Origin of the sequence: Ideonella sp. (assembly GCF_041918995.1) — a bacterium.
Classification (GTDB): domain Bacteria; phylum Pseudomonadota; class Gammaproteobacteria; order Burkholderiales; family Burkholderiaceae_C; genus Ideonella.
Genome location: NZ_JAYRUN010000022.1, coordinates 1 through 53828, shown reverse-complemented (window position 1 = coordinate 53828; position 53828 = coordinate 1). Strand labels below are relative to the sequence as shown.

Below are 53828 nucleotides of genomic sequence, written 5' to 3'. Positions count from 1 at the left end.
CACTACGAGCGTTTCATCACCACGCGGATGAAGCGCAGCAACAACTTCACCGCCGGCCAGATCTACAAGTCGGTGCTGGAGAAGGAGCGCCGGGGCGACTACCTTGGCAAGACGGTGCAGGTCATCCCGCACGTCACCAACGAGATCCAGGAGTACGTGCGTCGCGGTGCCGGCGTGGGCACGGCCGATGCGGTGGACGTGGCCATCGTCGAGATCGGCGGCACGGTGGGCGACATCGAATCGCTGCCCTTCCTGGAGGCGGTGCGCCAGATGAGCCTGAAGCTCGGGCCCGCGCACACCGCCTTCGTGCACCTGACCTACCTGCCGTGGATCGCCACCGCCGGCGAGCTCAAGACCAAGCCCACCCAGCACACCGTGCAGAAGCTGCGCGAGATCGGCATCCAGCCCGATGCGCTGCTGTGCCGCGCGGACCGCGCCATCCCCGACGACGAGCGCGAGAAGATCTCGCTGTTCACCAACGTGCCGCTGCACGGGGTGATCTCCATGTGGGACGTGGACACCATCTACAAGGTGCCGCGCATGCTGCACGAGCAGGGCCTGGACGAGATGATCTGCATGAAGCTGCAGTCGCTCACCCGCCCGGCCGACCTGCGCCGCTGGGACATGCTGGTCAACGAGGTGGCCCATCCGAAGGGCGAGGTCACCATCGGCATGTGCGGCAAGTACACCGACCTGTCGGACAGCTACAAGTCGCTCAACGAGGCGCTGCGCCACGCCGGCCTGCACAACCACGTGCGGGTGAAGATCGAGTACATCGACGCCGAGACGCTCACGCCCGAGCAGGCCGAGTCCGACCTGGCCCGCCTGGACGCCGTGCTGGTGCCCGGCGGCTTCGGCAAGCGCGGCGTGGAAGGCAAGATCCTGGCGGCGCAATACGCCCGCACGCACGGCGTGCCCTACCTGGGCATCTGCCTGGGCATGCAGGTGGCCACCATCGAGTACGCACGCCACATGGCCGGCCTGGCCGGTGCCAACTCCACCGAGTTCGACCCCGCCACGCCGCACCCGGTCATCGCCCTCATCGACGAGTGGCAGGACCGCGACGGCAGCATCCAGAAGCGCGACGCGAACTCCGACCTGGGCGGCACCATGCGCCTGGGCGCGCAAAGCTCCGACGTCAAGCCCGGCACGCTGGCCCACGAGATCTACGGCCCGGTCGTCACCGAACGCCACCGCCACCGCTACGAGGCCAACGAGCACTACCTCGAGCGCCTGCAGCATGCCGGCCTGGTCATCTCGGCCATCACCCAGCGCGAGAAGCTCACCGAGATGGTCGAGCTGCCGCGCGACGTGCACCCGTGGTTCGTGGGCGTGCAGTTCCACCCGGAGTTCAAGTCCACCCCGTGGGACGGCCACCCGCTGTTCATCAGCTACATCCAGGCTGCGCTGGCCCACCGGGCCGCGCGGTGCAACGACAAGGCGGCGGCATGAAGCTCTGCGGGTTCGACGTCGGCCTCGACCAGCCTTTCTTCCTGATCGCAGGCACCTGCTCCATCGAGGGCCTGCAGCTGTCGCTGGACGTGGCCGGCCAGCTCAAGGAAGCCTGCGACGCGCTGGGCGTGCCGCTCATCTACAAGGGCTCGTTCGACAAGGCCAACCGCTCGTCCGGCTCCACCCCGCGTGGACTGGGCCTGGAGAAGGGCCTGCAGATCCTCGACGAGGTGCGTCGCCAGACCGGCCTGCCCGTGCTGACCGACGTGCACGACGAAGCCCAGGTGGCCGAGGTGGCCGCCGTGGTGGACGTGCTGCAGACGCCGGCCTTCCTGTGCCGCCAGACCGACTTCATCCGCGCGGTGGCCAAGTCCGGCAAGCCCGTGAACATCAAGAAGGGCCAGTTCCTCGCGCCCTGGGACATGAAGAACGTGATCGACAAGGCCCGCGCCGCCGCGCGCGAAGCCGGCCTGTCGGAGGACCGCTTCCTGGCCTGCGAGCGCGGCGTCAGCTTCGGCTACAACAACCTCGTGGCCGACATGACCAGCCTGGCGGAGATGCGCAAATCCGGCGCGCCGGTGGTCTTCGACGTCACCCACTCGGTGCAGAAGCCGGGCGGCCTGGGCGGCGCCAGCGGCGGTGCCCGCGAGATGGTGCCGGTGCTGGCCCGCGCCGGCGTGGGCGCCGGCGTGGCGGGCCTGTTCATGGAAACCCACCCCGACCCGGCCACCGCCTGGAGCGACGGCCCGAACGCCGTGCCGCTGCGCCACATGCGCGCGCTGCTGGAGCAGCTGGTGGCCCTGGACCGCGTGGTCAAGAGCCGCCCGCTGCTCGAGAACGACTTCACCCGCTGATCCCCCTTCCATCGAGGCACTGCCCATGGCCTACGGCTACCTGATCGTGGAGATGAACATCTCCGATCCCGAGCGCTACAAGCAATACATGGCCCAGGCGCCCGCCGCCGTGAAGGCCGCCGGCGGCGAGTACCTCGTGCGCGGTGGTCGCCACGAAACGCTCGAAGGCGACTGGCAGCCGCACCGTGTGGCCCTGCTGCGCTTTCCCAGCTACGCGCAGGCCAAGGCTTTCTACGACGGCCAGGCCTACACCCAGACCCGCCAGCTGCGCGGCGGCGCCACGGAGTACTTCAACATGGTGCTCGTCGAAGGCGTCGAGAACCCCGTCTGACATCGCCGCCGGCCGCGAGCTGCCGCGTCCCCTTTTCTGCATCACCGGAGTGAGACTGAATGAGTGCCATCGTTGACATCGTCGGCCGCGAGATCCTCGACAGCCGCGGCAACCCCACCGTGGAATGCGACGTGCTGCTGGAATCGGGCACGCTGGGCCGTGCGGCCGTGCCCTCGGGCGCGTCCACCGGCTCGCGCGAGGCCATCGAGCTGCGCGACGGCGACAAGGGCCGCTACCTGGGCAAGGGCGTGCTCAAGGCGGTGCAGAACATCAACAACGACATCAGCGAGGCCGTGCTGGGCCTGGACGCCTCCGAGCAGGCCTTCCTGGACAAGACGCTGATCGACCTGGACGGCACCGACAACAAGGGCCGCCTGGGCGCCAACGCCATGCTGGCCGTGTCGATGGCCGTGGCCCGCGCCGCGGCGGAAGAAAGCGGCCTGCCCCTGTACCGCTACTTCGGCGGCATGGGCGGCGTGCAGCTGCCGGTGCCGATGATGAACGTCATCAACGGCGGCGCCCACGCCAACAACAACCTCGACCTGCAGGAGCTGATGATCATCCCCGTGGGGGCACCCAGCTTCCGCGAGGCGGCCCGCTACGGCGCCGAGGTGTTCCATGCGCTGAAGAAGATCATCGACGCCAAGGGCATGAGCACCGCGGTCGGCGACGAGGGCGGCTTCGCCCCCAGCGTGGCGAGCCACGAGGCCGCCATCCAGCTCATCCTGGAAGCCATCGACAAGGCGGGCTACGAGGCCGGCAGCCAGATCGCCATCGGCCTGGATTGCGCCGCCAGCGAGTTCTACAAGGACGGCAAGTACCACCTCGAGGGTGAGGGCCTGGTGCTGTCGGCGCCCGAGTGGACCGACATCCTGGCCACCTGGTGCGACAAGTACCCCATCGTGTCCATCGAAGACGGCATGCACGAGGGCGACTGGGACGGCTGGAAGCACCTCACCGAACGCCTGGGCCAGAAGGTGCAGCTGGTGGGCGACGACCTGTTCGTCACCAACACCCGGATCCTGAAGGAAGGCATCGAGAAGCGCATCGCCAACTCGATCCTCATCAAGATCAACCAGATCGGCACGCTGACCGAGACCTTCGCCGCCATCGAGATGGCCAAGCGCGCCGGCTACACCGCCGTGATCAGCCACCGCTCGGGCGAGACGGAAGACTCCACCATCGCCGACATCGCCGTGGGCACCAACGCCGGCCAGATCAAGACCGGCTCCATGAGCCGCAGCGACCGCATGGCCAAGTACAACCAGCTGCTGCGCATCGAGGAAGACCTGGGCGACGTGGCCGTGTACCCCGGCCGCGCCGCGTTCTACAACCTGCGCTGATTCGGCGGTCAACGTGCGCCTGCTGCCCGTCGTCCTGGCCATCCTGCTGGGGCTCGTGCACCTCGAGCTCTGGTTCGGCAAGGGCGGCGTGCCGCACCGCATGGCGCTGCAGGCCGAGCTGGCGCTGCAGCAGGCCGCCAACACGGCGGCCCGGGCGCGCAACGAGCAGCTGGCGGCCGAGGTGGCCGACCTGCGCGAAGGCACCGAGATGGTCGAAGAGAAGGCCCGGCAGGAGCTGGGCATGATCCGCCCCGACGAACTGCTGGTGGTGGTCAGCGCGGCCCGCTGACCCGCCCGCCCCTTTCCTGGCCCCCATGGACAGCCTCCTGCAGGCGGCCCAGCCGCTGTTCGCCGTCGCCTTCACGCTCTGGGGCAGCCCCGCCACCTGGCTGGAGGTCGTCGCCTTCGTGCTCGCGCTGGGGATGGTGGGCTGCAACCTGCGGGTGCATCCGCTGGCCTGGCCCCTGGCCATGGTGAGCTCGCTGCTCTACGGCCTGCTGTTCCTGCACAGCCGCCTGTACGGCGAGGCGGGCCTGCAGCTGGTCTTCATCGCGGCGGCGGCCTGGGGCTGGTGGCAGTGGCTGCGCGGCCGGGGGGGCGACGGCACGGCCTTGCGCGTGCACCGGCTCGGCCGCCGCGAGCGCCTCATGACGCTGGCCTTCGTGTTCGGCACCTGGCCACTGCTGGCCGCCGTGCTGCAGCGTTTCACCGACAGCGACGTGGCCTACCTCGACGCCCTGCCCACCGTGGGCAGCCTGGCCGGCCAGGTGCTGCTGGGTCGCAAGGCGATCGAGAACTGGGCCGTCTGGCTGGCGGTGAACGTCTTCAGCGTGGCGCTGTTTGCCTCGAAGGGCCTGTGGCTCACCGTGGCCCTGTACGCCCTGTTCGCCGTGCTGTCGGTGGTGGGCTGGCGCGCCTGGGCCGCGCTCGAGGGCCGCACGGACGCCCGGGAGCCGGCCCGTGGCTGAACGCGGCGCGCCCCCCTGGCGCATCGCCATCGTGGGGGCGGAGAGCACCGGCAAGAGCACGCTCGCGGCCGCGCTGGCCGAGCGCCTGGGGCGCGACACCGGCTGGCGCGCGACCTGGGTGCCGGAGGTGCTGCGCGCATGGTGCGAGCGCGCCGGCCGCACGCCCCGCATCGACGAGCAGGCCGGCATCGCCCAGGCGCAGGCCGATCACATCGAGGCCGCGGCCGGCTCGCACGACATCGTCGTGTGCGACACGACGCCGCTGATGACGGCCATCTACCACGCCCACGTGTTCGGCGACCACTCGCTGCATGCCATGGCCACGGCCTGGCAGCGGCGCTGCGACCTGACGCTGCTGACCGCGCTGGACCTGCCCTGGCAGGCCGACGGCCTGCAGCGCGACGGGCCGCATGTGCGTGAGCCCGTCGACGCCGCCATCCGCGCGCTGCTGATGCAGGCCGGGCTGCCCTTCGTGGTGGTGGGAGGCACCGGGCCGGCCCGGCTGGAACACGCGCTGGACGCGGTGACACCCCTGCTCGCCGCGGCGCCGTCCCCGCGCGGCGGCCTGTTCACGCGCCTGGCGGCACGGGAATCGGCCCAGCCCGCCTGGGGCTGGACCTGCGACAGCTGCGACAGCCCGGACTGCGAGCACGCCGCCTGGCAGCTGCGCCGGGCCTCAGTGCACCGCTGAGGACGCGGGCGGCTGGTCGCGGCCGGGGGTGAACAGCTCCCCCACGTCGACCGCGTCGAAGTGGTACTGCTGGCCGCAGAAATCGCAGCCGATCTCGATCTGGCCGCGCTCGGCCAGGATGTCCTCGGACTCCTCGCGCCCGAGCCCGGAGAGCATGCCGCGCACCCGCTCGCGCGAGCAGGAGCAGGCAAAGCGCGGCTGCAGCGGCTCGAAGCGGCGCACCTGCTCTTCCCAGAACAGCCGGCGCAGCACGGTCTCGGCATCCAGCGTCAGCAGTTCCTCCTGCGTCAGCGTGGCCGCCAGGTGCGCAATGCGGTTGAAGTCCTCGGTCTGGCCGATGGCATCCTCGTTGGCCACGTTCACGCCGGAGAGGTTCTTCTCCCCCTGCACGGGCAGCCGCTGGATGAGCAGGCCGGCCGCCACCTGGTCATTGGCCGCGAGCACCAGCCGAGTGTCCAGTTGCTCGGACTGAAGCATGTAGTGCTCCAGCACCTGCGACAGCGCCTGCAGGGGCTCGCGCTGGTCGCCGTGCAGCGGCACCACGCCCTGGTAGGGCTGCTGCCCCGGCAGGCGGTCCTGCGGGTCCAGCGTGATGGCGCAGCGGCCCTGGCCATGCACGTTCAGCAGCGTCTCCAGCCGTGCGCCCGGCGGCACCTCGCCCACCACCTTGGCCGTGGTGCGGAAACTCAGGTCCGAGCGGGCCTCGGCCACAGCCAGCTTGACCGGGCCGTCGCCAAACACCTGCAGGATCAGCGAGCCGTTGAACTTGATGTTCGCCTGCATCAGCGCGGCGGCGGCCGCCATCTCGCCCAGCAGCGCGCGCACCGGCTCGGGGTAGCTGCCCACCGACTCGCGCCGGCTCAGCACCTCGCGCCAGCTGGTGGTCAGGCGCACCAGCATGCCGCGCACCGGCAGGCCGTCGAAGATGAACTTGTGCAATTCGTCCATGGGGTCCTTCACGCGCCCGTGTCGGGCAGGCGCACCAGCTCGGCGCGGTGGCGACGGGCGTTGTCCACGTAGTGGGCGGCACTCCACTTCAGCCGCTCGATCTGCTCGGGGGTGAGCTCGCGCACCACCTTCGCCGGGCTGCCCACGATCAGCACGCCGTCGGGGAAGACCTTGCCTTCGGTGACCAGCGAGCCGGCCCCCACGATGCAGTGCCGGCCGATGCGCGCGCCGTTGAGCACCACCGACTGGATGCCGATCAGCGAGCCGTCACCGACCGTGCAGCCATGCAGCATCACCTGGTGGCCCACGGTCACGTCGGCGCCCAGCGTGAGTGGCACGCCATGGTCGGTGTGCAGCACCGACAGGTCCTGCACGTTGCTGCGCTCGCCGATCCGGATGAGCTCGTTGTCGCCGCGCAGCACGGCGCCATACCAGACGCTGGCCTCGGCCCCCAGGGCCACGTGGCCGATGACCTGCGCCGAATCGGCCACCCAGGCCGAGGCATGCAGTTGCGGGGCGTGTTCGCCCAGCCGGTAGATGGCCATCCGTCGTTCCCCCCGTCCCGCCCGCCGGCGCCCGCCGTCCCCGGTGCGCGCCACAGGCAAAGGGATAATTGTAGGAATGGAAGTCCGCACCCGCGCCCTGGAGGTCTTGTGCCTGGCCGACCCCCCCGCCAAGGCCGCCGCCGCGCTGGCGCTGCTGGCGGCCGCGCGCGCCGGTGCGCCGCTGGACACCGGGCGCGTGCTCACCGCCTCCACCGTGCTGCCGGGCCGGCCGCCGCGGCCGGTGCTCGTGCCGCCGGAGCAGGTGCCGCGCCGCACGCCGTTCACGCCCGAGGGACGGGCGGCACTGTTGCATGCGGTCTGCCACATCGAGTTCAACGCCATCAACCTCGCCCTGGACGCGGTGTGGCGCTTCCCCGGCCTGCCCGACGCCTTCTACCGCGACTGGCTGCAGGTGGCCGGCGAGGAGGCGCAGCACTTCGGCCTGCTGCGCGGGCATCTGCAGCGCCTGGGCCACGACTACGGCGACTTCGAGGCGCACGACGGCCTGTGGGCCATGGCGGAGAAGACGCGCGACGACCTGGTGGCGCGCATGGCGCTGGTGCCGCGCACGCTGGAGGCACGCGGCCTGGACGCCACGCCGCCCATGCAGGCCAAGCTGCGCCGCGCGGGCGACCTGCGCGCGGTGGAAATCCTCGACGTGATCCTGCGCGACGAGGTGGGCCATGTGGCCATCGGCAACCGCTGGTACCGCTGGGCCTGCGCGCGCGAGGGCCTGGACCCGCTCGTGCACTACCCGGTGCTGACCGCCCGCCATGGGGCGCCGCGGCTGAAGGGCCCGTTCAACCTGGATGCGCGCCGCGCCGCCGGCTTCGAGCCGGACGAGCTGGCCGCGCTGGGATGAGCCCGTCGCGGGGCGAGCCGGCCCTCAGCCGAAGAAGTAGCGCTTCAGGCCCGCCAGGATCATCTCCACCGCGATGGCGGTGAGCACCAGCCCCATCAGCTTCTCCAGCGCCGACACCATCGGCGTGCCCAGCAGCTTGCGGATGCGCTCGGCCGACAGCAGCACCACGCCGCACACCGCCATGGCCAGCGTGAGGGCGCCCACCCACTGGGTGATGAGGTCGGGCTGGCGGGAGGCCAGCAGCAGCACCGTCGCCATGGCCGAGGGCCCGGCCAGCAGCGGCACCGCCAGCGGAAAGATCATGGGCTCGCGCTGGCCATCCGCGGCGTAGATCTCGCCGCCCGACGCGAAGATCATGCGGATCGCGATGATGAGCAGGATCACGCCACCGGCCACTTCGAGCGAACGCTCCGACAGGTGCATCAGGTCCAGGAAGCCCCGGCCCGCGAACATGAAGGCGAGCAGCACGCCGAAGGCGATCGACACCTCGCGCACCGCCACCCGCGTGCGCCGCTCGCGCGGCACGCCACGCAGCACCGAGATGAAGATGGGCAGGCTGCCGAACGGGTCCAGCACCAGCAGGAGCAGGACAAGGGCAGATCCGAAGGTGTGGTCCATGGGCGGCGATTGTGCCCGCTGCCCCCGACGTGGCGCCCACACCACACCCGCGCCATCAACTCCACCAAAGTGCAGCCCCCATCCCTGTTAGGGAGAGGGGGACCGGGTGGCGGCGAAACAAAATGATTCCATCGTGCAGGAATGTGTCGGCACGGGTTCGCCCCGGGCCGCTTCATCCGGCACACCGTCTACTGGTTTGTGGAGAGGATCACTACATGAAGAAGCTGACCATTGCCGCCCTGCTGGCGGCCGCCGCCACCGCGCCGGCGTTCGCCCAATCGTCCCTGCAGGTCTATGGCCGCCTGAACGTCACGGCCGAAAGCCAGCGCGTGCAGGACGACGAGCGTGAGTACGTCGTCGCCGACAACGCCTCGCGCATCGGCTTCAAGGGCACGGAAGACCTGGGCGGCGGCCTGAAGGCCGGCTTCCAGATCGAGCACGGCTTCGACGCCACCACCGGCCGCCAGGCCGGCGGCGCCTTCTGGAACCGCCAGGCCGAGGTGAACCTGGGCAGCAGCCAGTTCGGCACGCTCCGCCTCGGCTCCTTCACCCCCGAGTCGTACTTCGCGACGGCCGACTACATCAGCCTGCACAACCACGACACCGGTTCTTCGTCGGACGCGTTCTACGTGTCGACCTTCACCCAGGCGAACAAGGTCGGCTACATGTCGCCCGTGTGGGGCGGCTTCCAGTTCCACGCATCGGTCGCCGAGGGCAATGCCGCCGTGGAGCGCACCTACGACCTGGCCGCCAACTTCGACCAGGGCGCGCTGCACCTGGGCGCCGGCTTCGAGAAGCAGGGCGACTTCAAGCAGTTCGCGGTGCGCGGCCTGTACGAGTTCGGCGCCTTCACGGTGGGTGGCTACGTGCAGCGCGTGAGCAGCTACGTGAAGACCTACGGCGACGGCACGACGCGCGACCTGGGCAGCGGCACGGGCTTCCGCATCTCCACGATGTACACCCTGCGCCAGCACGAGTTCCACGCCAACATCGGCTCGGCCCCCGAGTTCGACAACGAGGACAAGAGCGACGCCCTGCAGCTGACGCTGGCCTACAACTACAACCTCAGCAAGCGCACCAAAATCCACGCCTTCGTCACGCGCATCGACCGCGACGACGTGCTGGAGGTGTACGGCGGCAACTTCGACTCCTTCGGTCTGGGCGTGCGCCACAACTTCTGACGCGTCCCTTGGCCCCACGAAAAGCCGGCCCGAGTGGCCGGCTTTTTCATGGGCGGTTCAGCCGCGCGGGTGGTGCCGGGTGTGCAGCGCCTTGAGCCGTTCGCGCGCCACGTGGGTGTAGATGGTGGTGGTGGAGATGTCGGCGTGGCCGAGCAGCATCTGCACCGCACGCAGGTCGGCGCCGTGGTTGAGCAGGTGGGTGGCGAAGGCATGGCGCAGCGTGTGCGGCGACAGCGGCGCCCGGATGCCGGCCCGCACGGCGTACTTCTTCACCAGCGTCCAGAACATCTGGCGCGTCATCGGCCCGCCGCGCGCCGTGACGAACAGGGCCGGGCTGGCCTGGCCGCCGAGGATGGCGGCGCGGGCGTGCGCGAGGTAGCGGGTGATCCAGCCCGCCGCCTCCTGGCCGAAGGGCACGAGCCGCTCCTTGCTGCCCTTGCCGGTGACGCGCAGCACGCCATCGGCCAGGCTCAGCTGCACGCTGGGCAGGCCGACGAGCTCACTCACCCGCAGCCCGCTGGCGTACATCAGCTCCAGCATGCAGCGGTCGCGCAGGCCCAGCGGCGTGTCCACCTCGGGGGCGGCGAGCAGCGCCTCGACCTGCGCCTCGCTCAGGGTGCGCGGCACGCGCAGGGGCTGGCGGGCGCTGTCCAGGCGCAAGGTCGGGTCGGCGGCCACGTGGCGCTCGCGCAGCGCCCAGCGGTAGAAGCGGCGGAACACGGCCAGGCGGCGGTTGGCGGTGGTCGCCCGCGTCCCGGCGTGGCGCACCACGGCGTAGCGCAGCAGGTGCTCCTCGCGCACGCTGGCCAGCGTGGCGCCCTCGCCGGACGCGTCCTCGCGCAGCCAGCGCACGAACAGGCTGAGGTCGCGACGGTAGGCGGCCAGCGTGTTGGCAGCCAGGCCGTCCTCCAGCCACAGGGCGCCGATGAAGGCGTCGATCAGCGGGTCGGCCGAGGGCGTGCGGGGCGTCGCCACGGAGCGGGGCGTGGGGCGGGTGGTGGGTCGCGGCATGGGTGGGGCGCCCAAGCGTACACCGCACGGGCTGGCACACTGGCCGGGCGATGTCCCAACTGCTGCTGCTGCTTCCCGACTTCCTGCTGATCGCCACCGGCTACCTGCTGTGCCGCCACACCGCGCTCGACCGGTCCATCTGGGACGGCGTGGAGAAGCTGGTCTACTACCTGCTGTTCCCGGTGCTGCTGTTCACCTCCATCGTGCGCCAGCCGCTGGAGCCGGGCGCCCTGGCCGGCTTCGCCGGGGCGGGCGTGGCCGTGGTGGCCACCGGCATCGTGCTGGCCTTCGCCCTGCGCCACGGGCCGGGCGTGGACCCGCTCACCCACGCCTCCGGGGCGCAGACCGCCTTCCGGTTCAATTCCTATGTGGGCCTGGCGCTCGCCGAGCGGCTGGCGGGCATGGACGGCGTGGCCTGGCAGGCGCTGCTGCTCGCCGTGTGCGTGCCGCTGTGCAACGTGGCGGCGGTGTGGCCCCTCGCACGCCAGTCCGGCCAGCCGTTCGGCAGCGAGCTGCTGCGCAACCCGCTCATCGTGGCCACCGTGGCCGGGCTGCTGGCCAACCTGGCCGGCCTGCGGCTTCCGGAGTTCGCCGCCATCCCGCTGCAGCGCATCGGTGCCGCCGCGCTGCCCCTGGGGCTGATGGCCGTGGGCGCCGGGCTGCAGATGGGTGCGCTGCGCCAGGCCCCTGTCCTGGCGACGGCCTTCCTCGCCATCCGCCATGCCGTGCTGCCGGCGGTGGGCATTGCGCTGGCGCTCGGGCTGGGGCTTCCCGCGGGGCAGCAGCTGGTGCTGGTGGCCTTCTCCGCCCTGCCCACCGCCTCCAGCGCGTATGTGCTGGCCACCCGCATGGGCGGCCACGGCGCGTTCGTGGCCGGTGTGGTGAGCCTGTCCACGCTGCTGGCCATGCCGGGCCTGCCGCTGGCGCTGGCGGCGCTGTCCGCGCTGCGCTAGCTAGCCGGCCGGCCCGCGCCCCTGGGCCAGCGCCCAGTCGATGTGTTCGCCCACCAGGGGGTCGGCCGCGGGGCGCGCCGCGGCCAGCGAGGCGCGCATCTGCGCGGCACCGGCTGCGCCGGCGGCGAGCGCATTGCCCATGGCCACCGCCAGGTTGCGCCGCCAGCGGGCATGGCCGATGCGGCGGATGGGGCTGCCCTCGGTGCGGCGCAGGAACTCCGCCTCGTCCCACTGCCACAGGGCCAGCAGCGTGGGCGCATCGAGCGGGGCGCGGGCATCGAAGTCCGGCAGCTCGGCCCGCCGCGCGTACTTGTTCCAGGGGCAGGCCAGCTGGCAGTCGTCGCAGCCGTAGATGCGGTTGCCCAGCAGCGGACGCAACTCGACGGGGATGGGGCCGGCGTGCTCGATGGTGAGGTAGGAGATGCAGCGCCGTGCATCCAGCCGGTAGGGCGCGACGATGGCGCCCGTGGGGCAGGCAGCCAGGCAGGCCTCGCAGCTGCCGCAGTGGGCGCTGGCGGGCGCCGTGAGCGGCAACGGCAGGTCGACGTAGATCTCGCCCAGGAAGAACAGCGAGCCGCCTTCGCGCGACAGCGTGAGCGTGTGCTTGCCGCGCCAGCCCAGGCCGCTGCGCGAGGCGAGCTCCACCTCCAGCACGGGCGCGGAATCGGTGAACACGCGGTGCCCGAAGGGGCCGGCCACCTGCGCGATGCGGTCGGCCAGGGCCTGCAGGCGCTGGCGCAGCACCTTGTGGTAATCCCGCCCGCGGGCATAGACCGACACCACGGCCTCGCCCGGCTGCTGCAGGCGCTGCTGCTCCTGCACCAGCCAGTCGTCCGGGGTGCCGCGGGGGAGGTAGTCCATGCGCGCGGTGACCACCCGCACGGTGCCGGGCACCAGCTCGGCCGGGCGGGCCCGCTTGAGGCCGTGGGCGGCCATGTAGCCCATATCGCCATGGAAGCCGGCCGCCAGCCAGTCGAGCAGCCCCTGCTCGGCCTGGGTCAGGTCCACGTCGGCGATGCCGATCTGGGAGAATCCCAGCGCACGCGCCCACCCATCCAGCTGCCGCGCGACGATCGCGACGACGTCATCACCTTGACCCATCCGCCGATTCTAGAAACCCGCACGCTGCACTGGCCCGACGAGGCGGCCTGTGCCCACACTGCCGCCGCGCTGGCGGCGCCCTTCCTGGCGCAGGCCGCGCTGGCGGATGCCCGGCTGGAGCTCGACGGCCCGCTGGGCGCGGGCAAGACCACCTTCGTGCGCCACCTGCTGCGCGCGCTCGGCGCCACCGGCCGCATCAAGAGCCCCACCTACGCCGTGGTGGAGCCCTACAGCCTGCCCCTGCCCGCCGGCGGCATGCTGGCGGTCTCGCACTTCGATTTCTACCGCTTCGACGACCCGCGCGAGTGGGACGACGCGGGATTTCGCGACCTGTACGCCGCGCCGGGGCTGAAGCTGGCCGAGTGGGCGCAGAAGGCGGCCCCGGCGCTGCCCGCGCCCGACCTGCGCCTGGTGATCGATCCAATGGACGACGACAGCCGCACGGTGCGTGCCGAGGCCTTCAGCGCCACCGGCCGTCGCCTGCTGGCGGCCCTGGGCGGCGTGCCACCCACCGCGCAGGTCGGTGCCGCAGGAGCCGCCCCATGATGCGCCGCCGCGCGTGCCTCGCCCTGGGCACCGTCGTGCTCACGCTCGGCCGCGCCGAGCTCGCCTTCGGCGCGGCGATCGTGGCCGTGCGCGTCTGGCCGGCCGAGGACTACACCCGGGTCACCATCGAATCGGACCAGGTGCTGGCGGCGCGCCACTTCGTGGCCGACAACCCGGCCCGGCTGGTGGTGGACATCGAGCAGCTCGAGCTGAGCCCGGCGCTGCGCGAGCTGGTGGGCAAGGTCCGGCCCGACGACCCCTACATCGCCGGCGTGCGCGTGGGCCAGAACCAGCCGCGCGTGGTGCGCCTGGTCATCGACCTGAAGCAGCCGGTGAAGCCCCAGCAGTTCGCCCTGACCCCCGTGGCCGCCTACCAGCACCGGCTGGTGTTCGACCTGCACCCCACCCAGGAGGCCGACCCGCTGCTCGCACTGATCCAGGAGAAGGACACCGCCGAGCGCGAGGCGGCCAGGGAGGTGCAGGACGCGCTGGGCGAGTTCATCGGCCGCGTGGACCGGCCACTGGGTGCGCCGCCCGCGCCCACGCCGCCGGCCCTGCCGCCGGTGGCCGCGGCGCCGCCCGCGCCGCCGCCGGAGACCCACGCACCGCCCCCGCCGCCCAGCGCGGCGCAGAAGGCACGCATCAACCGGCTGGTGATCGTGGCCATCGATCCCGGCCACGGCGGCGAGGACCCCGGCGCCATCGGCCCGACCGGGCTGAAGGAGAAGGACGTGGTGCTGCAGATCGCGCGCCAGCTGCGCGACCGGCTCAACACCCGCCCGGGCATGCGCGCCATGCTCACCCGCGACGAGGACTTTTTCGTCCCGCTGCACGAGCGCGTGAACAAGGCCCGCCGCGTGCAGGCCGACCTGTTCGTCTCGGTGCACGCGGACGCCTTCTTCACGCCGCAGGCGCGCGGCGCGAGCGTGTTCGCCCTGTCCGCCAACGGCGCGAGCAGCGCGGCCGCGCGCTGGATGGCGCAGAAGGAAAACGCGGCGGACGTGGTGGGCGGGGTGAACGCCGCCACGCGCGACAAGCAGGTGCTGCGCACCCTGCTGGACATGAGCACCGCGGCGCAGATCAAGGACAGCCTGCGTGTGGGCAGCGAGGTGCTCGGCCGCATCGGCCGGGTGGGCCGCCTGCACAAGCCACGCGTCGAGCAGGCCGGCTTTGCGGTGCTCAAGGCGCCGGACATCCCGTCCATCCTGGTGGAGACGGCCTTCATCTCGAACCCCGAGGAGGAGGCCAAGCTGCGCGACCCCGACTACCAGAAGCGCCTGGTCGAGGCCCTGTTCTCCGGCATCGAGCGCTACTTCGCGAAGAACCCGCCCCTGGCGAGGAACCGCGCCACCTAGGGCACTCGCGCAACCGCGCCACCTGAGTGGACTCGCGCAACCGCGCCACCTAAGGGCATTCGCGCAACCGCGGGCCCTGAGCCGCGTCCCGTGCGGGCCTCTCAGCCCAGCCGGGCGGGCAACACGCCGCGCAAGGCGTTGCACACGACCACGGCCTGCGCGCGCTCCACATCGGCGCGCGTGAGCCGGCGCTCGGCGGCGCCCCAGGCGGGGTCGTCCAGCAGCGCGCCGCGCATCACGCCGGGCAGCACGCCGTCGGCCAGCGGCGGTGTCCACCAGCGGCCGTCCAGGCGCACGAAGACATTGCTGCGGCCGCCCTCCAGCAGCACACCGTCGTCGCGCAGCAGCAGGCTGTCGAAGGCACCGGCGGCCACCGCCGCCTGCACCGCGCGGTCGTAGGCCGCGCGGTCGGTGGTCTTGTGGCCGGCCAGCGGCCGCGCACGCGGCAGGGCCTCGTTGGCCCAGCGCAGGCGCACGGCACCGTCCGGCCCGGTGGGCAGGGCGTCCAGCGGCGCCATGTGCCAGCCGAAGCGGCCGTCACGGCCCAGGGTGACGCGCAGGCGCCATGGACCGTCGGCCTGCCGCCCCGCCGTGACGGCCGCCAGGCCGGCGGCGAACGCCGCGTCGTCGAAGGGGAAGCCCAGGGCCGCCGCGCTGGCCGCCAGCCGCGCGACATGGCGCGGCCAGAGCGCCACGCCCCCGTGCGGCGTCCAGCGCAGGGTCTCGATGAGGCGCACGCCCGGGTCCATGCCCGTCAGGAAACGCGCCTTCAGCCGGCACTCGCGGCGTTCGTCGGCCGCCACGCTGTCCAGCACGATCCCGGCCCCCACGCCACAGGCCAGCGGCCGGGTGCCGTCGTCGCTCGCCTCGCCCAGTGTCAGCGTGCGGATGGCCACCGACAGGCAGCACGCGCCGAGCGACTGCCCCGGCTCGGGCGCGTCCACCCACCCGATGGCCCCGCAGTACAGCCCGCGCGGCGAGCCCTCCAGGGCCCGGATGAGCTGCATGGTGCGGTGCTTGGGCGCCCCGGTGATCGAGCCGCAGGGAAAGGTGGCGCGCAGCAGGGCCGGCAGGTCCAGGCCGGGCCGCGGCCGGGCTCGCACGGTGGACGTCATCTGCCACACCGTGGCGTAGCCTTCGGTCTCGAACAGCGCGGGCACCTGCACCGAGCCGGGCACCGCGACACGGCCCAGGTCGTTGCGCAGCAGGTCCACGATCATCAGGTTCTCGGCGCGGTTCTTGGCATCGGCACGCAGCCAGGCGGCGGCGGCCGCGTCGGCCCCCTCGTCACCCGGGTGGCGCGGGGCCGTGCCCTTCATCGGCCGGGCCTCCAGCCAGCCGCCTGCATGGCGCAGGAACAGCTCGGGCGACAACGACAGCACCCAGCGCGCGGTGGGCTCGCCCGGCACGGGCGGCAGCGCCACCAGCGCACCGTAGGCCACCGGCTGACGGGCCCGCAGCCGGCGGTACAGCGCCACCGGCTCGCCGAAGGCCCGGCCGTGCAGTCGGTCGGTGAAGTTCACCTGGTAGGTCTCGCCGCGGCGGATGGCCGCGTGGATGGCCTCGATGGCCTGACCGAAGCGGTCGTCGTCGATGGCCTCGCCGATGTCCAGCACCCCGGCCGGCCCCGGTGCCTGATCCGGCGCCTCATCCGGCGCCTCATCCGGCGCATCCCCCGGCGTGCCCGGGTGCTCGGCGGCCGCCAGCCACCGGGCGGTGGCCCGGGTGTCCAGGTGCTGCAGCTGGCGGAACATCAGCACCCGCAGTCCGCCGACGGCCGCCGCCCGGGCGGCGCGCCAGCCCTCGGCCGGCCCGGCCTGGCCCAGCGCCACGCCCCATTCGTAGTCGGCCAGCAGCACGGCATGCAGTCCGGCCCGCTGGTCGGCCTGCACGGCGGCCCAGGTCGCGTCCAGGGCCTGCGGCGTGGCGGCACGGTGCTCACCGGCCAGGCCGGTGTACAGGCGGCTGCGGCGCGGCTGGCCGGCCGCGCCCAGGTCGTCCAGCAGCGCGAAGGGGGCGTGCACGGCCGCTCAGGCCACCGGCCCGGCCACCTGGCGGGCGGCACGGCGCGCGCGCCACGCCCCGGCGATGACGATGAGGCCGGGAACCAGGATCATGGCCCAGATGATCTTCTCCAGGTGTTCCTTGACCCAGGGCACGTTGCCGAACAGGTAGCCCGCCACCGTGAGGCTCACCACCCACAAGGCCGCCCCGCCGACGTTGTAGGCGGTGAACCGGGCGCGGCCCATCTCGGCCACGCCGGCCACGAAGGGCACGAAGGTGCGCAGGAACGGCATGAAGCGCGCGAGCACCAGGGTGATGCCGCCGTACTCCTCGTAGAAGGCGTGGGCGCGCACGAAGGCCGCGCGGTTGAACCAGCGCGACTGCTCCCAGCCCCAGACCCGCGGCCCGACGAAACGACCCACGCTGTAGTTGCACTGGTCGCCCAGGGCCGCCGCGGCGAACAGCAGGCCGATGGTGGTGGGCAGGTCCATCAGCCCCACGCCGCACATGGCGCCGGCCACGAACAGCAGCGAGTCACCCGGCAGGAAGGGCATGACCACCACGCCCGTCTCGACGAAGATGATGAGGAACAGCAGGGCGTAGACCCAGGCGCCGTACTGGCCGACGAAGGCCGCGAGGTGCTGGTCGACATGCAGGATGAAGTCGATCAGGAAGGCGATGAGTTCCATGGCGGGAATTATCCCCAGGGCCGCGCGGCGAGGTTTCTACAATCCGCCAATGACCGACCTGGCCCTTTCCCCCGGCCCCGCCGAGCCGGCCGCGGCCGCGCCGCGCCGCGCCATCCGCGAGCTGCCCGACGAGCTGGTGAGCCAGATCGCCGCCGGCGAGGTGGTGGAGCGCCCGGCCTCGGTGGTGCGCGAGCTGGTGGACAACGCACTGGACGCCGGTGCCGGCCAGGTGACGGTCAAGCTGGTGTCCGGCGGCATCCGCGCCATCGTGGTGGAAGACGATGGCGGCGGCATCCCGGCCGACGAGCTGCCGCTCGCGGTGAAGCGCCACGCCACCAGCAAGATCCGCACGCTGGCCGAGTTGGAAGGCGTGGCCACCATGGGCTTTCGCGGCGAGGCCCTGGCCGCCATCGCCTCGGTGAGCGAGATGGCCGTCGTGAGCCGCACGCCCGACGCGCCCCACGCGCACCGCCTGGACGCACGCAGCGGCGAGCTGCAGCCCGCGGCCCGCGCGGTGGGCACCAGCATCGAGGTGCGCGAGCTGTTCTTCAGCACGCCCGCCCGGCGCAAGTTCCTGAAGAGCGCCGCCACCGAGCTGGCGCACGCGCTGGAGGCGGTGCGCCGCCACGCCCTGGCGCGGCCCGACGTGGGCTTCGCCGTGTGGCACGACGGCAAGCTGGTGGCGCAGTGGCGCCGCGCCACGCACGAACAGCGCATGGCCGACGTGCTGGGCGCCGAGTTCGTCGAGGCCAGCCGCGCGGTGGACCTGCCCGCCGGCCCCATGCGCGTGATCGGCCGCGCCGGCCTGCCCGAGGCCGCGCGGGCGCGCCCCGACCACCAGTACGCCTACGTGAACGGCCGCTACGTGCGCGACAAGCTGGTCGCGCACGCGCTGCGCAGCGCCTATGAAGACGTGCTGCACGGCCAGCGCCAGCCGGCCTACGTGCTGTTCATCGACATCGACCCGGCGCGGGTGGACGTGAACGTGCACCCGACGAAGATCGAGGTGCGCTTCCGCGAGTCCGGCGAGGTGTACCAGGCGGTGCGCCGCGCGGTGGAGGCCGTGCTGGCCGCCACCGGCGGCAGCCCGCTGGGCCGCGCCCTGGGGGCGGAGTCCCCACCGGGAGCCGCCCCGGCGTCCACCCTGCAGCCGCCCACGCCGGGCGCCCCGGTGGCTCTCGGTGCAGGCCAACCCGTCGGCGGTGAACCGCCGACGGCCCTGCCCCACGCGCCGCAGGCACACGCCTGGGCGGTGCCGCCCACCGCCTGGCAGCAGCGCCTGGGGCTGCAGGACGTGGGGCGGCTGTATGCGCCGCTGGACGCGCCGCAGGCGCGGGCCCTGCCCGCCGGTGAGGCCCCCGCGGCGTGGTCGGCCCCGGCCCCGCCCGTCCCGGAGCCGGCACCCACGCCAGCGGCCCGTGCAGCGGCCGCGTCCCACACGGACGCGGCATCCGCCGACTGGCCGCTGGGCCGGGCGCTGGCGCAGGTGGGCGGCGTCTACGTGCTGGCCGAGAACGCCCACGGGCTGGTGGTGGTGGACATGCACGCGGCCCACGAGCGCATCGTCTACGAGCGCCTCAAGGCCGCGGCCGACGCCGCACCGCTGGCCGCCCAGCCGCTGCTGATCCCGGCCACCTTCGCGGCCACGCCGGCCGAGGTGGCGGTGGCCGAGGCGCGTGCGGTCGACCTGTCCGCCCTCGGGCTGGACGTGTCCCCGCTCGGCCCCACCACGCTGGCCGTGCGCGCCCGCCCGGCCGCCCTGCCCGACGCCGACCCGGTGCCACTCGCCCGCTCGGTGCTCAAGGAGCTGGCCGAACTGGACGAGGCGGACGCGGGCCGCCTGCTGGCGCGCGCGCGCGACGACCTGCTGGCCACCATGGCCTGCCATGGGGCCGTGCGCGCCCACCGGCGTCTCACGCTGGAGGAGATGAACGGCCTGCTGCGCCAGATGGAAGCCACCGAGCGCGCCGACCAATGCAACCACGGCCGGCCCACCTGGCGCCAGGTCACGATGAAGGAACTGGACGCGCTCTTCCTGCGCGGCCGCTGACATGACCATCCGATCCGACCGCCAGATCCAGCGCCCGCCGAAGCGGGGCACCCCGCGCGCCGAGGCCCCGTCGACGCAGGCCGGCCCGGCCCGGCCCCAAGGCGCACCGACCGGCCCGGCGCGCAAGCCGGCGCCGGCGCCCGCGCGGGCCGAGCCGGGCGAAGCGCGGCGCGTGGCCCGCGGGCCGGCGGCCCCCCCCGTGCGGGCGGAACGCGCTGCGGCGCCTGCGACACCACGCACGTCCACCGAGGACGGCATCCGCCTGTCCAAGGCCCTGTCCGACCGGGGGCTGGCCTCGCGCCGCGAGGCCGATGACTGGATCGCCGCCGGCTGGGTGAAGGTGAACGGCCAGATGGCCGTGCTGGGCCAGCGCGTGACGCCCGACGCCCGCATCGAGGTGGACCCTGCCGCCCACCAGCAGCAGGCCCGGCGCGTGACCATCCTGCTGCACAAGCCCATGGGCTACGTGTCGGGACAGGCCGAGGACGGCTACGAGCCCGCGAGCGTGCTGGTGACCGCCGCCAACCGCTGGAAGGACGACCCGATCCGCCGGCCATTCCACCCCGGCCACGGCCGCCACCTGGCGCCCGCCGGTCGGCTGGACATCGACTCCACGGGGCTGCTGGTGCTGACGCAGGACGGCCGCGTCGCACGGCACCTCATCGGCGAGGACTCCGACGTGGAGAAGGAGTACCTGGTGCGCGTGGAGTACCAGGGCCAGGCCCAGGCCCAGGCGGTGTTCCCGCCGGAGGCACTGCAGCGCCTGCAGCACGGCCTGTGGCTGGACGGCAAGGCGCTCAAGCCCGCCAAGGTGAGCTGGGCCAACGAGGACCAGCTGCGCTTCGTGCTGCGCGAGGGCCGCAAGCGCCAGATCCGCCGCATGTGCGAGCTGGTCGGGCTGAAGGTGGTGGGCCTCAAGCGCGTGCGCATCGGCAGCGTGGTGCTGGGCAAGCTGCCCGTGGGCCAGTGGCGCTACCTGCGCGACGACGAACGGTTCTGACGTTCACCGGCGCGGCGCGCCGGTGAACGTCTGCCTCACACCGCGAGCAGGTCCACCTCGAAGACCAGGGTGGCATCCGGCGGGATGACGCCCCCGGCGCCGCGGCGGCCGTAGCCCAGGTGCGGCGGGATCACCAGCACCCGCCGGCCACCCACGGCCATGCCCTGCACGCCCTCGTCCCAGCCACGGATGACCATGCCCGCGCCCAGGTCGAACTCGAAGGGCTCGTTGCGGTCCTTGCTGGAATCGAACTTCATCCCGCGCTGGTCGGGGCGGCTGGCGTCGAACAGCCAGCCGGTGTAGTGCACCGTCACGCTGTGGCCGGCCTGGGCCACCTCGCCCTGCCCCACCACCACGTCGGTCACCTGCAACGCCGCGCGCTCCGGCGTGGGCAGCAGCTCCACCTCGAACACCAGCGTGGCGTTGGGCGGGATGACGCCGCCGGCGCCGCGCGGGCCGTAGCCCAGCTCCGGCGGGATGGTGAGCACGCGCGTGCCGCCCACCTGCATGCCCTGCACGCCTTCGTCCCAGCCGCGGATGACGTGGCCGGCGCCGAGCGCGAACTCGAAGGGCTCGCCGCGGTCGCGGCTGGAATCGAACTTGCGGCCCCGGCCATCGGGCGCGGTGGGGTCGTGCAGCCAGCCGGTGTAGTGCACGGTGACGGTCTGGCCGGCGCGGGCGGCTTCGCCGGTGCCCGCGACACGGTCGTCGATGTGCAGGCCGGGGGTGGAGCTCATGGGATGTCCTGGGTCCGGTGATGACAAGCCGGCCATGATGCCATCGGCTGCGCCCAGCGTGCGGCCCACGCCTGGGTGGCGGCGGCCAGCCAGGCCGCCCCGTCGCTGGCGGGCAGGCCGGGAGGCAGGCCCAGCACGTCGCCCGCCGCCCGCAGCGCGGCCAGCGGGTCGGCCAGGTCGAGCGGCTGGGCGCCGTTCTGCTTGGACAGCTTCTGCCCGTCGGCCGCCATCACCAGCGGCGTGTGCAGGGTGCGCGGCGCGGGCACGCCCAGGGCCGCCTGCAGGTGGATCTGGCGCGGGGTGTTGTCGGCCAGGTCCTCGCCGCGCACCACGTCGGTCACCCCCTGGTCGGCGTCGTCCACCACCACCGCCAGCTGGTAGGCCCACAGCCCGTCGGCCCGGCGCAGCACGAAGTCGCCCACCTCCGCCGTGAGGTTCTGCCGGCGCGCGCCCAGGCGGCGGTCGTGCCAGTGGATCCAGCGGTCCGCGCCGCCGGGACCGTCGGTGCGCAGGCGCCAGGCCCGCGCGGGCCGCCCGCGCAGGCCGCCGCGCTCGGGCCGGCAGGTGCCGGGGTACACCCGCTCGCCGTGCCGCTGGTGGGCCAGGCCGCGGGCCGCGAGGGCCTCGTCGATGTCGCGCCGGCTGCAGGCGCAGGGGTAGGCCAGGCCGGCCGCCACCAGCCGGTCGAGCGCCGCCTGGTAGCCCGCCTCGCGCCGCGACTGCCAGGTCGGCGGCTCGTCGGGCAGCAGGCCGCAGCGGGCCAGCTGCTGCAGGATGGCCTCGTCCGCACCGGGCACGCAGCGCGGCCGGTCCACGTCCTCGATGCGGACCAGCCAGCGGCCGCCATGGGCCCGGGCATCCAGCCAGCTGGCCAGCGCCGCCACCAGCGAGCCGGCGTGCAGCCAGCCGGTGGGCGACGGCGCGAAGCGGCCGACGTAGCGGGCCACGGCGCGTCAGCCCAGCCCGGGCTGCGCCGGGTGGTGCCGCTCCAGCAGCGCGCGCCGGGTGGCGGGGCTCTCCAGCTGGGTCAGCCACCATTGCAGGGCCAGGCCCTGGGGCGCCTTCTTCGGCTGCGGCACGGCGGCGCTGCGCCAGGCGTAGGCCATGCCGGCGAGGCGGCGGCTGCGCCTGACGGACTTGGTCACCAGCCGCCCCACGCGCAGGTGCTCGCGCACCAGCGGCTCGGGCACGAAGCCACAGCCCAGGCAGCGCAGCTGGGCCTCGATCTTGGCCTGCATGCTGGACACGGTGAGCACCTCCTGCCCCGGCAGCAGGTTCACCGTGATGGGCGCCAGCCGCATCGCCGAATCGGCTACCGCCACGGCGCGGTGCTGCACGATGAGGTCGTCGGTGAGCGGCTCGGGCGCCGCTGCCAGCGGGTGGTGCGGCGCCACGACGAACACGAAGTCCAGCTCGCCCAGGGGCTTGAGCTCGATGCCCGGCGGCGCCGGCATGTCGGCCGGCACGCCCAGCGCCAGGTCGGCCTGGCCCGAGACCAGCGCCTCCCAGGTGCCGGCCAGCACCTCCGTGCGCACGCGCAGGCGGGTGCCCGGGCCACCGGCCAGGGGCGCCCCCTCGCCCAGGTCGCCGCCCGGCCGCAGGGCATAGAAGGCCTCGCACAGCTCCAGCACCGTGAGGCGCGAGAGCACGTCGTCCACCGCGATGGTGAGCTCGGTCTCCCAGCCGGTGGACACGCGCCGCACGCGCTGGGCCACGGCTTCCATCTCCGCCAGCAGGCGCCGTCCCTCCCCCAGCAGTTCCTCGCCGGCGGCGGTGAGCTGGGCCTGGCGGGAGCGGCGGTCGAACAGCAGCACGTCCAGGGCGTCCTCGAGCTGGCGCACGCTGTAGGTGAGCGCAGAGGGCACCTTGCCCAGCTCGCGCGCCGCCGCGGCGAAGCTGCCCGTGCGCGCGATGGTGTCCATCATGGCCAGGGCGTCCGGGGTCAGCGCATTGCGTCGGGGAGGTGTCGTCATGGGCGGTGCAGGGGGCGCTTCATGTTATTTGAAAGCTCGCTTCAAGCCCTGGCCGCCCCGGCACGCACACCGCTGCCTACAGTGGGGCCATCGCCACCCACCCCGGAAGGAGCCCCCCATGATCACCCTGCGCAAGGCCGAGGACCGCGGCGTGGCCGACCACGGCTGGCTGCACAGCTTCCACACCTTCTCCTTCGCCGAATACCACGACCCCGCCCACATGGGCGTGGGCAACCTGCGTGTCATCAACGACGACACCATCGCCCCGGGCACCGGCTTCGGCACGCACGGCCACCGCGACATGGAGATCGTGAGCTACGTGCTCGACGGCGAGCTGGCCCACCGCGACAGCATGGGCAACGGCACCGCCATCCGCCCGGGCGAGGTGCAGCGCATGACGGCGGGCACGGGCGTGCGGCACAGCGAGTTCAACCATGCCGACGGCCGCGCCACCCACTTCCTGCAGATCTGGCTGCTGCCCTCCCGCCCGGGCCTGCCGCCCGGCTACGAGCAGAAGGCCTTCGGCGAATCGGCCAAGCGCGGCCGGCTCGCGCTCGTCGCCGCCCCCGACGGCCGCGAGGGCGCGGTCACGCTGAACGCCGATGCGTCCATCCGGGCCGGACTGTTCGACGGCGACGAGCGCGCCGAGCTGGCGCTCGACCCCGCGCGGCTGGCCTACGTGCACGTGGCCACCGGCGAGGTGCGCCTGAACGACACGCATGTGCTGAAGGCCGGCGACGGCGCCACGCTGGACGGCGAGGCCCGCCTCGTCCTGAGCGACGGCCACGGCGCCGACGTGCTGGTGTTCGACCTGGCGCGGCCCTGACGCCCGCGCCCGGGCGGCTAGGATGCGGGGCATGAACCTGAGCCTTGCCGCCCTCGGCGTGATCCCGCTGGCCGACTGGCTGGCGGTGCTCACGCTCTTCGCCGCCTGGGCCGGCTACGCGCGCTTCGCCAAGCGGCTGGCCGGCCGCCGCCCGTCCATCCTCGGCTCCACCAACCGCGTGCGCCGGCAGTGGATGTGGCGCACCACCACGCGCGAGAACCGTGTGGTCGACGGGGTGGTGGTGCAGAACCTGTCCACCAGCCCGTCGTTCTTCGCCTCGACCACCATCCTGATCATCGGCGGCCTGCTCGCCGCGCTGGGGGCCACGGAACAGTCGATCGACTTCGTGCGCGAGATCCCCTTCGCCGCCCGCACCTCGGCGCTGGTGTTCGACCTCAAGCTGGCGGTGCTGGCGGCCATCTTCGTGTACGCCTTCTTCCGCTTCACCTGGAGCATGCGGCAGTACACCTTCGGCGCGCTGCTGGTGGCCAGCGCGCCGGGGCACGACGCGCCCTGGACGGACGCCGAGCGCGACGCCTTCGCCGACCGCGCCGGCCGCGTGATGGGCCTGGCCGCGGAAACCTTCAACGACGGCCTGCGGGCCTACTACATGGCGTTCGCCGCCATCGCCTGGTTCGTGTCCGCCTGGGCCTGCCTGGCCGCCACCGCGTTCGTGGTGGGCGTGCTGTACCGGCGGGAATTCCACTCCGACGTGCTGGCGGTGCTCAACGAGGGCTGAGCGCCGCCGCCGCGCCCTCAGGCCGCGGCGCCCGCCAGGCGGAACACCGCCACGCTGCGCACCAGGCGGTCGGCCTGCGAGCGCAGGCTGTCGGCCGCGGCCGCCGCCTCCTCCACCAGCGCGGCGTTCTGCTGGGTCACCTGGTCCAGCTGCGACACGGCCGTGCCCACCTGCGCGATGCCCTGGCTCTGCTCGGCCGTGGCGGCGTCGATGTCGCCCATCAGGTCGTTCACCCGGCCCACGCTGCGCAGGATCTCCTCCATGGTCTGTGCCGTGGCGCTGACCTGCTCGCCGCCCTGCGCCACCTTGGCGCTGCTGTCGCTGATGAGCTGCTTGATCTCCTTGGCCGCGTCCGCGCTGCGCTGGGCCAGCGAACGGACCTCGCCCGCCACCACCGCGAAGCCGCGGCCGTTCTCGCCGGCCCGGGCCGCCTCGACGGCGGCGTTCAGGGCCAGGATGTTGGTCTGGAACGCGATGCCGTCGATCACCCCGATGATCTCGCCGATGCGCTGGCTCGCACCGGTGATGCCGTCCATGGTCTGCTGCACACGCACCACGGCGTCCGAGCCCTGGCGCGCCCGCTCGCTGGCCTGCGCGGCCAGCTGCGCCGCCTGGCGCGCGCTGTCCGCATTGGTCTGCACGGTGGCCGTCAGCTGCTCCATCGAGGCCGCCGTCTGCTGCAGGTTGGAGGCCTGCTCCTCGGTGCGCTGCGACAGGTCCGCATTGCCGGTGGCGATCTGCGTGGTGCCGGTGGCGATGGCATCGGCCCCTTCGCGGATGCCCGCCACCACGCCGGACAGCGCCGTCTGCATGCGCTGCATCGCGGCCAGCAGGCTGGTGGACGGCATGCCGTCGGCCACCTTCACCGCCACGCCCAGGTCGCCGGCGGCGATGGCATTGGCCACCTCCGCGGCATAGCCCGGCTCACCGCCCAGCTGGTGGACCAAGCGCCGGACGACCCAGGCGCCGCTGGCCAGGGCGAGCAGGATGGCGGCGATGGAGCCGCCGACCATGGTGGCACGGGCCTGGGCATATTCCGCGCGGGCGGCTTCTGCGGCCGCGTCCGCCGCCTTGTCCTGCACATCGGCCAGCTCGCCCAGCGCGAGCATCCACTGCTTCTGCGGCCCGGCCACCTGGCTCATCAGCAGCGCGGTCGCCTCCTGGGCGCGGTTGGCCAGGCCCAGCTCGATGAAACGGTCGTTGGCCGACCGCACGGCCGCCTGCAGCGTGCGGACCTGATCGAGCAGCTGGCGCTCTTGTGCACTCACGTCGTCCCTGCCGCCGAGCATGGCGCGCAGCTGCTCCTCGGCCTTCGCGTAGTTCTCGCGCGCATTGTCGATCACTGCCTTCTCGGCACGCATCTCCGGCTCGGTCTCGAGCAGCGCGATGTTGCGCGACGCGATGGCCACCTGGTTGGTCGCCACGCGCATGGTCACCACCAGCGCGTCCTGGCGGTTGTAGGTGTCCACCACCTCGTCCAGCCGCGCCTGCACGGCGGCCATGCCCTGCACGCCCACCACGGCGATGCCCACCAGCATCGCCAGGGTCACCCCGAATGCGCCGGCCAGTTGTGCCCGCACGGTCCACTGCTTGTTGCCCACGTCGTCTCCCTGAGTCGCTCACCGCCGGGCCACCGTGGCCCGCGTGGTGCCGTTATCGACGGCGGCCTGAGGGGGAAAAGCGCCCTGACGCCTGGCTGACCGCAAAGTTGACGCGGATCAACCGCGGTGCCGGCGGGCCGTGAAGGCATCACGCCACGGGCGGCCGCGCTCAGCGCAGGCCCAGGAACTCCTTCACGGGCTGCACCGAGGCCACCGGGTCCTCCTCCTGCGGCACATGCCCCAGCGCCGGGAACACCACCAGGCGGCTGTTGGGGATGTCGCGCGCGAACTGCTGGGCCGTGGCCGGCGGAATGAGCCGGTCGCGCCCGCCCCACAGGATGAGCGTCGGCATGGCCAGGCGCCCCAGCCGGTCCACGTCCCGGCCCATCTCCAGCTGCTGCATGCGAAAGCCCAGTGCGCGCCGGTTGCCTTCGCGCAGCGTGAGCTCGTAGTAGCGGTCCACCAGCTCGTGGGTGATGCGCGACGGGTCGCCATAGACGCTGTGCAGGCTGCTGGCCACCACGCCGCGCAGCAGGAACCACTCGCTCAGGCGGTTCACCACCGGCAGCCCGGCCAGGCGAAAGCCCAGCGGCAGGTCCTGCGGCTCGAAGCGGTGGCCGGAGGCATCCACCAGCACCAGGCGCTCCACGCGCGCCGGCGCCAGCGAGGCCACGCGCCAGGCCACCTCGCCGCCCAGCGAGTTGCCGGCCAGCACCGCCCGCGGCAGCTTCAGCGCGTCCATCACGTCCAGCGTGAAGCGGGCCAGCGTGTCGCCGCGGTAGTCGTCGGCGGCGTAGCGGCCGGTGAAAGGGCCCGTCAGCCCGAAGCCCGGCAGGTCGAAGCGGATGACGCGTCGCTGGCCCTTGAGCGCCGCGGCCCAGCCCTCCCAGGTGTGCAGGCTGGCCGAGGTGCCATGCAGCAGCACGATGGGCGCCGGGTCGTCGCGCGGGCCCTCGTCGCGCAGGTGCACGACCTGGCCCTGCACCTCGATGAAGTCCGACGGGGGGGGCGCCCAGCGCGCCACCAGCGTTTCCACCGCGCGGTCGGGGGCGCGGGCCAGGGGCACGGCCAGCGCGGTCAGCATCAGCAGCACGCCGAAGGCGCGCCAGAGGAGCAGCTTCATGGACGAGGGCGGGCGCCGGCGGCGCCGCGAGGTCACCCGGACCGGGCGGCGCGATTCTAGGAGCGGCACACCGCCTGCGGCGCAGGGCCTAGGGCGAGTCCCGTGGCCGCCGCGCGCCGGGGCCATTACCCTGCATCAAGCGGCCTTGATGCGCCCACCCGGCGCCGCCGACGCCCATGAACGCCGACACCACGCCCGACGCCACCCCACCGGCCGCCACCCCCGAGCCGGCCCCGCGCAGTGGCGCGTTCGACATCCCCTTGCGTACGCTGGGCTGGGGGGCCCCCTGGCGCTGGCTGGCCCTGGGTGCACGCGACCTGCGCCGCGCGCCGGGCATCGGCCTGTTCTACGGGGTGTGCTTCGCGGGCATGGGCTGGCTGCTGCTCAAGGTGTTCCAGCACGCGCCGGCGTACACGCTGGCGCTGTCCGCCGGCTTCCTGCTCATGGGGCCGTTCCTGTGCCTGGGCCTGTACCACACCAGCCGCGCGCTGGAGCGCGGCGAGCGGCCGGACCTGGGCAACTCCCTGCTGGCCTGGGACACGCGCACCGGCACGCTGGCCATCTTCGGCTTCGTGCTGCTGGTGCTCGAGATGCTCTGGGCGCGCGCGTCGCTGGTCGTGTTCGCGCTCAGCTTCGACGGCATGCCCGATTTCAAGGGCTCCGTGCTGGCCCTGCTGGACCCGCAGAACCTGGAGTTCATCGTCGCCTACCTGCTGGTGGGCTCGGTGTTCGCCGGGCTGATCTTCTCCGTGAGCGTGGTCGCCATGCCCATGATCCTGGACCGGTCCACCGACGCCATCACCGCCGGCCTCACGAGCCTGCGGCTGGTGCTCACCCAGCCGGGCGTGCTGCTGTGCTGGGGCGCCCTGCTCACGGCCCTGGTGGCGCTGGCCATGCTGCCGGCCTTCCTGGGCCTGGTGGTGGTGGGCCCGCTGCTGGGCCACGCCACCTGGCATGCCTACCGAGACGCGGTGGGCCCCACGCCGGGCGACCCGGCCGCGCCGCCCGCCTGAGCCGCACGCCGCGTCAGCGGAATTCGCGCTCGCGCAGCCACTTGGTGGCGACCCACTTCTCGCCCTCCCGCACCGGCGCGCCCCCGTGCAGCGTCTGCGTGCTGGGATGGGGCGCGTGGTAGCTGAAGAACACCGCGTTGCCCTTCACGGGAGCGACCTCCAGCCCCACGTCGGGGAAGGTGGTGCTGCCGCCGCGCACGGGGTCGTTCAGGTACATGACGAGCGTGCCCACCCGCTGCCCGCCGCGCGACAGGATGGTGGGCGTGCCGGGGTGCGCGGGATCGAAGTAGTCGTGGTGCGGCTTGTACTCGGCGCCCGGCCGGTAGCGCAGCACCTGCAGGCCCTCGCCGTGCGACACCGGCCAGTTCAGCAGCGTGGCAATGCGCCGCTCGATGCGCTCGCACACCGGGAACTCGCCCCGGCCGAAGAACATCCCGTCGCTGGTGCGCGCGGTGTTCACCTCGCTGCCGCCGGTCTCGTTGACCACCGTTTCGGAGCGCGCCAGGCGCGGCTCGGCCAGGGCGCGCAGCTCGTCGCACTCGGCGTCGGACAGGAAGCCGCCGAACACCACCACGCGCGGCAGCTTCATCGACAGCAGCACCTTGACCGGATGGCCGTCCACCACCACGGTGCCCGGTGCACCCTGCAGCGACGGCTCCGGCAGGGGCCGCCCGGCAATGGCCCGCCCCTGCGCCTGCAGGTGGTCGGACAAGGTGCTTTCCATGGCCTCGATGGCGACGTCCTCGGGCCAGCCGCTGCCGCGCATGGCAGCCAGCACGTCCTCGGGGGTGAAACCCGCCTGGGCCTGGGCGACGATCCAGGCACGCAGCTCGGGGGTGATGGCGGCGTGGGTGGTCATGCGCCGATTGTCGCCCGAGCCGCAGCCGCCCGGCGCGGCCCGCTCGGCCGGGGCGGGCGCGACGCCGGCCGCGCCGCGCTCACGGGCGGCGGCGCTGCCACCACCACACGGCGGCCCCCGCCAGCAGCACCAGCACGGCGGCCTTGCGCGCGGCGCCGCCCGGGTTGTGGCGCAGCTCGGCGCGGCCGCCCATCTCGGCGTAGACGTTGGGCACATGGCCACGGCGCAGGTCGTCGAGCACGCCTTCGAGCACGTCCACGCGGTCGGCCGCCAGCAGGGTGAGCCAGCGCCGCAGGTCGTTTTCGCTCCAGCCGTAGGCCTGGCGGCGGAGCACGCCGCTCAGGCCCGCCGGCGGCACGCTGGTGCCGTAGACGGGCGTGAGGCCCGGCCGCTCGGCGGAATGCAGCACCTCCACCGAGCGGCGCTGCGGTGGCGGCAGCCCGGCCGGCGGCGATTCCAGCCGGGGCGGCGTGCGCTCCATGGGCACCGCCGGGCGGTCCTCGCGCCGCCGGTCCGCCCCCCAGCCAGGGATGTGCGCCAGGCGCGCGGCATCCAGGTGCCGGTGGGCGTGGTCGCGGGCGCGCCCCTCGGTCACGGCGCGGTCGCGGGCGGTGTCGTCGGAGTCGGGTGTGGACATGGTGGAGGGTTCCTGGTCGGGGCCGCGCGTCACTGGGCGCCCGGCGGGATCAGCACGGTCTTGATGCAGCCGTCGAGCTTGCTGGAGAACAGGTGGTAGGCATCGGCCACCTCCTCCAGCGGCATGCGGTGCGTGATCACCTCGCTGGGCCGCAGGCGCCCGGCGAGGATGTGCTCGATCAGGCGCGGCAGGTGCCGCTTCACGCTGGCCTGGTTCATGCGCAGGGTCAGGCCCTTGTTCACGGCGTTGCCGATGGGCACGGCATTGAAGGTGGGGCCGTACACCCCCACCACGGACACCCGGCCGCCCTTGCGCACGGAGTTGATGGCCCAGTGCAGCACGGTGGCCGAGCCGGCCTGCATCTTGAGCTTGACACCCGTCAGCCGGTGCAATGCGCTGCCGGCGGCCTCGCAGCCGACCGCATCGATGCACACGTCGGCGCCCAGGCCGTCGGTCATCTTCTTCAGGTGCTCGGCCATGTCGCCGACACGGCGGAAGTCCACCACCTCGGCCGGCCCGTAGCGCGCCACGAAGGCCAGCCGCTCCTCGATGTGGTCCACCACGATCACCCGGCCCGCGCCCATCAGCCAGGCCGACCGGGCGGCGAAGATGCCGATCGGGCCGGCGCCGAACACCACCACGGTGTCGCCCTCGTCGATGTCGCCCATTTCCGCGGCCTGGTAGCCGGTGGGCAGCGCATCGGTGAGCAGCACGGCGTCGTCCTCCGAGATGCCCTCGGGGATCAGCGTGGGGCCCACGTCGGCCAGCGGCACGCGCACGTACTCCGCCTGGCCGCCGTCGTAGCCGCCCGCCGTGTGCGAGTAGCCGAAGATGCCGCCCACCGCCGTGGCCTCGGGGTTGGTGGCGTGGCAGTTGCCGAACAGCTCGCGGCGGCAGAAGTAGCAGGCGCCGCAGGCGATGTTGAACGGCACCAGCACGCGGTCACCCGGCTTCAGCCGCTGCACGCCGGAGCCCACCTCCACCACCCGGCCCACGAACTCGTGGCCGAAGGTGGACCCCACCCGCGTGTCGGGCACCAGCCCGTGGTACAGATGCAGGTCGGAGCCGCAGATGCACGAGCGCGTCACCTGCACGATCGCATCGAAGGGGTGCTCGATCTGCGGCTCGGCCTTGTGCCGCACGCGCACCCGATACGGGCCGCGGTATTCCATCGCCAGCATGGCGTCTCCCGGTCGCTTCAGCCTCCGGACAGCGAAGGCAATGGCGAGGGCGCGGCAACCGGTGTGCCACGCCCCGGGGGTGGACGCGGCCGGCGCGCGGCCGGCGGGGCTCAGCGGCCGCTCAGCGCGCCCTGCACCCGGTCGCGGTCGGCATACCGCTCGAAGTCGCTCATCGCGGCGTTGACGTCCTTGTTGGACATGAGCTCGGTCATGGCCATGCGGCCCAGGATGCCGAACGCCGCCTGCAGGCCCATGCTGCCCTCGCCCTCCACCACCGCGCGCGCCTCGGCACGGCAGCTCTCGGTGACCAGCCGGGTGAACAGCCCGCCCATGAAGCGCGACAGGGCCTCCTGGTCCTTGGGCGTCACGTTGGACAGCGAGCGGATCTCCGGGTGGGCGGCCATGCCGGCGAACATCCAGCGCGCCAGCTCCTTGCGCTCGCGGCCGGTGGTGCTGTCGGACATGCAGGCGCCGAAGGCCTCGGCAGCGGGGCCGGCCACGGCCGGCGACAGCGATGCGGCCAGCAGGGCGGCCAGGGTGGAGGTGCGGATCAGGCGGAAGACGGTCATGGGGTCAGGTGCCGGCGGCACCCCACAGGGCGAAGCGGCCGCAGCGGGCGCCGCGGGGCGAGTCGCCACTGTAGCCGGCGCGCCTCAGCCGTCCGACCGCTGCTTCGCCACTTCGGCACGCAAGCGGTCTTCCTGTGCACGCAGCTCCGGCGTGAGGGCTTCGCCGAAGTCCTCGGCCTCGAACACGGGGCGGATCTCGATCTCGGAGTCGCCCGGCATGGGGTTGGGGCAGCGCCGCACCCACTCGATCGCCTCGTCGAGGGACGCGCACTGCCACATCCAGTAGCCGGCGACCAGGTCGCCCGCCGGGCTGAACGGCCCGCGCACGACGGTGCGGTCCGCGCCCGAGAAGCGCACGCGCGCGCCGCGCGCACTGGGGTGCAGGCCCTCGCCGGCGAGCATCACGCCCGCCTTCACCAGCTCCTCGTTGAACCGGCCCATGGCGGCCATCATCGCCTCGTCGGGCATGGTGCCCGCTTCGCTGTCGCCGGTGGCCTTGACCATCACCATGAATCGCATGTGAACGCTCCTTGTGCCGGCGCGGCCCCTGCCACGCCTCACCCGCTCGACGATCGGGGCGAACCGGTTTCGACAGGGGCAGCCGCCGCGCCCCGTTCAGGCGGCCGAAGCCGCGAAGGACAGCTCGGCAGCCGGTGCCACCTGGATGCCGGCCGCGAAGCCCCCCAGGAAGCCGAGGGTGCGGTTGTGGTGCGCCACGGCCTGCTCGGCGGTGATGGCGCCGTCACACGTGGAATGGCCGTCCGCCACCAGCGTGACGCCGTAGCCCAGCGCGAGCGCCTGCCGCACGGTGGTGTCGACGCAGAACTCGGTCTGCAGCCCGCCGACCACCAGATGGCGCACGCCGCGCGCCCGCAACAGCGCATCGAGCCCCGTCTCGTGGAAGGAATTGGGGGTGCGCTTGCGCACGCGCAGGTCCTCGGCGCGGGCCTCCAGCCCGTCCGCCAGCTGCCAGCCCGGCGCCCCGTGCACCAGCGGCCCGTCGTCCTCCTCGTGCTGCACCAGCACCACCGGCACGCGGGCGGCGCGTGCCTGGTGCATCAGCCCGTTCAGGCGGGCGATGACGCGGTCGATGTCGTGAGCGGCGTATTCGCCGACGCACAGCGCCTGCTGGACGTCGATGACGACGAGGGCGGCGAGGGTGGCGGACAGGGGTGAGGCGGTGGTCATCGGCCGATTGTGCGGGGGCAGGAGCGCGCACCCAACCCCCCATTCCGCACGAAGTTGGCGTCGCGGTCGCCGTCCCCCCCGGCACCCCCGTCACCTCGCCGTTATGATGGACCGGCACATGCCGTTCGTGTGCGACCGCCTGGATGCGCCCATGCGCCCTGTCCCGCGCCCGCCCATCGCCGCCCCCGCCGACGCGTTCGACCGGCAGCGCGTCCGGCGGCTCTACCAGATCGCCGTGGCCGCGGCGGGCGCCTTCGGCATCCTCGGCGTGGCCAACGCCGTGCGCGGCATCGGCGACCAGGCCACGGTGCTGCTTGTTGCCGGCACGGGCTGCCTGCTGCTCGTGCGTGTCCGGCGCTGGCTCACCGCCCCCTGGGCGCCGCTGTGCGTGTGCCTGGCCTGCATCGGGGTCCTGGCCACCTGCAGCTGGCTCGGCGGCGGCCTGATGGACGCCGGCAACTACGCCTACCCCGCGGTGCTGGGCATGTGCGGGCTGCTGCTGAGCCGGCCCGCGTTCCTCGCCTGCTGCGCCGTCACGCTCGGTGCCCTCGGCATCATCGGGCTGTCCGAGATCGTCGGCGGCCGCGTGCCGCCCCTGCCGCCCGCCGTGGGCCTGTGGCACCTGCTGGACGTGACGGTGATCACGCTGGCCACCGCGTTCGTGGCCACGCTCATCCTGGACGACGTGCGCCGTGCGCTCGCCGCCATGGGCCGGCACCAGTCGGCCCTGGCGCGCGCCAACGAGCGGCTGGCCCGGTCGGAGGCGCTGTTCCGCGGGCTGTTCGATTCCGCCCCGGTGGGCCTGGCCCGGCTGGGTGCGGACGGGCTCGTCGCCGACACGAACCAGGCGCTGGCCCGTGCGCTCGGGCGCCCCCGCGCGGCCCTGGCCGGGCAGGCGCCCGCCGCCCTGTTCGACGCCCGCGACGCGGCCCTGCTGCACCAGGCGCTGGCGGTGGGGCCGGGCGCCGGCGAGCCCGGGGCCCCGGGGGCGGGCGGCGCGCCGGGGCGTGTCGAGCTGCGCCTGGCCACGGCCGGCGACGACACCCGCCATGCGCGGCTGCACGTGGCGCGCCATGGCGGCGCGGGTCCGGACGACGCGGCGGGCGTCATGCTGGCGCTGGAGGACGTCACCCAGGACCACCGCCTGCGCGCCCTGGAGCGGGCGAAGGCCGCGGCCGAGGAACGCTCGCGCGCCCAGAGCGAGCTGCTGTCGCACGTGGGCCACGAGCTGCGCACCCCGCTCAACGCCATGCTGGGCCATGCGCAGCTGCTGCGGCGCGACGGCCTGGACGGCCGCCCGGACACCGCCCGGGCGCTGGAGGTGATGGAGTCCGCCGGCTGGCACCTGGCGGCCATGATCGACGACCTGCTCGACCTGTCGCGCCTGCAGGGCAGCCCGCCCACGCTGCAGGAGCGCGCGCTGCGCCTGGCGCCGCAGGTGGCGTCGGCGTGGGCGCTGGTGGAGGCCCAGGCCCGTGCGCGCAACGTGCGCCTGGACGCCACCCGGCTCGACGCCTGCCTGGCGGTGCGCGCCGACCCCACCCGGCTGCGCCAGGTGCTGCTGAACCTGCTGTCCAACGCGGTGAAGTACAACGTCGACGGCGGGGCGGTCACCGTGGCCGCCCGTGCCCTTCCGGCGCAGGGACCGGCGGCCACCGTGGAGCTCACCGTCAACGACGCCGGCGACGGCCTGACCGCCGCGCAGCAGGCCCGGCTGTTCGAGCCCTTCAACCGGCTCGGCCGCGAAGCGGGCACCGTGCCGGGCACGGGCATCGGGCTGGTCATCACGCGCAGCCTGGTCGAGCTCATGGGTGGGCAGCTGCGGGTGCACAGCGCGCCCGGCGAGGGCAGCACCTTCGCCGTCAGCCTGCCGGCCGCGGCCGGCGCCGACGACGACCTGGTGCCCGAGCCCTCGCCCGGCGACGCATCGGCGGCGCCGCCCGACCCCGGCTATCCGGCGCGGCGCGTGGTGTACGTGGAAGACAACCCGGTGAACGCCGAGATCATGCGGGCCATCCTGCAGGCGCGGCCCCAGGTCACCCTGGAGATCCATGGCACCGCCCAGGCCGGGCGGGAGGCGGTGGAGGCGTCGCCGCCCGACCTCCTGCTGCTGGACCTGCAGCTGGGCGCCAGCCATGGCCTGGACCTGCTGGCCGGCCTGCGCTCGTCGCCGGCCACCGCCGGCGTGCCGGTGCTGGTGGTGTCGGCCGACGTGCAGCCGGCCACCCGCGCCGCCGCCCTGGCGGCGGGCGCCACCGGCTTCATCGGCAAGCCGCTCGCCCTGGGCCCCACGCTGCACCAGGTGGACCGCGTGCTCGCGGCCGACCCGGCGTCCCGCTGACCGACCCCGTCTTGCCCCCACGCGGGCCGGGCCGCGACCGCAGCCGCTATCGTGGCCCCATGCCGACGCCCGACCTCATCGTCCAGCGTCCCGAGGGGCTGTACTGCCCGCCCGGCGACTTCTACATCGATCCCTGGCGGCCGGTGGAGCGTGCGGTGATCACCCATGCCCACGCCGACCACGCCCGCCCCGGCCATGGCCACTACCTGGCCGCCGCACGCGGCGAGGGGGTGCTGCGCGCCCGGCTCGGCGACATCACGCTGCAGGCCCTGCCCTACGGCGAGCGGATCGAGCACCGGGGCGTGCAGATCAGCCTGCACCCGGCCGGCCACGTGCTCGGCTCGGCGCAGGTGCGGCTGGCCCACGGCGGGCAGGTCTGGGTGGCCTCGGGCGACTACTTCGTCTCCGGCGTCGGCGACGGCAACCTCTCGTGCGAGCCGTTCGAGCCGGTGCCTTGCGACTGCTTCATCACCGAATCCACCTTCGGCCTGCCAATCTACCGGTGGGCACCGCAGCGCGAGGTGTATGCGGACATTGATGCCTGGTGGCAGGCCAACGCCGCCGCCGGCCGCGCCAGCCTGCTCATGGGCTACAGCTTCGGCAAGGCGCAGCGCATCCTGGCCGGCGTGGACGCCCGCATCGGCCCCATCGTCGTGCATGGCGCCGTGGAGCCGCTCAACCGCGCCTACCGCGAGGCGGGCGTCGCCCTGCCGCCCACGCACCGGGTGGACGAGCTGGACAAGGCCGCGCTGTCGCATGCGCTGGTGGTGGCGCCGCCGTCGGTGCAGGGCTCGGCGTGGGCGCGGCGCTTCGGCGATGCCAGCGACGCATTCGCCAGCGGCTGGATGCAGCTGCGCGGCGCGCGCCGTCGGCGGGCGGTGGACCGCGGCTTCGTGCTCAGCGACCATGCCGACTGGCCGGGCCTGCAGCAGGCCATCCGCGCCACCGGCGCCACCCGCGTGATCGTCACCCACGGCTACGAGGCGGTGATGGTGCGCTGGCTCGCCGAGCAGGGACTGCAGGCCGAGGCTTTCCGCACCGAGTACGGCGACGAGCACGAGGAGCCCGCTGCCGCCCCCTCCCCGGCCACCAACGCATGAAGCGCTTCGCCGCCCTGTTCAACGCGCTGGACGCCAGCACCGCCACCTCGGCCAAGGTCGACGCGCTGCAGCGCTACTTCGCCGAGGCCCCGCCGCGCGACGCGGCCTGGGCGGTGTACTTCCTGGCCGGCGGTCGGCCCCGGCAGCTGGTGCCCACCGCCACGCTCGTCACGCTGGCGCAGGCGGTGGCCGGCGTCCCGGCATGGCTGTTCGACGAGTGCTACCAGGCCGTGGGCGACCTGGCGGAGACGATCGCGCATGTGCTGCCCGGTGCGCCGGAATCCGTCCCGATGGGCCTGGGCGCCTGGGTGGAGGAACGGCTGCTGCCGCTGCGCGGCGCCGCGCCCGAGGTGCAGGCCGAGCGCATTGCCGCCTGGTGGCAGGAGCTCGATGCCACCGGGCGCTTCCTGCTCACCAAGCTCATCGGGGGCGGCTTCCGCGTGGGGGTGAGCAAGCTGCTGGTGCAGCGGGCCCTGGCCGCCCACGCCGGCCTGGACGCCAAGCTCGTGGCCCAGCGCATGATGGGCTACACCGACAAAACAGCCCGCCCGGACGAGGCGGCCTTCCTCGCCCTGACCGCCCCGCCGGGCCAGCAGGCGGCGGCCGACTCCGGGCAGCCCTACCCGTTCTTCCTCGCCCATGCGCTGGAGGACGCCCCCATCGCGCAGTTCGACGCGCGGCTGGGACCGCCGACGGACTGGCTCGTCGAATGGAAGTACGACGGCATCCGCGCCCAGGTGGTGCGGCGCGGTGGCCAGGTGTGGGTGTGGTCGCGCGGCGAGGAACTCGTCACGGAGCGCTTCCCCGAAGTGGTGGTGCTGGCCGGCCGCTGGCCCGACGGCACGGTGGTGGACGGCGAGATCGTGGTGTGGAAGGACGGCGCCCCCGCGCCCTTCAACCTGCTGCAGCAGCGCATCGGCCGCAAGACGCTGACACGGCAGGTGCTGGCGCAGGCGCCGGTGACCTTCATCGCCTACGACCTGCTGGAGTGGCAGGGCGAGGACCTGCGCGCCACCCCGCAGGCCGCGCGCCGCAGCGCGCTGGAGCGCCTGGCCGCGGACCCGCAGGTGGCGGCCTCCGGCCTGGTGCTGTCGCCACGCGTCGATGCCCCCAGCTGGGCCGAGCTGGCGGCGCTGCGCGAGCAGTCGCGGGCCCGGGGCGTGGAGGGCTTCATGCTCAAGCATGCGCAGGCCCGCTACGGCACCGGTCGCACCAAGGCCGAGGGCACATGGTGGAAGTGGAAGATCGCCCCGCTGTCGGTGGACGCCGTGCTCATCTATGCGCAAGCCGGCCACGGCCGGCGGGCGAGCGTCTACACCGACTACACCTTCGCGGTGTGGAGCCGGCCTCCGCGTGACGCGGCCGAGGCCGCTGCGGTGGTGGCCGCCATCGAACGGCGCGAGCCGCCCGCCCCCGACGGGCTGCAGCTGGTGGCCTTTGCCAAGGCCTATTCGGGCCTGACGGACGCGGAATTCCGCGAGGTGGACCGCGTGATCCGCGCCACCACGCTCGAGAAGTTCGGCCCGGTGCGCAGCGTGAAGCCCACGCTGCTGTTCGAGCTGGGCTTCGAGGGCATCAACCGCAGCCCCCGGCACAAGAGCGGCATCGCCGTGCGGTTCCCGCGCATGCTGCGCATCCGCCACGACAAGCCCCTGCACGAGGCGGACAGCCTGCCCACCCTGCAGGCGCTGCTGGACACGCCGCCCGCTCAGGGCGAGAACGCGGACGCCACCACCACGCCGTCACGGCCGCCGCGCTTGGCCTCGTAGAGCGCGCGGTCGGCGCGCGCGACGAGCTCGTCCGGCGTGTCGCCGGGGCCGGCCAGGCGCGCCACGCCGATGCTGAGCGTGAGGTGCGCCGCCGTGGGCGACGCGGCATGGGGCAGCGCCTGCCGCCGCAGCGCCTGCAGACAGCGGCTGGCGACCTCCTCGGCCTCGGCCGCGCCGGTGTGTGGCAGCAGCACGGCGAACTCCTCGCCACCGACGCGCGCGACCAGGTCGCTGCTGCGCTGCGCGCAGCCTTGCAGCAGCGTGGCCACGCGGCGCAGGCAGTCGTCGCCCGCCGGGTGGCCGTAGTGGTCGTTGTAGGCCTTGAAGTGGTCCACGTCCGCCAGCAGCAGAGCCATGGGCACGCCGTGGCGCTGGGCGCGCTGCCACTCCTCGCGCAGGCGGCGGTCGAAACGGCGGCGGTTGGCGATGCCGGTCAGGCCGTCGGTCTCCGACAGGTCGGTCAGCTGGCGGTTGGCGGCGGAGAGTGCCTCCGCGAAGGCATCCCGCTCCCGGACGATCCGGCGCAGCTCGCTTTCGCGCTGCACGAGCTCTGTGACATCGGTGCTGAACGCCAGCACGCCGCCCGACGGCAGGCGCCGCTCGACGATGCGGCGCCACTGCCCGCCCGCGAACTCGCGCAGCACGGGCGGGCCGGGATGCCGGTGCTGCTGCACACGTTCGGCGATCCACTCGTCCTCGCGGCCGGCGGCTTCGGGCACCAGACCCCGCGAGACGGCATGCCGCAGCAGCGCCTCGAAGGTCTTCCCGGGCGTCATGGCGTCGGCCAGCGGACGGTAGAGCGTGCGGAAATCCTCGTTGCACAGCACCAGGCGGTCGTCGGCGTCATAGAGCACGATGCCGGCCTCCATGGCGTCGAGCGTGCTGCGGTAGAGCTGCTCGGACGCATCGATCTGCCCGCGCTGCCGGTGCACCAGCCACAGCAGCAGGGCCCCGACGGCGAGCAGGCAGATCACGGCGGCGTCGCGCAGCCAGCCGATGCGGCGCTCCGCCTCCGGACCGAGCGTGCCGCCCACGTCGAGCACGAGCAGCAGGGTCACGGCCGCGCCCGCGGCCGCCCCTGCCACGGCCGCCCAGACGAGGTGGCGCGCCCGCCAGCGCGGGAGCGCCGCGGGGCGCAGCGGCGGCAGCGATTCGGAATCGATCACGCGGGCCATTGTCGCCTTTACACGGCATGGGCCTTGCCCGACAGCCGCCACGGGTGCCGGACTGCCGGCACCTCCAACCGAGGAAAGGAAGCGAGATGCAACAGCGTGATGATGCGAACCGCCAGGGCGGCAGCCTGGAGGACAGCGGTCGCTCCAGCAGCTACGGACAGGGCGGCAACCAGTACGGCAGCAGCCAGGGCAGCCAGGGCGGACAAGGCGGGCAGCACAGCGCCAGCGGCGGCTACGGCGGCCAGCAGGGCGCTTCCGGTTCCCAGGGATCGCAAGGCGGCTGGGGCCAGGGCCAGCAGAGCCAGGGCGGCGGCCAGAGCTCGCAGTACGGTGGCTATGGCGGCCAGGGCGGCTACGGCAGCCAGGGTGGCCAGGGCAGCCAGTTCGGCGGCCAGGGCAGCTACGGCGGCCAGAGCAACATGGGCAGCCAGGGCGGCTTCGGCGGCCAGGGCAGCTATGGCGGCCAGGGCGGACAAGGGCAGCACAGCATGTCCGGTGGCATGGGCAGCCAGTACGAAGGCGGCCAGGGCGGCTATGGCGGCAGCCAGGGTGGCTACGGCGCCTCGGGCGGCTATGGTGGCCAGTCCGGCTACGGCGGCGGCCAGGGCGGCGGCTACGGCAGCAGCCAGGGCGGCTTCGGTGGCGGCCAGGGCGGCCAGGGCGGCTACGGCAGCCAGGGTGGCTACGGCGGCCAGCAGTCCGCCGGCATGTGGGGCTCGTCCGGCCAGTCCGGCGGCTGGTCCGGTGGCCAAGGCGGCCAGCAGGGCCAGTGGGGCGGCGGCCAGGGCGGCTACGGCCAAGGCGGCGGCTACGGCGGCCAGGGCCAGTACGGCCAGCATGGCCAGGGTGGCGGCTACGGCAGCGGACAGCACAGCCAGTACAGCGGCCAGGGCTCCCAGTGGGGCGGCCAGTCGGGCGGCCAGTTCGGCGGCTCCTCCGGCGGCATGCAAGGCGGCAGCCCCTGGGGTGGCTCGTCCGGCGGCCAGTTCGGCGGCTCGTCCGGTGGCTACGGCAGCCAGGGCGGTTACGGCGGCAACCAGGGCAGCCAGGGCGGCTACGGCAGCAGCCAGGGCGGCTACGGTGGCAGCCAGGGCGCCTGGGGGGCCTCGTCGGGCGGCTACGGCGGCTACGGCAACCAGGACCAGGGCAGCAGCCAGGGCGGCCAAGGTGGCGGTCAGGGCATGCACTCGTGGAGCCATTCCGGCCTGTCCGGCATGGGCGCGCAGTCCGGCTACGGCCAGCAGGGCCAGGGCGGCCAGGGGCAACAGGAAGAGTTCGATCCCGACTACCACCAGTGGCGGACCGAGCAGATGCGCACCCTGGACAACGACTACCGCAGCTGGCGCCAGGACCGCTACAAGCGCTTCTCGGACGAGTTCAGCAGCTGGCGCCAGGGCCGCCAGGGCCAGGGCCAGGGCTCGAATGCCTCGTCGGGCAGCGGCGGCTCCAGCGGCACCAGCCTGTCCAGCGGCTCCACCGGCCTGTCCGGGCAGAGCGGCTCGGGCGGCTCGGGCGGCTCGGACTACGGCAGCTCCTCCGGTGCGGGCAGCATGGGTGGCCAGGGCAGCTCGTCGTCCGGGTCGGCCGGCTCGACCAGCGCCATGGGCTCCAGCGGCTCGGGCAGCAGCGCGGGCAGCGGCGGCGCCGGCAGCCTGTCGGGCACCAGCGGCTCCACCGGCGCCACCGGCGCCTCGGGCAGCAGCGGTTCCAGCGGCAGCTCGTCCACGGGGGGCTCGTCGTCCGGCAGCAGCCGCAAGGGCAGCTGATCGGCCCAGCCCGGCGGTCCTGACCGCCCGGGCCTGACCCCATGAAAAAAAAGGCCCGCCGGCGAACGCCGGCGGGCCTTGTCGTTCTGGGCGCCGGTGTCAGCGCTTGCCGGCGACCTGCATGAACTCGGCCGGTTGATCCGCTTCCGGCAGGATGTACACCACGCCGCGCTGGCGGCCCAGCGTGGGGGCCACCACCTGGTCGAAGAACTCGCCCGGCACGATCACGCAGCCCTGGCTGATGCGGTTGTCCGCGGTGCTCGCCGACGCGAGTCGCTGCGGCCGGCGCTGAGCCGGGTGGGCCGGGCGCAGCCGGTGGATGGCCAGGGCGGCGTCGTAGTCCAGCCAGACGATGGATTCGCCGGTCAGGTTGCGGCCCGGCTCGGACTCGAAGCGGCCGGCCGGCGTGGTCTGCATGGCCGCCGGGATGTAACCGCCCGCGAGGCGGCCGACACCCGGCGCGCTGCGGTCACCGGGGGTCAGGCCCAGCAGCACCGGGGTGGTGCCGCGCAGGCGTCCGTCGGCGCCGAACACATAGATGCGCGCGTTCTTCTTGTCGACCACCGCCACCGGGCGGCCACGGGCATCGCGCAGGTCGATGGCGGCGATGGCGGCATGGCGCGCCTCTTCCGAGGGCTGCACGCCCCGGAAATCCACCTGAGTGCCCGCCGACGGCGCGCCGCCTGGCGCCACGGACGCCAGGGCGAAGCCCATCGCACACCACAGTCCTGCACCCAGGCACGCTGCACGCGCGCCTGCCCACCACTTGAGAGCCATCGCCCCGCCATCCCGATCTGTCCTGGGGCGCGGCGAACGTGCGCACCCCGACTGGCCGGAATGCTAAAGGCAACGGCAGTAAGCAATCGCAGCAAAAGCCCGGTAACCCTGGCCTTTCTTGGCGGTCGACGGCGTCTTCACATGGCAGCAACACTCGCATGCTTGCCCGCCAGCGACGCGGTGGTGGCCGCGGTGGCGGAGGCAAGCCCGGGGAACACGTCGGTGAGGGGCTTGACCTCGGGCAGGACATAGACCAGCCCGCGCTGGCTGCGGAAGCGGGGCCACACGACCTCGTCGAAGAAGGCCACGGGGAGATTGATGCACCCGTAGCTGATCCGGTTGTCGGACGAGGTGGCGCTGGCCAGGCGCTGCAGGCGCCGCTCCTTGGGATTGGTGGCGCGCACGCGGTGCATGGAAACGGCGGCGTCGTAGTCGACCCAGACCACGTCCTCGTTCAGCGCGTTGCGCCCGCGCTCGGCCACGAAGCGGCCCGCCGGCGTGGTGCGCTCCTGCGGCTTCACCTGCTCGATGGGGCGGTCGCCGATGCCAGGCACCGTGTCGTCACCCGCGGCATAGCCCAGCAGCACGGGGCTGGCCCCGGCGAGCCGGCCGTCCGGTTCGAAGACGAAGACCCGCGCATTGCGCTTGTCGAGCACGACGAAATGCCGGTCGCCATGGTCGTTGGCGTCCAGCACCCACTGCGCCAGGCGACGCACCGCCAGCGACGCCGACTCATCGCCCAGCTCCAGCCGGCGGGCCGGGGGCGGTGCGCCCATGCCCGGCCGCTGCGGCGCCGCGGCAGCGCCAGCGGGGGGCGGCGCGGCGCCCGGCCCCGCTGTGTCCGCGTGCCAGGCAGCCACGGCGGGCTGGGCCGACGACCAAGGCGTGGGCAGCACGCCCAGCTGGACGAGGGCATAGCCGACGGCCAGCACCGCGGCACCGACGACGACGCCGTTGCGCAGGCCTTCGATGACGTCTTGGCGGGCACTCATGGGCAGATGGAGAAGTTCGACGCCATCCGGGCAAGCGACGCGCCCGGATGGCGGGAATCAGGCGCCGGGGCCGGCACCCGTCGGGTCGTCATCAGTTGCGGTCCGCCCGCGGGGCGCGCATTTCGCCGGCAGGCGCCGTGCTGTTGTCGGACCCGTTCCAGCTGGACGCGCTGCCCGCGCTGCCCTGGCCTTCACGGAAGTTGTTGCCGACCGGATCGCTGCCCATGTTGTACGGGCGCTCGTTCGGCGAGTTCAGGTCGACGCGCGTCTCGGCGGTGGCGCCATTCGTGGACGACGTGCCCGCGGAGCCGGCCGCCGCGCTGGCATCCTGGCCGCCTGCGATCACCCATGCCTGCCCGCTGCTGTCGGGCGCCGTGCCGGCCCCGGCCGTGGAAAGGCGTGAGCTCACGGCCGGGTCCACAGCCGTTTGGCCATGGATCCCGTCGGCGGGCGCCGTGGCGCCAGCGACCGGCGCCGTGGACGAGGACGGGGCGCTGTACGGGTTGTTCGCCGCATCGCTGGTCGTCGCGCCCATGTTGGCGCTGGTGGCCGCACTGTTGTCGGTGTTCATGTCGCCGCCGGCGGGCGCGCTCACGGCGGACGAGGTGTCGCCCGAGGCGGCCAGCCGACCCTGCTCGTCATAGGACGAGCCGTAGGTGGCCGACATCGCGGCGGCATCGGCCGGCATCGCGGGCGGGCCGGCCTGGTCGTGGCCCAGCGAGTTCTGCGTGCCGTTGACGTTGCTGTTGGCCAGGGCGGATTCGTCCTGGCTCTGGGCATAGGCCAGGCCCATGGTGGCCACGATGGCAGCGGAGGTCAGGCCGGTGATGAGGAATTTGCGGGACATGAGGGACTCCTGTGATCGAAGGCCGTGCGCCGGAACGCATGGCGGTGGGTGAGATCGGGGGCCGGAAGGCTTCCCGGCGGAGTCCACTCTAGGCGCCGGCCTGGGGCCGCCACGCCGGCCGGCTGCGGGTCACGCTGTAGGAGAACCTCCCGTGGCGAACGCGACATAGGCCTGGACCCACTTGGTGAGGAAGGCGCGCGTGCCGTCATCGGTGATGCGGCCCTGTGCGTCGACCAGGCCGTCACGGAAGTGGATGTAGGCCTCGGGCTGGCGCAGCACCGGCACGTCGAGGTACGACAGCACGTTGCGCAGGTGCTGCTGCGCCATGGAGGTGCCCATGGCCCCGATGGACGCCCCCAGGACGCCGGCCGGCTTGCCGGCGAAGGAGTTCTTGCCGTAAGGGCGCGAGGCGATGTCGATGGCGTTCTTCAGCACGCCGGGCATGGAGCGGTTGTATTCCGGCGTCACGAACAGCAGTGCATCGGCCGCCTCGATGCGGCGCTTCAGCTGCACGCAGGGCTCGGGCGGCGCGCCGTCCTGGTCCTGGTTGTACAGCGGCAGCTCGTGCAGCGGGAGCGGATCGAAGTCCCAGTCGTCGGGCGCCAGGGCCTGCACCGCGCGCGCGAGCTGCCGGTTGATGGACTCGGCGCGCAGGCTGCCGACGAGCACGGCGATCTTCATGGCGTGTCTCCAGGTGGGGGGCGGGGAGCATCGCCACCGGCGTGGTAATCCGGCAGCGCATCGAGCGCGGCGCCGGGGTCCTCCTCACCCGCCGCGGTGTCGTCGGCGGGCACCACCGCGGGGTGGGCAGGCACCGGCGTGGCGGGAGGGGCGGCGGGCACCTGGCCGGCCGGCGGAATGGGAACGGGCGGCGTCATGGGGCGCGCCGGAGCAAGCCGGGCTCCCGCGCACGGCCTGCACGCCGCGGCCTACCGCAGCTGCAGCCCGGCGGGCATGCGCCCTGCCCAAGGGCCGGCAGACGCCCCGCTGCGGCGGGGGCGCCTTTCGTTCACCGCTTCTCATCCGGAAAGGACACCCCATGGACAACGACCGCAACACCCTGAGCACCCTCAACAAGCTCATCGAGACCTGCAAGGACGGCGAGTACGGCTTCCAGAGCTGCGCCGAGCATGTCAACAGTGCCGAGCTGCGCAGCCTGTTCACCGCGCGCGCCACCGACTGCCGCCAGGCCGCCACCGAGCTGCAGGCCCTGGTGCGCCAGTGCGGCGGCGAGCCCGAGGACAGCGGCAGCGCCACGGGTGCCATGCACCGCGGCTGGGTCGCGGTGAAGGGCACGCTGGCTGGCTACAGCGACCTCGCCATGCTCGAGGAGTGCGAGCGCGGCGAGGACGCGGCCCTGGAGCGCTACCGCGAGGCGCTCGAAGAGGACCTGCCGCCGCAGGTGCGCATGGTGGTGGAACGCCAGTTCGAAGGCGTGAAGCGCAACCACATGCAGGTGCGCACCCTGCGTGACCAGGCGCGCGCGGCGCACGACTGACCGCCCCCTGTCCCCACATGGAAACGCCCGGCGATGCCGGGCGTTTTCTCGTGCGGGGATCGATGGGGATCAGTGCAGCCGAGCCTGGCCGGCGGGCGGCGACGGCTCGGGCTGCGGCACCTCCATCGGGAGGTCCTGCTCGGGCTGCGGCGGCATCTCCGGCGGTGGCGGTGGCGGCACGGTGCTGGGCACGGGTGGCGTCACATGCGCCCAGCGGGGCAGCGGCGCCGCACCGGCGTTCATTGGCTGGCCGCCGGCATGGGCGCCGACGCGGGGTCCATGGGCGGGGTGATGGTGTCGGTGCTGCCGGGGGTGCCGGTGCCCGGGGTCCCGGTGGTGCCCGAGGGCGTGGTGGTGGTCGAGCCCATCGAGCCGGTGCCGGTGGTGGAATCGGTGGCGCCGCCGGTGGTGCCCGTCGCGTTGCCGGTGTCCGCCGCGTCGCGGCGTTCGCAGCCAGCCATCAGCAGGCTCGCCGCGGCGATGGCCAGCACGCCGGTCCAGCCCGCCGCGCGGCGGGTCCAGGGGGTGATCGTGTCCATGGGGTTCACTCCTCGTTGGGGGTCAATCGGAAGGGACGTGGGGCGGGCCCGGGCTCACTGGCCCGGGTTCACGCTGGCATGCGCCGTCTGCGCCTGCTGCAGGTGGTCGCGCAGCGTGGGCAGCGTCTTGCCGGCCCAGGCCTTGAGGTCGGCATCCGCACCGGTCTGCGACTGCTTCTCGAACTTCGCGATCGTGGCGCGGTGGTCGTCGACCATGTGCTTCATGTAGGCACGGTCGAAGTCGGCGCCGCTCAGCTTCCCGAGGCGGTCGGCGTGCTCCTTGTGCGGGGCCGGCAGCGCGGTGGGCAGGTTCACGCTCTTGGCGGCCGCCAGGGACTTCAGCTCGGCGTTGGCCTTGCCGTGGTCCTGCACCATGCGGGCGCCGTACTGGCGCACCTGCGCGTTGCTGGCCTTCTGCTCGGCCATGCGGCCCATCTCCACCTCGGCCATGCCGCCCGCGGCCGCGTCCTCGACGAACTTCCGGTCGGCCGCCGACAGGGCGCCCGCCGTGGCCGCCGCCGGAGCGGCCCCCCCCGTCGAGGGTGTCTGGGCCAGCACGGCCATGCTGAAGCTCAGGCAGCACACGCCGGCGCAGGCCGCCGCACGCAAAGAGGTGTCGAGAGTCATGCGGTGTTCTCCTTGGGGATGAAACGGTCGAATGCAGGGCACCCGGCAATTGCCGTGCGAGCCGGCCGCCCCTCCGCAGGCACGCTGCCTGCCTGCGCGGCGGCATGGACACCACCACCGCCCACAGCTTCGGCGTCTTCAAGCCGGTCGGACACGTCGTCATCTCGCTGCCCGGGGCCGAACAGGCCGACGCGGCCGCCCAGGCGCTGGCGCAGACCGGCCACGACCGCAGCGGCGTGCACCGCTACACCGACCAGGAGATGCTGGCCCAGATCGAGCAGGACCTGCAGCACGCCAGCCCGCTGGCCGCCGTGGGCCAGGAGCTCAACCTCATCAAGGCCCACCGCGACCTCGCCGAGCGCGGCTACCACTGGCTGGTGGTGAAGGCCGCCAGCGATGACGCCGCCCGCGCCATCGCCCAGACGGCCCGGGCCCATGGCGCGGAGCGTGCCCAGTACTACGGCCGCTTCCTCATCGAGGAGCTGATCGAGCGCCCGGACGACCTCACCCAGGTGGCGGAGTCGCCGGCCCGTGAACTCGACGCGCAGACCCCTTCCGGCGAGGAAGCCGAGCGCGTGCAGCGTCACGGCGGGGAGCAGCGCACCGGCTGACGCAGGCCGGCGGCCCCGCGGCCGGGGCTCACTGCAGGGTCGGCTCGTCCGGCTGCGCCGGCGGGTCCTCCACCGGCGCCGGCGGCTTCCACGGGTCCGGGTCGTGGATGTGCCGGTGCGGCGGCTGCGGCGGCGGCACCGGATGGGTGGGCGACTCGGGATTGGGCGTGGTGGGCACGGGCATGCCGCAGCCGGGCAAACCGGGTGCCGGCGAGGCGCTCAGCGCCGGCGCTCCCGGTAGCGCCGCATGGCCGGCGTGGCGGTGGCACCGTGCAGCAGCACGGACATCGCCACCGTCACCAGCACCGCCTCGATCACCGGCTCCACCTCCGGCCCGCTGGCGCCATGCGCCACGGCGAAGGCCAGGTAGTACATGGAGCCCACCCCGCGCACGCCGAACCACGCGGCCAACCGGCGCTGCGGCCGGTCGAGCGACAAGAACGGCGTGGTGCACCACACGGCCAGCGGCCGCGCGAGCAGGCACACGCCGAGCGCGATGCCGACGTTCGTGGGCGTGAACGCCTCGCGCGAGAGCAGCGCGCCGATCAGCACCATCACCACCAGCTCGGCCAGCTTCTCCAGGTCGAGCGTGAAGTCCAGCACCGCCTTGGCCATGTAGGCGCTGGCCCGGGCCGGGACCGTCGCATCCGCCGGGCCGAGATCCGCCACCTGAGGCGAGCCCGCCGACGCCGCCGGCTCCTGCGCGGCCACGTCGTCGCGCGTGTCCTGGCGCTCCACGTAGCGCATCGCCAGGCCGGCGGCGAACACCGCCAGGAAACCGTAGGCCTGCGCACCCAGAGCCGCCCCGTAGGCCAGGGCGATCAGTCCCAGCGTGAGGAAGCTCTCCATGCCCATGGCCTGCTCGCGCTCGCGCCGCAGCCAGACCACCGCACGGCTGAACGCCCAGCCCATGGCCCACCCGATCGCCAGGCCGGCCGCCACGGCCCAGAGCACGTCGCGGCCCCACCAGCGCAGGCCGCCGTCCCCCAGCTCGTGCAGGCCCAGCATGCCGAGCGCGAGCATCACCATCGGAAACGCGGTGCCGTCGTTCATCCCGCCTTCGGCGGTGAGGCAGAAGCGCAGCCGGTCGCGGTCGCGCTCGTGGTCCACCTGCACGTCCGAGGCAAGGACCGGGTCGGTGGGCGACAGCACCGCCCCCAGCAGCAGCGCGGGCGCCAGCGCCAGGCCGGCCAGCCAGCCGAGCGCGGCCACCAGGCCCACCGTCACCGCCATGGTGAGCGTGGCCATCACCACCGGCGCGCGCCACAGCGGATCGGACAGCGGGGCCCGCAGCCGCAGGCCCACCGCGAACAGCGAGATCAGCACCGCCACCTCGGTGAGGCGCTCCACCAGCGCCGCGTCGGACTCGCGCTCGAAGGACAGGTCCAGGAAGCCCACGCCCTCCGGGCCGAGCAGGTGGCCGGCCACCAGGTAGATGGCCGCGGCGCTGAAGGGCAGCTCGCGGCGCCAGGTGTCCGTCAGGCCGACGAGGACCAGCAGCCCGCCGGCCACCAGGAACCAGGCGATCGCCTCGGCCATCGCCGGTCTGTGCCCGGGCTCAGGCGTGGGCGACGCGGCCGCGTCGCCGCTCGATCGGGTCGATGCGCAGCAACTGGCGGTACTTGGTCACCGTGCGGCGCGCCAGGCGAACGCCCTGCTTGGCCAGCAACCGGGCGATGTCGGCGTCCGACAGCGGGTCGTCCGGCTTCTCCGCCTCGATCATGTCCTTGATGAGGCTGCGCAGCGCCGTGCCCGAGCAGGTCTTGCCGCTCTCGGTGGTCAGTGCGCGGGAGAAGAAGTACTTCAGTTCGAACACGCCCATCGGCGTCATCATGTACTTGTTGTTCGTCACGCGCGACACGGTCGATTCGTGCAGGCCCAGCGCGTCGGCGATCTCCTTCAGGCCCAGGGGCCGCATGGCCATGGGGCCATGGTCGAGGAAGCGGTGCTGCCGCTCCACGATGGCCTCGGCCACCTGCAGGATGGTGACGAAGCGCTGCTCCACGTTGCGCAGCGTCCAGCGCGCTTCCTTGAGGTGCTCGGCGAGCGCCTGGTCCTCGGCGCGCCGGTGGCGCTGGAACAGCTCGGCATAGACGCGGTTCATGCGCACGCGCGGCACCACGGCGGCGTTGAGCTGCACGGCCCACTTGCCGCGCACCTTGCGCACCACCACGTCGGGCACCACGTACTGCACGGGCGACGGGCCGCAGCGCCAGCCCGGCCGCGGGTCCAGCCGGCGGATGCGCTCGCACACCGCCTCGATGTCCTCCACCGGGCGCTTCAGCTCGCGCGCCAGGCGGCCGTTGTCGTGGCGGGCCAGGATGTCCATGTGCTCGTTGACGATGCGGCGCGCCAGCTCGCGCATGTCGGGGCACTCGATGGCCTGCAGCTGCAGCGTGAGGCACTCGGCCACGTTGCGCGCCGCCACCCCGGCCGGCTCCAGCGACTGCACCCGCGCCAGCGCGATCTTCATCTCCGCCAGGCTGGCCGCCGGCGCCAGGTCGGCCACCTGGGCGATCTCCTCCAGCGGGGTGCGCAGGTAGCCGTCGTCGTCCAGCGATTCGACGACCGCGCGCGCCAGCGCGGCGTCGCGCTCGGGCAGCGGCAGCAGGTCGATCTGCGCATGCAGCTGGGCCGCGAGCGTGGGCTCCCAGGCCATGAGGTCCAGCGCCGTCACCTCGCCGTCCTCGCTGCGGCGCTGGCGGCCCAGGCCGTCGGCCGTCCAGATGTCGCGGTCGCCGTCGTCGCCCAGCGGGTCGGCGGCGCCCACCTCGGCCATGGCCAGCGCGCCGTCGCCATCCAGGGGGCCGCCCAGGGACTCCGGCAGGGCGCCGGCCAGGCCGCCGTCGTCCAGCAGGCCGCCCTCCACGCCGCCCGACGCGCCCAGCGCCTCGGGGGCGCCGGCGGCGCCCAGGTCCAGGCCATCGGCCAGGCGTTCCGGCGGCAGGCCAGCCGGCGGCGCGGCCTCCTCGCCGTCGCCCTCGTCATGTTCCAGGAACGGGTTGCGCCCCAGCACCGACTGCACCTCGTGGGCGAAATCGGTGGAGGACAGCTGCAGCAGCCAGACGGCGCGCTGCAGCCGGGGGGACAAGGTCTGCTGCTGTCGATGCTCGGTGTGCTGGTGGATGGAAAGCATGCGGTCCCTCGCGACGAAGGTGGTGATGTGTTGTGCCCCCTGAATGCACGGCCTGTGCCGGCTCTGGCCGTGGCGGTTGCATGCGGATACGTGCAGGCGCCTCACGACACGAGCAGTGGGCGCTAAGTCCTTGTCAGCCGGGCACGCCGGCTGCCGGCACCGGGGAGAACCCTGTCACATCCGGCCCGCCGCCGATGCGCCTCGCAGCCCGCGCTGGGGCCTTCGGCCGCGTGCGAAATTGCCGCTGGGCGGTCAGGATTGCAGGCGCTTGTGCAGGCCCTTGCGCAGGCCCTTGTGAGCGCGCGTGTGAGTGCGCGGCGCAGGCATGTGGGCCTGCGCGGGCGCCGGCCCGTATGCCGGCACGTGGCCGGGGCTGCGGGCCCTCAGGGGCGGCCGAAGCGGTACAGCGTGGCACCGGCCGGTGCCGAGCCGGCGGGCCGTGCGCTGCGCGCGATGATCTCGTCCAGTGCGGACGGGTCCACCGGCTTGAGCAGGTGCTCGTCGAAGCCCGCGTCGCGTCCGCGCTGGCGGTCGGCGGGCTGGCCGTAGCCAGTCAGCGCCACCAGCCAGGCGCCCTGACAGGCCGCCGTGTGGCGCAGGCGGCGCGCCACCTCGTAGCCGTCCATGTGCGGCAGGCCGATGTCCAGCAGCACCACGTCGGGCGTGAAGCCCGCCACGGCGTCGATGGCCTCGGCACCGCCATGCACCACGCACACCGTGTGGCCCGACAGGCGCAGCATCGTGGCGGTGGTGTCGGCGACGTCCACGTTGTCCTCCACCAGCAGGATGTGGCGGTGCGGCACCACGGGGGCCTCCACGGCCGGCGCGGGCGCCGGGGCGGCCAGGGCTCCGCTGGTGGGCAGCCAGATGCGGAACTCCGAGCCCTGCCCCGTGCCGGCGCTGTGCGCCTCCACCCGGCCGCCGTGCAGCTGCACGAGCAGCTGCACCAGCGTCAGCCCGATGCCCAGGCCGCCCTGGCTGCGGTCCAGCGTGCGCGGTCCCTGCTCGAACAGCTCGAACACACGCGGCAGCAGGTCCGGCTCGATGCCCATGCCGGTGTCGCGCACCGTCAGCAGAGCCTGCCCGCCGTCCAGGCCGATGCCCACATGCAGGCCGCCGCCCTCGGGGGTGTACTTGATGGCGTTGCTCAGCAGGTTCCCCACCACCTGCCGCAGCCGGTCCGCGTCGCCGTTCACCCACACGGGCACGCTCGACACGGCCTGCGTGAGCGTCTGCCGTCGCGCCGTGATGGCCGAGCGCTGCGCGTCGACGCAGTCCGCCACGAGCGCCGCCAGGTCCAGCGGCGCCCGCTGCAGCACGATCTTGCCCTGGCTGATGCGCGCCACGTCGAGCAGCTCGTCGACCAGCCGCGTGAGCTGGCGCACCTGGCGGTCGGTGATGTCACTGGCCCAGCGCAGGGTCTTGTCCTCCGGCGCCACCCGCCGGATCACCTCGGCCGCGTTGCGGATGGGTGCCAGCGGGTTGCGCAGCTCGTGCGACAGCATGGCGATGAACTCGTCCTTGCGGCGGCTGGCTTCGGCCAGCCGGGCCTCGGCCTGGCGCCGCTCCGCGATCTCCGCCTGCAGCTCCTGGTGCAGGTGGGCGGCCGCCAGCGCCACGGCCACCCGCTCGGCCACCTCGGGCCCGAGCGCCTCGCCCATCGCCGTGGGCGCGTCGAAGCGCAGCAGGCCCAGCGTGTGATCGCCCTGTCGCAAGGGCCAGTCCTGCACGGCCGCTGGCCCTGCCCCCGCGCCCCGGCCCTGCCCCGCCTGCGCCAGCTCGTCGCCCGGTGCGAGCAGCGACACGCCGCCGGCCAGCACCGGCACCGCGCGCGCCTGCAGCGCCTGCAGCACCTGGCCCGGGTCCAGCACCCCGGACAGGGCATGGCTCACCTCCGACAGGCAGGCGGAGCGACGTTGCGCGTCCTCCGCCACCGCCAGCGCCGCGGCCGAGGCGGCCAGGGCGATCCGCTCCTCGGCCTGGCGCGCGATGCGCTTCTGCAGCACGTGCAGCTCGACGAACACGCGCACCTTGGAGCGCAGGATCTCCGGCACCACCGGCGAGAGGATGTAGTCCACCGCCCCGAGCGAGTAGCCCCTGGCCGTCTGCAGCTCGTCGGCGTAGGAGGTGATGAAGATGATGGGCGTGTGGGCCGAGCGCCGGTGGCGGCGGATCAGCGAGGCCGTCTCGAAGCCGTCGATGTCCGGCATGTTCACGTCCAGCAGGATCACCGCGAACTCGCGCGCCAGCACCTCCTTCAGCGCCTCCGTGCCCGACCGGGCGAAGACCAGGGGCTGGCCCAGGTCCTCGAGCACGGTGCGGAAGACGAGCAGCTTCTCCGGCAGGTCGTCCACGATGAGGATGTGGGCCTGCTCAGTCATCTCGCCCGCGAAGCCGGTCATCCCCGCAGCCCCCCGCAGAGCCAGCCGCGCAGCACGGTGAGCAGGTGGCTCGGGTCCACCGGCTTGGACAGGTAGTCCCAGGCCCCCGCCTCGATGCACTTCTGGCGGTCGCCCTTCATCGCCTTGGCGGTCACGGCCACCATGGGAAGCTCGCGGCCCCGCGGCAGCTGGCGGATGCGCTGCATGGTCTCGATGCCGTCCATCTCCGGCATCATGATGTCCATCAGCACCACGTCGATGGAGGGGTCCACCTCCACCAGGCGAATCGCCTCGCGGCCGTTGTCGGCCGACACGATCACCATGCCCACCTCGTCGAGCACGGTGGCCAGCGCGAAGATGTTGCGCATGTCGTCGTCGACGATGAGTGCCTTGCGGCCCTTCAGCGCGTCCGGCGGGAAACCGGCGTCGCCCTCGGCCGAGCCCTCGCCGCCCGCCCATTCGGCGGCCCGGTGCAGCCAGTAGGCCACCTGCCGCCGCAGCGCGGGCTCGCTGCGCGCCACGCTCACGCCGAAGCCGTCGCGGCCGCGCGACCAGGCGGCGGCCTCCGGCGCGCCCTCGGGCTGGTACACGACCACGGGCAGCTGGCACACGCCGCCCCGGCTGGACACCGCGTCCAGCACATCCTCCGGCCCCAGCTCGGCCACCGTGGCGTCCACCACGAGGGCGTCGGCGCTGGCCATGAGCTCGCGGCCGAGCGCGGCATCGTCCACCAGCACCGCCTGCACGTCGGCATCCAGGCCGTCGAGCAGCGCCACGCGCGCGGGCCCCGGCGGCATGGCCACCACCAGCCGGCGGGTCGCCCGGTCGGCGTACCGGCCCAGCTCCTCCACGGCGTCGCGCGCCACGTCGGCCGACTGCAGCGGCTTGGGCAGGAACCCGATCGCGCCCGCCTGCAGCGCGCGTTCGCGTGCGTCGTCGGTGGACACCACGCACACCGGCACATGGCGGGTGGCGGGGTCGGTCTTCAGGCGGTCCAGCACACGCCAGCCCGCCATGTCGGGCAGGTGGATGTCCAGCGTCACCGCGGACAGGCGGTACTCGCGCGCCAGGGTGAGCGCGGCCGCCCCGGAGCCCGTCACCAGGCCCTTGAACCCGGCCAGCCGCGCGGCCTCGAGCAGCACCTTGGCGAACGGCACGTCGTTCTCCACGATCAGCAGCACGCGGTCGGTGGCCGACATGTCGTTCCGGTCGTCGTCGGCGGGGTTGGCGAACAGCACCGGCGTCACGCCGGCCAGGGGGTCGGCGGGCGGCTCGATCTCCACGGGACGCGGCGCCGGCAGCCGGCGCGGCGGCGCGTCCG

General features: G+C 73.5%; 55 protein-coding genes and 1 pseudogene (1 of these 56 running past the window's edge). 23 read left to right on the top strand and 33 right to left on the bottom strand.

Annotation, left to right across the window (positions count from 1 at the left end):
* The 7 genes in view from ACE3UN_RS17425 to ACE3UN_RS17395 are tightly spaced (at most 59 nt apart) and all read left to right on the top strand, a layout consistent with a single transcriptional unit that may run on beyond the window.
* Positions 1–1452, top strand: the 3' portion of a protein-coding gene (locus ACE3UN_RS17425) for a CTP synthase (RefSeq protein WP_374676254.1). Its footprint begins 219 nt before the window's first position; 1452 of the gene's 1671 nt are visible here — the last part of the coding sequence; its start codon lies off the left edge, out of view; it ends in the stop codon at positions 1450–1452.
* The gene (gene kdsA / locus ACE3UN_RS17420) at positions 1449–2306 is read left to right on the top strand and encodes a 3-deoxy-8-phosphooctulonate synthase (RefSeq protein WP_374676253.1); all 858 of its coding nucleotides are present in this window, start codon (positions 1449–1451) and stop codon (positions 2304–2306) included. Before ACE3UN_RS17425 ends, kdsA begins: the two co-directional genes overlap by 4 nt.
* Before the next feature lie 25 nt (positions 2307–2331).
* On the top strand, positions 2332–2637 hold the full coding sequence (locus ACE3UN_RS17415; RefSeq protein WP_374676252.1) for a DUF1330 domain-containing protein: 306 nt from the start codon (positions 2332–2334) through the stop codon (positions 2635–2637).
* A gap of 59 nt (positions 2638–2696) precedes the next feature.
* Positions 2697–3980 (top strand): phosphopyruvate hydratase, encoded by a 1284-nt coding sequence (eno, locus tag ACE3UN_RS17410; RefSeq protein WP_374676251.1) that lies wholly within the window; start codon positions 2697–2699, stop codon positions 3978–3980.
* A gap of 13 nt (positions 3981–3993) precedes the next feature.
* The gene (ftsB, locus tag ACE3UN_RS17405) at positions 3994–4269 is read left to right on the top strand and encodes a cell division protein FtsB (RefSeq protein ID WP_374676250.1); all 276 of its coding nucleotides are present in this window, start codon (positions 3994–3996) and stop codon (positions 4267–4269) included.
* A gap of 25 nt (positions 4270–4294) precedes the next feature.
* Positions 4295–4948, top strand: coding sequence for a nicotinamide riboside transporter PnuC (pnuC, locus tag ACE3UN_RS17400; RefSeq protein WP_374676249.1), 654 nt, complete (start codon positions 4295–4297; stop codon positions 4946–4948).
* Positions 4941–5639: an AAA family ATPase gene (locus ACE3UN_RS17395; RefSeq protein WP_374676248.1), complete on the top strand. Its 699-nt coding sequence runs from the start codon at positions 4941–4943 to the stop codon at positions 5637–5639. The genes pnuC and ACE3UN_RS17395 overlap by 8 nt, the downstream gene beginning before the upstream one ends.
* Here the strand turns inward: ACE3UN_RS17395 and ACE3UN_RS17390 are convergent.
* On the bottom strand, positions 5625–6587 hold the full coding sequence (locus tag ACE3UN_RS17390) for an Hsp33 family molecular chaperone HslO (protein WP_374676247.1): 963 nt from the start codon (positions 6585–6587) through the stop codon (positions 5625–5627). The two genes, ACE3UN_RS17395 and ACE3UN_RS17390, sit on opposite strands and share 15 nt — an antisense overlap.
* An 8-nt stretch (positions 6588–6595) precedes the next feature.
* Positions 6596–7132: a gamma carbonic anhydrase family protein gene (locus ACE3UN_RS17385; protein WP_374676246.1), complete on the bottom strand. Its 537-nt coding sequence runs from the start codon at positions 7130–7132 to the stop codon at positions 6596–6598.
* Between the two features lie 76 nt (positions 7133–7208).
* Between ACE3UN_RS17385 and ACE3UN_RS17380 the strand changes: the two genes are divergently transcribed.
* Positions 7209–7994 (top strand): ferritin-like domain-containing protein, encoded by a 786-nt coding sequence (locus tag ACE3UN_RS17380; RefSeq protein WP_374676245.1) that lies wholly within the window; start codon positions 7209–7211, stop codon positions 7992–7994.
* Between the two features lie 24 nt (positions 7995–8018).
* On the opposite strand, the gene ACE3UN_RS17375 is transcribed toward ACE3UN_RS17380, so the two are convergent.
* A complete protein-coding gene (locus ACE3UN_RS17375; protein ID WP_374676244.1) occupies positions 8019–8612 on the bottom strand; it encodes a MarC family protein in 594 nt (197 codons plus the stop codon).
* A 215-nt stretch (positions 8613–8827) separates the two neighbouring features.
* Between ACE3UN_RS17375 and ACE3UN_RS17370 the strand changes: the two genes are divergently transcribed.
* Complete coding sequence (locus ACE3UN_RS17370; protein WP_374676243.1) at positions 8828–9793, top strand: porin; 966 nt, start codon at positions 8828–8830, stop codon at positions 9791–9793.
* Positions 9794–9850: 57 nt separating this feature from the next.
* Here ACE3UN_RS17370 and xerD read toward each other — a convergent pair whose 3' ends face one another.
* Complete coding sequence (xerD, locus tag ACE3UN_RS17365; protein WP_374676242.1) at positions 9851–10804, bottom strand: site-specific tyrosine recombinase XerD; 954 nt, start codon at positions 10802–10804, stop codon at positions 9851–9853.
* 50 nt (positions 10805–10854) lie between these two features.
* Between xerD and ACE3UN_RS17360 the strand changes: the two genes are divergently transcribed.
* Positions 10855–11757, top strand: a complete 903-nt coding sequence (locus tag ACE3UN_RS17360) for an AEC family transporter (protein ID WP_374676241.1) — start codon at positions 10855–10857, stop codon at positions 11755–11757.
* Here ACE3UN_RS17360 and queG read toward each other — a convergent pair whose 3' ends face one another.
* Positions 11758–12858 carry a tRNA epoxyqueuosine(34) reductase QueG gene (queG, locus tag ACE3UN_RS17355; protein WP_374676240.1) on the bottom strand — a complete coding sequence of 367 codons (1101 nt, stop codon included), beginning with the start codon at positions 12856–12858 and terminating at the stop codon, positions 11758–11760.
* Between queG and tsaE the strand changes: the two genes are divergently transcribed.
* The gene (gene tsaE, locus ACE3UN_RS17350) at positions 12844–13404 is read left to right on the top strand and encodes a tRNA (adenosine(37)-N6)-threonylcarbamoyltransferase complex ATPase subunit type 1 TsaE (RefSeq protein WP_374676267.1); all 561 of its coding nucleotides are present in this window, start codon (positions 12844–12846) and stop codon (positions 13402–13404) included. The two genes, queG and tsaE, sit on opposite strands and share 15 nt — an antisense overlap.
* Positions 13401–14759: an N-acetylmuramoyl-L-alanine amidase gene (locus tag ACE3UN_RS17345; protein WP_374676239.1), complete on the top strand. Its 1359-nt coding sequence runs from the start codon at positions 13401–13403 to the stop codon at positions 14757–14759. The genes tsaE and ACE3UN_RS17345 overlap by 4 nt, the downstream gene beginning before the upstream one ends.
* A 101-nt stretch (positions 14760–14860) precedes the next feature.
* On the opposite strand, the gene ACE3UN_RS17340 is transcribed toward ACE3UN_RS17345, so the two are convergent.
* Positions 14861–16783: a chorismate-binding protein gene (locus ACE3UN_RS17340; protein ID WP_374676238.1), complete on the bottom strand. Its 1923-nt coding sequence runs from the start codon at positions 16781–16783 to the stop codon at positions 14861–14863.
* 6 nt (positions 16784–16789) lie between these two features.
* Positions 16790–17452: a DedA family protein gene (locus ACE3UN_RS17335; protein WP_374676237.1), complete on the bottom strand. Its 663-nt coding sequence runs from the start codon at positions 17450–17452 to the stop codon at positions 16790–16792.
* A 49-nt stretch (positions 17453–17501) separates the two neighbouring features.
* Between ACE3UN_RS17335 and mutL the strand changes: the two genes are divergently transcribed.
* Positions 17502–19502: a DNA mismatch repair endonuclease MutL gene (gene mutL, locus ACE3UN_RS17330; RefSeq protein ID WP_374676236.1), complete on the top strand. Its 2001-nt coding sequence runs from the start codon at positions 17502–17504 to the stop codon at positions 19500–19502.
* 1 nt (position 19503) lies between these two features.
* Positions 19504–20502 (top strand): pseudouridine synthase, encoded by a 999-nt coding sequence (locus ACE3UN_RS17325; protein WP_374676235.1) that lies wholly within the window; start codon positions 19504–19506, stop codon positions 20500–20502.
* A 35-nt stretch (positions 20503–20537) separates the two neighbouring features.
* Here ACE3UN_RS17325 and ACE3UN_RS17320 read toward each other — a convergent pair whose 3' ends face one another.
* The 4 genes and pseudogenes from ACE3UN_RS17320 to ACE3UN_RS17305 all read right to left on the bottom strand — a co-directional run bounded on the left by ACE3UN_RS17320 (position 20538) and on the right by ACE3UN_RS17305 (position 23212).
* Positions 20538–20906 carry an FKBP-type peptidyl-prolyl cis-trans isomerase gene (locus tag ACE3UN_RS17320; protein ID WP_374676266.1) on the bottom strand — a complete coding sequence of 123 codons (369 nt, stop codon included), beginning with the start codon at positions 20904–20906 and terminating at the stop codon, positions 20538–20540.
* Positions 20895–21239 (bottom strand): annotated as a pseudogene (locus ACE3UN_RS17315) (FKBP-type peptidyl-prolyl cis-trans isomerase); the annotation flags it as partial. The pseudogene ACE3UN_RS17315 and the gene ACE3UN_RS17320, both read right to left, overlap by 12 nt.
* Positions 21236–22186, bottom strand: coding sequence for a tRNA glutamyl-Q(34) synthetase GluQRS (gene gluQRS / locus ACE3UN_RS17310; RefSeq protein WP_374676234.1), 951 nt, complete (start codon positions 22184–22186; stop codon positions 21236–21238). The gene gluQRS and the pseudogene ACE3UN_RS17315, both read right to left, overlap by 4 nt.
* Before the next feature lie 6 nt (positions 22187–22192).
* Positions 22193–23212, bottom strand: coding sequence for a LysR family transcriptional regulator (locus ACE3UN_RS17305; protein WP_374676233.1), 1020 nt, complete (start codon positions 23210–23212; stop codon positions 22193–22195).
* 118 nt (positions 23213–23330) lie between these two features.
* Between ACE3UN_RS17305 and ACE3UN_RS17300 the strand changes: the two genes are divergently transcribed.
* On the top strand, positions 23331–24038 hold the full coding sequence (locus ACE3UN_RS17300; protein ID WP_374676232.1) for a pirin family protein: 708 nt from the start codon (positions 23331–23333) through the stop codon (positions 24036–24038).
* A gap of 31 nt (positions 24039–24069) precedes the next feature.
* Positions 24070–24777, top strand: a complete 708-nt coding sequence (locus ACE3UN_RS17295) for a DUF599 domain-containing protein (RefSeq protein WP_374676231.1) — start codon at positions 24070–24072, stop codon at positions 24775–24777.
* A 17-nt stretch (positions 24778–24794) separates the two neighbouring features.
* On the opposite strand, the gene ACE3UN_RS17290 is transcribed toward ACE3UN_RS17295, so the two are convergent.
* Both ACE3UN_RS17290 and ACE3UN_RS17285 read right to left on the bottom strand, forming a co-directional pair.
* Positions 24795–26378 carry a methyl-accepting chemotaxis protein gene (locus tag ACE3UN_RS17290; RefSeq protein ID WP_374676230.1) on the bottom strand — a complete coding sequence of 528 codons (1584 nt, stop codon included), beginning with the start codon at positions 26376–26378 and terminating at the stop codon, positions 24795–24797.
* Between the two features lie 169 nt (positions 26379–26547).
* Positions 26548–27501, bottom strand: coding sequence for an alpha/beta fold hydrolase (locus ACE3UN_RS17285; protein ID WP_374676229.1), 954 nt, complete (start codon positions 27499–27501; stop codon positions 26548–26550).
* 176 nt (positions 27502–27677) lie between these two features.
* Here ACE3UN_RS17285 and ACE3UN_RS17280 point away from each other — a divergent pair, with 176 nt between their 5' ends.
* Entirely contained in the window at positions 27678–28514 is an 837-nt protein-coding gene (locus tag ACE3UN_RS17280) for a DUF2189 domain-containing protein (RefSeq protein WP_374676228.1), read from the top strand.
* Positions 28515–28527: 13 nt separating this feature from the next.
* Here the strand turns inward: ACE3UN_RS17280 and ACE3UN_RS17275 are convergent, their stop codons facing one another.
* The 6 genes from ACE3UN_RS17275 to ACE3UN_RS17250 all read right to left on the bottom strand — a co-directional run bounded on the left by ACE3UN_RS17275 (position 28528) and on the right by ACE3UN_RS17250 (position 32948).
* The gene (locus ACE3UN_RS17275) at positions 28528–29373 is read right to left on the bottom strand and encodes a 2OG-Fe(II) oxygenase (protein ID WP_374676227.1); all 846 of its coding nucleotides are present in this window, start codon (positions 29371–29373) and stop codon (positions 28528–28530) included.
* Between the two features lie 79 nt (positions 29374–29452).
* On the bottom strand, positions 29453–30010 hold the full coding sequence (locus ACE3UN_RS17270) for a hypothetical protein (protein ID WP_374676226.1): 558 nt from the start codon (positions 30008–30010) through the stop codon (positions 29453–29455).
* 29 nt (positions 30011–30039) lie between these two features.
* A complete protein-coding gene (locus ACE3UN_RS17265; protein WP_374676225.1) occupies positions 30040–31191 on the bottom strand; it encodes a zinc-dependent alcohol dehydrogenase in 1152 nt (383 codons plus the stop codon).
* 110 nt (positions 31192–31301) lie between these two features.
* The gene (locus tag ACE3UN_RS17260) at positions 31302–31760 is read right to left on the bottom strand and encodes a hypothetical protein (protein WP_374676224.1); all 459 of its coding nucleotides are present in this window, start codon (positions 31758–31760) and stop codon (positions 31302–31304) included.
* An 84-nt stretch (positions 31761–31844) separates the two neighbouring features.
* Positions 31845–32279, bottom strand: coding sequence for a YciI family protein (locus ACE3UN_RS17255; protein WP_374676223.1), 435 nt, complete (start codon positions 32277–32279; stop codon positions 31845–31847).
* Positions 32280–32375: 96 nt separating this feature from the next.
* Positions 32376–32948, bottom strand: coding sequence for a cysteine hydrolase family protein (locus ACE3UN_RS17250; RefSeq protein ID WP_374676222.1), 573 nt, complete (start codon positions 32946–32948; stop codon positions 32376–32378).
* A 118-nt stretch (positions 32949–33066) separates the two neighbouring features.
* Between ACE3UN_RS17250 and ACE3UN_RS17245 the strand changes: the two genes are divergently transcribed.
* The 3 genes from ACE3UN_RS17245 to ACE3UN_RS17235 are packed head-to-tail and all read left to right on the top strand — an operon-like array spanning position 33067 to position 38158.
* A complete protein-coding gene (locus ACE3UN_RS17245; protein WP_374676221.1) occupies positions 33067–35289 on the top strand; it encodes an ATP-binding protein in 2223 nt (740 codons plus the stop codon).
* 59 nt (positions 35290–35348) lie between these two features.
* A complete protein-coding gene (locus tag ACE3UN_RS17240; protein ID WP_374676220.1) occupies positions 35349–36389 on the top strand; it encodes a ligase-associated DNA damage response exonuclease in 1041 nt (346 codons plus the stop codon).
* A complete protein-coding gene (locus ACE3UN_RS17235) occupies positions 36386–38158 on the top strand; it encodes an ATP-dependent DNA ligase (RefSeq protein WP_374676219.1) in 1773 nt (590 codons plus the stop codon). Before ACE3UN_RS17240 ends, ACE3UN_RS17235 begins: the two co-directional genes overlap by 4 nt.
* Here the strand turns inward: ACE3UN_RS17235 and ACE3UN_RS17230 are convergent.
* Complete coding sequence (locus tag ACE3UN_RS17230; RefSeq protein WP_374676218.1) at positions 38098–39324, bottom strand: diguanylate cyclase domain-containing protein; 1227 nt, start codon at positions 39322–39324, stop codon at positions 38098–38100. The genes ACE3UN_RS17235 and ACE3UN_RS17230 overlap by 61 nt on opposite strands.
* A gap of 95 nt (positions 39325–39419) precedes the next feature.
* Between ACE3UN_RS17230 and ACE3UN_RS17225 the strand changes: the two genes are divergently transcribed.
* Entirely contained in the window at positions 39420–41099 is a 1680-nt protein-coding gene (locus tag ACE3UN_RS17225; RefSeq protein WP_374676217.1) for a hypothetical protein, read from the top strand.
* Positions 41100–41198: 99 nt separating this feature from the next.
* On the opposite strand, the gene ACE3UN_RS17220 is transcribed toward ACE3UN_RS17225, so the two are convergent.
* The 5 genes from ACE3UN_RS17220 to ACE3UN_RS17200 all read right to left on the bottom strand — a co-directional run bounded on the left by ACE3UN_RS17220 (position 41199) and on the right by ACE3UN_RS17200 (position 44593).
* Positions 41199–41813, bottom strand: a complete 615-nt coding sequence (locus ACE3UN_RS17220; protein ID WP_374676216.1) for a L,D-transpeptidase — start codon at positions 41811–41813, stop codon at positions 41199–41201.
* Positions 41814–42013: 200 nt separating this feature from the next.
* The gene (locus ACE3UN_RS17215) at positions 42014–42868 is read right to left on the bottom strand and encodes a hypothetical protein (protein WP_374676215.1); all 855 of its coding nucleotides are present in this window, start codon (positions 42866–42868) and stop codon (positions 42014–42016) included.
* A 91-nt stretch (positions 42869–42959) separates the two neighbouring features.
* The gene (locus ACE3UN_RS17210) at positions 42960–43715 is read right to left on the bottom strand and encodes a hypothetical protein (protein ID WP_374676214.1); all 756 of its coding nucleotides are present in this window, start codon (positions 43713–43715) and stop codon (positions 42960–42962) included.
* A gap of 129 nt (positions 43716–43844) precedes the next feature.
* On the bottom strand, positions 43845–44396 hold the full coding sequence (locus tag ACE3UN_RS17205) for an NADPH-dependent FMN reductase (RefSeq protein WP_374676213.1): 552 nt from the start codon (positions 44394–44396) through the stop codon (positions 43845–43847).
* Positions 44393–44593 (bottom strand): hypothetical protein, encoded by a 201-nt coding sequence (locus tag ACE3UN_RS17200; RefSeq protein WP_374676212.1) that lies wholly within the window; start codon positions 44591–44593, stop codon positions 44393–44395. Before ACE3UN_RS17200 ends, ACE3UN_RS17205 begins: the two co-directional genes overlap by 4 nt.
* A 161-nt stretch (positions 44594–44754) precedes the next feature.
* Between ACE3UN_RS17200 and ACE3UN_RS17195 the strand changes: the two genes are divergently transcribed.
* The gene (locus tag ACE3UN_RS17195; RefSeq protein ID WP_374676211.1) at positions 44755–45213 is read left to right on the top strand and encodes a PA2169 family four-helix-bundle protein; all 459 of its coding nucleotides are present in this window, start codon (positions 44755–44757) and stop codon (positions 45211–45213) included.
* A gap of 69 nt (positions 45214–45282) precedes the next feature.
* Here ACE3UN_RS17195 and ACE3UN_RS17190 read toward each other — a convergent pair whose 3' ends face one another.
* From ACE3UN_RS17190 to ACE3UN_RS17180, 3 genes are read right to left on the bottom strand one after another with little or no spacing between them, the layout of a single operon-like run.
* Positions 45283–45456, bottom strand: coding sequence for a hypothetical protein (locus tag ACE3UN_RS17190; protein ID WP_374676210.1), 174 nt, complete (start codon positions 45454–45456; stop codon positions 45283–45285).
* Positions 45453–45752 carry a hypothetical protein gene (locus ACE3UN_RS17185; protein WP_374676209.1) on the bottom strand — a complete coding sequence of 100 codons (300 nt, stop codon included), beginning with the start codon at positions 45750–45752 and terminating at the stop codon, positions 45453–45455. The genes ACE3UN_RS17190 and ACE3UN_RS17185 overlap by 4 nt, the downstream gene beginning before the upstream one ends.
* A 54-nt stretch (positions 45753–45806) precedes the next feature.
* Entirely contained in the window at positions 45807–46379 is a 573-nt protein-coding gene (locus ACE3UN_RS17180) for a DUF4142 domain-containing protein (protein WP_374676208.1), read from the bottom strand.
* Between the two features lie 104 nt (positions 46380–46483).
* Here ACE3UN_RS17180 and ACE3UN_RS17175 point away from each other — a divergent pair, with 104 nt between their 5' ends.
* Positions 46484–46990 (top strand): hypothetical protein, encoded by a 507-nt coding sequence (locus ACE3UN_RS17175; protein ID WP_374676207.1) that lies wholly within the window; start codon positions 46484–46486, stop codon positions 46988–46990.
* 28 nt (positions 46991–47018) lie between these two features.
* Here the strand turns inward: ACE3UN_RS17175 and ACE3UN_RS17170 are convergent, their stop codons facing one another.
* The 5 genes from ACE3UN_RS17170 to ACE3UN_RS17150 form a co-directional block, all read right to left on the bottom strand.
* Positions 47019–47174: a hypothetical protein gene (locus ACE3UN_RS17170; protein ID WP_374676206.1), complete on the bottom strand. Its 156-nt coding sequence runs from the start codon at positions 47172–47174 to the stop codon at positions 47019–47021.
* 35 nt (positions 47175–47209) lie between these two features.
* Complete coding sequence (locus ACE3UN_RS17165; protein ID WP_374676205.1) at positions 47210–48529, bottom strand: cation:proton antiporter; 1320 nt, start codon at positions 48527–48529, stop codon at positions 47210–47212.
* A gap of 19 nt (positions 48530–48548) precedes the next feature.
* On the bottom strand, positions 48549–50126 hold the full coding sequence (rpoN, locus tag ACE3UN_RS17160) for an RNA polymerase factor sigma-54 (RefSeq protein ID WP_374676204.1): 1578 nt from the start codon (positions 50124–50126) through the stop codon (positions 48549–48551).
* A 383-nt stretch (positions 50127–50509) separates the two neighbouring features.
* Positions 50510–52528 (bottom strand): response regulator, encoded by a 2019-nt coding sequence (locus ACE3UN_RS17155; RefSeq protein ID WP_374676203.1) that lies wholly within the window; start codon positions 52526–52528, stop codon positions 50510–50512.
* Positions 52525–53828: response regulator (locus tag ACE3UN_RS17150; RefSeq protein WP_374676202.1), on the bottom strand; the 1304-nt coding region annotated here is incomplete at its 5' end. The genes ACE3UN_RS17150 and ACE3UN_RS17155, both read right to left, overlap by 4 nt.

Excerpts from the sequence above, each read along its gene's own strand:
- kdsA (WP_374676253.1), top strand. The coding sequence starts at position 1,449 with ATGAAGCTCTGCGGGTTCGACGTCGGCCTCGACCAGCCTTTCTTCCTG.
- ACE3UN_RS17415 (WP_374676252.1), top strand. The coding sequence starts at position 2,332 with ATGGCCTACGGCTACCTGATCGTGGAGATGAACATCTCCGATCCCGAG.
- eno (WP_374676251.1), top strand. The coding sequence starts at position 2,697 with ATGAGTGCCATCGTTGACATCGTCGGCCGCGAGATCCTCGACAGCCGC.
- pnuC (WP_374676249.1), top strand. The coding sequence starts at position 4,295 with ATGGACAGCCTCCTGCAGGCGGCCCAGCCGCTGTTCGCCGTCGCCTTC.
- ACE3UN_RS17390 (WP_374676247.1), bottom strand. The coding sequence starts at position 6,587 with ATGGACGAATTGCACAAGTTCATCTTCGACGGCCTGCCGGTGCGCGGC.
- ACE3UN_RS17385 (WP_374676246.1), bottom strand. The coding sequence starts at position 7,132 with ATGGCCATCTACCGGCTGGGCGAACACGCCCCGCAACTGCATGCCTCG.
- ACE3UN_RS17380 (WP_374676245.1), top strand. The coding sequence starts at position 7,209 with ATGGAAGTCCGCACCCGCGCCCTGGAGGTCTTGTGCCTGGCCGACCCC.
- ACE3UN_RS17375 (WP_374676244.1), bottom strand. The coding sequence starts at position 8,612 with ATGGACCACACCTTCGGATCTGCCCTTGTCCTGCTCCTGCTGGTGCTG.
- ACE3UN_RS17370 (WP_374676243.1), top strand. The coding sequence starts at position 8,828 with ATGAAGAAGCTGACCATTGCCGCCCTGCTGGCGGCCGCCGCCACCGCG.
- xerD (WP_374676242.1), bottom strand. The coding sequence starts at position 10,804 with ATGCCGCGACCCACCACCCGCCCCACGCCCCGCTCCGTGGCGACGCCC.
- ACE3UN_RS17360 (WP_374676241.1), top strand. The coding sequence starts at position 10,855 with ATGTCCCAACTGCTGCTGCTGCTTCCCGACTTCCTGCTGATCGCCACC.
- queG (WP_374676240.1), bottom strand. The coding sequence starts at position 12,858 with ATGGGTCAAGGTGATGACGTCGTCGCGATCGTCGCGCGGCAGCTGGAT.
- ACE3UN_RS17345 (WP_374676239.1), top strand. The coding sequence starts at position 13,401 with ATGATGCGCCGCCGCGCGTGCCTCGCCCTGGGCACCGTCGTGCTCACG.
- ACE3UN_RS17335 (WP_374676237.1), bottom strand. The coding sequence starts at position 17,452 with ATGGAACTCATCGCCTTCCTGATCGACTTCATCCTGCATGTCGACCAG.
- mutL (WP_374676236.1), top strand. The coding sequence starts at position 17,502 with ATGACCGACCTGGCCCTTTCCCCCGGCCCCGCCGAGCCGGCCGCGGCC.
- ACE3UN_RS17325 (WP_374676235.1), top strand. The coding sequence starts at position 19,504 with ATGACCATCCGATCCGACCGCCAGATCCAGCGCCCGCCGAAGCGGGGC.
- ACE3UN_RS17305 (WP_374676233.1), bottom strand. The coding sequence starts at position 23,212 with ATGACGACACCTCCCCGACGCAATGCGCTGACCCCGGACGCCCTGGCC.
- ACE3UN_RS17300 (WP_374676232.1), top strand. The coding sequence starts at position 23,331 with ATGATCACCCTGCGCAAGGCCGAGGACCGCGGCGTGGCCGACCACGGC.
- ACE3UN_RS17295 (WP_374676231.1), top strand. The coding sequence starts at position 24,070 with ATGAACCTGAGCCTTGCCGCCCTCGGCGTGATCCCGCTGGCCGACTGG.
- ACE3UN_RS17285 (WP_374676229.1), bottom strand. The coding sequence starts at position 27,501 with ATGAAGCTGCTCCTCTGGCGCGCCTTCGGCGTGCTGCTGATGCTGACC.
- ACE3UN_RS17280 (WP_374676228.1), top strand. The coding sequence starts at position 27,678 with ATGAACGCCGACACCACGCCCGACGCCACCCCACCGGCCGCCACCCCC.
- ACE3UN_RS17275 (WP_374676227.1), bottom strand. The coding sequence starts at position 29,373 with ATGACCACCCACGCCGCCATCACCCCCGAGCTGCGTGCCTGGATCGTC.
- ACE3UN_RS17270 (WP_374676226.1), bottom strand. The coding sequence starts at position 30,010 with ATGTCCACACCCGACTCCGACGACACCGCCCGCGACCGCGCCGTGACC.
- ACE3UN_RS17265 (WP_374676225.1), bottom strand. The coding sequence starts at position 31,191 with ATGCTGGCGATGGAATACCGCGGCCCGTATCGGGTGCGCGTGCGGCAC.
- ACE3UN_RS17260 (WP_374676224.1), bottom strand. The coding sequence starts at position 31,760 with ATGACCGTCTTCCGCCTGATCCGCACCTCCACCCTGGCCGCCCTGCTG.
- ACE3UN_RS17255 (WP_374676223.1), bottom strand. The coding sequence starts at position 32,279 with ATGCGATTCATGGTGATGGTCAAGGCCACCGGCGACAGCGAAGCGGGC.
- ACE3UN_RS17250 (WP_374676222.1), bottom strand. The coding sequence starts at position 32,948 with ATGACCACCGCCTCACCCCTGTCCGCCACCCTCGCCGCCCTCGTCGTC.
- ACE3UN_RS17245 (WP_374676221.1), top strand. The coding sequence starts at position 33,067 with ATGCCGTTCGTGTGCGACCGCCTGGATGCGCCCATGCGCCCTGTCCCG.
- ACE3UN_RS17240 (WP_374676220.1), top strand. The coding sequence starts at position 35,349 with ATGCCGACGCCCGACCTCATCGTCCAGCGTCCCGAGGGGCTGTACTGC.
- ACE3UN_RS17235 (WP_374676219.1), top strand. The coding sequence starts at position 36,386 with ATGAAGCGCTTCGCCGCCCTGTTCAACGCGCTGGACGCCAGCACCGCC.
- ACE3UN_RS17225 (WP_374676217.1), top strand. The coding sequence starts at position 39,420 with ATGCAACAGCGTGATGATGCGAACCGCCAGGGCGGCAGCCTGGAGGAC.
- ACE3UN_RS17220 (WP_374676216.1), bottom strand. The coding sequence starts at position 41,813 with ATGGGCTTCGCCCTGGCGTCCGTGGCGCCAGGCGGCGCGCCGTCGGCG.
- ACE3UN_RS17215 (WP_374676215.1), bottom strand. The coding sequence starts at position 42,868 with ATGAGTGCCCGCCAAGACGTCATCGAAGGCCTGCGCAACGGCGTCGTC.
- ACE3UN_RS17210 (WP_374676214.1), bottom strand. The coding sequence starts at position 43,715 with ATGTCCCGCAAATTCCTCATCACCGGCCTGACCTCCGCTGCCATCGTG.
- ACE3UN_RS17205 (WP_374676213.1), bottom strand. The coding sequence starts at position 44,396 with ATGAAGATCGCCGTGCTCGTCGGCAGCCTGCGCGCCGAGTCCATCAAC.
- ACE3UN_RS17200 (WP_374676212.1), bottom strand. The coding sequence starts at position 44,593 with ATGACGCCGCCCGTTCCCATTCCGCCGGCCGGCCAGGTGCCCGCCGCC.
- ACE3UN_RS17195 (WP_374676211.1), top strand. The coding sequence starts at position 44,755 with ATGGACAACGACCGCAACACCCTGAGCACCCTCAACAAGCTCATCGAG.
- ACE3UN_RS17190 (WP_374676210.1), bottom strand. The coding sequence starts at position 45,456 with ATGAACGCCGGTGCGGCGCCGCTGCCCCGCTGGGCGCATGTGACGCCA.
- ACE3UN_RS17185 (WP_374676209.1), bottom strand. The coding sequence starts at position 45,752 with ATGGACACGATCACCCCCTGGACCCGCCGCGCGGCGGGCTGGACCGGC.
- ACE3UN_RS17180 (WP_374676208.1), bottom strand. The coding sequence starts at position 46,379 with ATGACTCTCGACACCTCTTTGCGTGCGGCGGCCTGCGCCGGCGTGTGC.
- ACE3UN_RS17175 (WP_374676207.1), top strand. The coding sequence starts at position 46,484 with ATGGACACCACCACCGCCCACAGCTTCGGCGTCTTCAAGCCGGTCGGA.
- ACE3UN_RS17170 (WP_374676206.1), bottom strand. The coding sequence starts at position 47,174 with ATGCCCGTGCCCACCACGCCCAATCCCGAGTCGCCCACCCATCCGGTG.
- ACE3UN_RS17165 (WP_374676205.1), bottom strand. The coding sequence starts at position 48,529 with ATGGCCGAGGCGATCGCCTGGTTCCTGGTGGCCGGCGGGCTGCTGGTC.
- rpoN (WP_374676204.1), bottom strand. The coding sequence starts at position 50,126 with ATGCTTTCCATCCACCAGCACACCGAGCATCGACAGCAGCAGACCTTG.
- ACE3UN_RS17155 (WP_374676203.1), bottom strand. The coding sequence starts at position 52,528 with ATGACCGGCTTCGCGGGCGAGATGACTGAGCAGGCCCACATCCTCATC.